The organism is Actinosynnema sp. ALI-1.44 (assembly GCF_001984155.1).
Taxonomy (GTDB): Bacteria; Actinomycetota; Actinomycetes; order Mycobacteriales; family Pseudonocardiaceae; genus Kibdelosporangium.
Genome location: NZ_MTQO01000036.1, coordinates 1 through 57671 on the forward strand (window position 1 = coordinate 1; position 57671 = coordinate 57671).

General features: G+C 67.8%; 54 protein-coding genes and 2 pseudogenes. 31 read left to right on the forward strand and 25 right to left on the reverse strand.

Annotated elements, in window-relative coordinates; all coding sequences use genetic code 11:
- Both ALI144C_RS09525 and ALI144C_RS09530 read left to right on the forward strand, forming a co-directional pair.
- On the forward strand, positions 1-2977 hold a 2977-nt coding region (locus tag ALI144C_RS09525; RefSeq protein WP_143230538.1), incomplete at its 5' end, for a non-ribosomal peptide synthetase.
- Between the two features lie 5 nt (positions 2978-2982).
- Complete coding sequence (locus ALI144C_RS09530; RefSeq protein WP_076986677.1) at positions 2983-4449, forward strand: FAD-dependent monooxygenase; 1467 nt, start codon at positions 2983-2985, stop codon at positions 4447-4449.
- A 45-nt stretch (positions 4450-4494) separates the two neighbouring features.
- Here ALI144C_RS09530 and ALI144C_RS09535 read toward each other — a convergent pair whose 3' ends face one another.
- From ALI144C_RS09535 to ALI144C_RS09550, 4 genes are read right to left on the reverse strand one after another with little or no spacing between them, the layout of a single operon-like run.
- Complete coding sequence (locus tag ALI144C_RS09535; protein WP_076986678.1) at positions 4495-5517, reverse strand: 3-oxoacyl-ACP synthase III family protein; 1023 nt, start codon at positions 5515-5517, stop codon at positions 4495-4497.
- Positions 5518-5525: 8 nt separating this feature from the next.
- Positions 5526-7550 (reverse strand): 2-oxo acid dehydrogenase subunit E2, encoded by a 2025-nt coding sequence (locus ALI144C_RS09540; protein ID WP_076986679.1) that lies wholly within the window; start codon positions 7548-7550, stop codon positions 5526-5528.
- Positions 7547-7777, reverse strand: a complete 231-nt coding sequence (locus ALI144C_RS09545; RefSeq protein WP_076986680.1) for an acyl carrier protein — start codon at positions 7775-7777, stop codon at positions 7547-7549. Before ALI144C_RS09545 ends, ALI144C_RS09540 begins: the two co-directional genes overlap by 4 nt.
- On the reverse strand, positions 7774-8733 hold the full coding sequence (locus ALI144C_RS09550) for a thiamine pyrophosphate-dependent dehydrogenase E1 component subunit alpha (protein WP_202818902.1): 960 nt from the start codon (positions 8731-8733) through the stop codon (positions 7774-7776). Before ALI144C_RS09550 ends, ALI144C_RS09545 begins: the two co-directional genes overlap by 4 nt.
- 248 nt (positions 8734-8981) lie before the next feature.
- Between ALI144C_RS09550 and pabB the strand changes: the two genes are divergently transcribed.
- The 14 genes from pabB (at position 8982) to ALI144C_RS09620 (ending at position 26534) form a co-directional block, all read left to right on the forward strand.
- On the forward strand, positions 8982-11114 hold the full coding sequence (gene pabB / locus ALI144C_RS09555) for an aminodeoxychorismate synthase component I (protein ID WP_076986681.1): 2133 nt from the start codon (positions 8982-8984) through the stop codon (positions 11112-11114).
- A 53-nt stretch (positions 11115-11167) separates the two neighbouring features.
- Positions 11168-12637, forward strand: coding sequence for a 4-hydroxyphenylacetate 3-hydroxylase family protein (locus tag ALI144C_RS09560; RefSeq protein ID WP_076986682.1), 1470 nt, complete (start codon positions 11168-11170; stop codon positions 12635-12637).
- On the forward strand, positions 12634-13176 hold the full coding sequence (locus tag ALI144C_RS09565; protein WP_076986683.1) for a hypothetical protein: 543 nt from the start codon (positions 12634-12636) through the stop codon (positions 13174-13176). The genes ALI144C_RS09560 and ALI144C_RS09565 overlap by 4 nt, the downstream gene beginning before the upstream one ends.
- A 20-nt stretch (positions 13177-13196) precedes the next feature.
- A complete protein-coding gene (locus ALI144C_RS09570; RefSeq protein ID WP_076986684.1) occupies positions 13197-14636 on the forward strand; it encodes a multicopper oxidase family protein in 1440 nt (479 codons plus the stop codon).
- Between the two features lie 24 nt (positions 14637-14660).
- Positions 14661-16499: an asparagine synthase (glutamine-hydrolyzing) gene (asnB, locus tag ALI144C_RS09575; RefSeq protein WP_076986839.1), complete on the forward strand. Its 1839-nt coding sequence runs from the start codon at positions 14661-14663 to the stop codon at positions 16497-16499.
- Positions 16496-17542, forward strand: a complete 1047-nt coding sequence (locus ALI144C_RS09580) for a PrpF domain-containing protein (RefSeq protein WP_076986685.1) — start codon at positions 16496-16498, stop codon at positions 17540-17542. Before asnB ends, ALI144C_RS09580 begins: the two co-directional genes overlap by 4 nt.
- Entirely contained in the window at positions 17521-18636 is a 1116-nt protein-coding gene (locus ALI144C_RS09585) for an acyl-CoA dehydrogenase family protein (RefSeq protein WP_076986686.1), read from the forward strand. Before ALI144C_RS09580 ends, ALI144C_RS09585 begins: the two co-directional genes overlap by 22 nt.
- Entirely contained in the window at positions 18624-19979 is a 1356-nt protein-coding gene (locus tag ALI144C_RS09590) for a dihydroorotase (RefSeq protein WP_076986687.1), read from the forward strand. The genes ALI144C_RS09585 and ALI144C_RS09590 overlap by 13 nt, the downstream gene beginning before the upstream one ends.
- 25 nt (positions 19980-20004) lie before the next feature.
- Positions 20005-21039, forward strand: a complete 1035-nt coding sequence (locus ALI144C_RS09595) for a methyltransferase (RefSeq protein ID WP_076986688.1) — start codon at positions 20005-20007, stop codon at positions 21037-21039.
- On the forward strand, positions 21036-22169 hold the full coding sequence (locus tag ALI144C_RS09600) for an FAD-dependent monooxygenase (RefSeq protein ID WP_076986689.1): 1134 nt from the start codon (positions 21036-21038) through the stop codon (positions 22167-22169). Before ALI144C_RS09595 ends, ALI144C_RS09600 begins: the two co-directional genes overlap by 4 nt.
- A gap of 98 nt (positions 22170-22267) precedes the next feature.
- Complete coding sequence (locus ALI144C_RS09605) at positions 22268-23116, forward strand: hypothetical protein (protein ID WP_076986690.1); 849 nt, start codon at positions 22268-22270, stop codon at positions 23114-23116.
- Complete coding sequence (locus ALI144C_RS09610) at positions 23089-24306, forward strand: hypothetical protein (protein ID WP_143230539.1); 1218 nt, start codon at positions 23089-23091, stop codon at positions 24304-24306. The genes ALI144C_RS09605 and ALI144C_RS09610 overlap by 28 nt, the downstream gene beginning before the upstream one ends.
- A 242-nt stretch (positions 24307-24548) precedes the next feature.
- Complete coding sequence (locus ALI144C_RS09615; protein ID WP_076986840.1) at positions 24549-25448, forward strand: NAD(P)-dependent oxidoreductase; 900 nt, start codon at positions 24549-24551, stop codon at positions 25446-25448.
- Positions 25449-25601: 153 nt separating this feature from the next.
- Positions 25602-26534: a YihY/virulence factor BrkB family protein gene (locus ALI144C_RS09620; RefSeq protein ID WP_076986692.1), complete on the forward strand. Its 933-nt coding sequence runs from the start codon at positions 25602-25604 to the stop codon at positions 26532-26534.
- A 36-nt stretch (positions 26535-26570) separates the two neighbouring features.
- Here the strand turns inward: ALI144C_RS09620 and ALI144C_RS09625 are convergent, their stop codons facing one another.
- On the reverse strand, positions 26571-28115 hold the full coding sequence (locus ALI144C_RS09625; RefSeq protein WP_076986693.1) for an FAD-dependent monooxygenase: 1545 nt from the start codon (positions 28113-28115) through the stop codon (positions 26571-26573).
- Between the two features lie 64 nt (positions 28116-28179).
- Here ALI144C_RS09625 and ALI144C_RS09630 point away from each other — a divergent pair, with 64 nt between their 5' ends.
- From ALI144C_RS09630 to ALI144C_RS09640, 3 genes are all read left to right on the forward strand, one after another.
- Positions 28180-28383, forward strand: a complete 204-nt coding sequence (locus tag ALI144C_RS09630) for a helix-turn-helix domain-containing protein (protein ID WP_076986694.1) — start codon at positions 28180-28182, stop codon at positions 28381-28383.
- Between the two features lie 6 nt (positions 28384-28389).
- Positions 28390-28872, forward strand: a complete 483-nt coding sequence (locus tag ALI144C_RS09635; protein ID WP_237774071.1) for a Clp protease N-terminal domain-containing protein — start codon at positions 28390-28392, stop codon at positions 28870-28872.
- Between the two features lie 90 nt (positions 28873-28962).
- Positions 28963-29847, forward strand: a complete 885-nt coding sequence (locus ALI144C_RS09640; protein WP_143230540.1) for a nuclear transport factor 2 family protein — start codon at positions 28963-28965, stop codon at positions 29845-29847.
- Positions 29848-29870: 23 nt separating this feature from the next.
- On the opposite strand, the gene ALI144C_RS09645 is transcribed toward ALI144C_RS09640, so the two are convergent.
- On the reverse strand, positions 29871-30857 hold the full coding sequence (locus ALI144C_RS09645) for a GlxA family transcriptional regulator (RefSeq protein WP_076986841.1): 987 nt from the start codon (positions 30855-30857) through the stop codon (positions 29871-29873).
- Between the two features lie 138 nt (positions 30858-30995).
- Between ALI144C_RS09645 and ALI144C_RS09650 the strand changes: the two genes are divergently transcribed.
- Positions 30996-31586: a cysteine hydrolase family protein gene (locus tag ALI144C_RS09650; protein WP_076986697.1), complete on the forward strand. Its 591-nt coding sequence runs from the start codon at positions 30996-30998 to the stop codon at positions 31584-31586.
- 10 nt (positions 31587-31596) lie between these two features.
- On the opposite strand, the gene ALI144C_RS55385 is transcribed toward ALI144C_RS09650, so the two are convergent.
- Both ALI144C_RS55385 and ALI144C_RS09655 read right to left on the reverse strand, forming a co-directional pair.
- Positions 31597-31773, reverse strand: a complete 177-nt coding sequence (locus ALI144C_RS55385; protein ID WP_168211215.1) for a hypothetical protein — start codon at positions 31771-31773, stop codon at positions 31597-31599.
- A gap of 31 nt (positions 31774-31804) precedes the next feature.
- Entirely contained in the window at positions 31805-32191 is a 387-nt protein-coding gene (locus ALI144C_RS09655; RefSeq protein WP_237774072.1) for an effector-associated constant component EACC1, read from the reverse strand.
- Between the two features lie 261 nt (positions 32192-32452).
- Between ALI144C_RS09655 and ALI144C_RS09660 the strand changes: the two genes are divergently transcribed.
- Positions 32453-33862: a hypothetical protein gene (locus ALI144C_RS09660; RefSeq protein WP_076986699.1), complete on the forward strand. Its 1410-nt coding sequence runs from the start codon at positions 32453-32455 to the stop codon at positions 33860-33862.
- Positions 33863-33915: 53 nt separating this feature from the next.
- Here ALI144C_RS09660 and ALI144C_RS09665 read toward each other — a convergent pair whose 3' ends face one another.
- Both ALI144C_RS09665 and ALI144C_RS09670 read right to left on the reverse strand, forming a co-directional pair.
- Complete coding sequence (locus ALI144C_RS09665) at positions 33916-35658, reverse strand: sensor histidine kinase (protein WP_076986700.1); 1743 nt, start codon at positions 35656-35658, stop codon at positions 33916-33918.
- Complete coding sequence (locus ALI144C_RS09670) at positions 35651-36349, reverse strand: response regulator transcription factor (RefSeq protein ID WP_076986701.1); 699 nt, start codon at positions 36347-36349, stop codon at positions 35651-35653. The genes ALI144C_RS09665 and ALI144C_RS09670 overlap by 8 nt, the downstream gene beginning before the upstream one ends.
- 89 nt (positions 36350-36438) lie before the next feature.
- Here ALI144C_RS09670 and ALI144C_RS09675 point away from each other — a divergent pair, with 89 nt between their 5' ends.
- From ALI144C_RS09675 to ALI144C_RS09690, 4 genes are read left to right on the forward strand one after another with little or no spacing between them, the layout of a single operon-like run.
- Positions 36439-37038 (forward strand): hypothetical protein, encoded by a 600-nt coding sequence (locus ALI144C_RS09675; RefSeq protein WP_143230541.1) that lies wholly within the window; start codon positions 36439-36441, stop codon positions 37036-37038.
- On the forward strand, positions 37025-38194 hold the full coding sequence (locus tag ALI144C_RS09680) for a peptidoglycan-binding protein (protein ID WP_202818903.1): 1170 nt from the start codon (positions 37025-37027) through the stop codon (positions 38192-38194). The genes ALI144C_RS09675 and ALI144C_RS09680 overlap by 14 nt, the downstream gene beginning before the upstream one ends.
- Entirely contained in the window at positions 38191-38871 is a 681-nt protein-coding gene (locus ALI144C_RS09685; protein WP_202818904.1) for an ABC transporter ATP-binding protein, read from the forward strand. The genes ALI144C_RS09680 and ALI144C_RS09685 overlap by 4 nt, the downstream gene beginning before the upstream one ends.
- Positions 38868-40025 (forward strand): ABC transporter permease, encoded by a 1158-nt coding sequence (locus ALI144C_RS09690; RefSeq protein ID WP_076986703.1) that lies wholly within the window; start codon positions 38868-38870, stop codon positions 40023-40025. The genes ALI144C_RS09685 and ALI144C_RS09690 overlap by 4 nt, the downstream gene beginning before the upstream one ends.
- 49 nt (positions 40026-40074) lie before the next feature.
- On the opposite strand, the gene ALI144C_RS09695 is transcribed toward ALI144C_RS09690, so the two are convergent.
- The 4 genes from ALI144C_RS09695 to ALI144C_RS09710 all read right to left on the reverse strand — a co-directional run bounded on the left by ALI144C_RS09695 (position 40075) and on the right by ALI144C_RS09710 (position 43815).
- Positions 40075-40698 (reverse strand): SRPBCC family protein, encoded by a 624-nt coding sequence (locus ALI144C_RS09695; protein WP_076986844.1) that lies wholly within the window; start codon positions 40696-40698, stop codon positions 40075-40077.
- 104 nt (positions 40699-40802) lie between these two features.
- Positions 40803-41225, reverse strand: coding sequence for a nuclear transport factor 2 family protein (locus ALI144C_RS09700; protein ID WP_076986704.1), 423 nt, complete (start codon positions 41223-41225; stop codon positions 40803-40805).
- Positions 41226-41236: 11 nt separating this feature from the next.
- On the reverse strand, positions 41237-43267 hold the full coding sequence (locus ALI144C_RS09705) for an NADPH-dependent 2,4-dienoyl-CoA reductase (protein ID WP_076986705.1): 2031 nt from the start codon (positions 43265-43267) through the stop codon (positions 41237-41239).
- Positions 43264-43815, reverse strand: coding sequence for a PadR family transcriptional regulator (locus ALI144C_RS09710; protein ID WP_076986706.1), 552 nt, complete (start codon positions 43813-43815; stop codon positions 43264-43266). Before ALI144C_RS09710 ends, ALI144C_RS09705 begins: the two co-directional genes overlap by 4 nt.
- Positions 43816-44209: 394 nt before the next feature.
- Between ALI144C_RS09710 and ALI144C_RS09715 the strand changes: the two genes are divergently transcribed.
- Together ALI144C_RS09715 and ALI144C_RS09720 are read left to right on the forward strand one after the other, a co-directional pair.
- Positions 44210-44692: a recombinase family protein gene (locus ALI144C_RS09715; RefSeq protein ID WP_083752881.1), complete on the forward strand. Its 483-nt coding sequence runs from the start codon at positions 44210-44212 to the stop codon at positions 44690-44692.
- 92 nt (positions 44693-44784) lie between these two features.
- Positions 44785-45996 (forward strand): recombinase family protein, encoded by a 1212-nt coding sequence (locus tag ALI144C_RS09720; RefSeq protein WP_441297545.1) that lies wholly within the window; start codon positions 44785-44787, stop codon positions 45994-45996.
- Here the strand turns inward: ALI144C_RS09720 and ALI144C_RS58985 are convergent.
- The 5 genes and pseudogenes from ALI144C_RS58985 to ALI144C_RS09740 form a co-directional block, all read right to left on the reverse strand.
- Positions 45891-46208: pseudogene (locus tag ALI144C_RS58985) on the reverse strand (phage tail tube protein); the annotation flags it as partial. The gene ALI144C_RS09720 and the pseudogene ALI144C_RS58985 overlap by 106 nt on opposite strands.
- A 23-nt stretch (positions 46209-46231) precedes the next feature.
- Positions 46232-46657 carry a hypothetical protein gene (locus ALI144C_RS09725; RefSeq protein ID WP_076986709.1) on the reverse strand — a complete coding sequence of 142 codons (426 nt, stop codon included), beginning with the start codon at positions 46655-46657 and terminating at the stop codon, positions 46232-46234.
- Entirely contained in the window at positions 46654-46953 is a 300-nt protein-coding gene (locus ALI144C_RS09730; protein WP_143230543.1) for a hypothetical protein, read from the reverse strand. The genes ALI144C_RS09725 and ALI144C_RS09730 overlap by 4 nt, the downstream gene beginning before the upstream one ends.
- Before the next feature lie 5 nt (positions 46954-46958).
- Positions 46959-47288 (reverse strand): phage head completion protein, encoded by a 330-nt coding sequence (locus ALI144C_RS09735; RefSeq protein WP_076986711.1) that lies wholly within the window; start codon positions 47286-47288, stop codon positions 46959-46961.
- Positions 47288-47671: a hypothetical protein gene (locus ALI144C_RS09740; RefSeq protein WP_143230544.1), complete on the reverse strand. Its 384-nt coding sequence runs from the start codon at positions 47669-47671 to the stop codon at positions 47288-47290. Before ALI144C_RS09740 ends, ALI144C_RS09735 begins: the two co-directional genes overlap by 1 nt.
- A gap of 239 nt (positions 47672-47910) precedes the next feature.
- Between ALI144C_RS09740 and ALI144C_RS09745 the strand changes: the two genes are divergently transcribed.
- Positions 47911-48093 carry a hypothetical protein gene (locus ALI144C_RS09745; protein WP_076986713.1) on the forward strand — a complete coding sequence of 61 codons (183 nt, stop codon included), beginning with the start codon at positions 47911-47913 and terminating at the stop codon, positions 48091-48093.
- Positions 48094-48096: 3 nt separating this feature from the next.
- Here the strand turns inward: ALI144C_RS09745 and ALI144C_RS09750 are convergent, their stop codons facing one another.
- From ALI144C_RS09750 to ALI144C_RS09770, 5 genes are all read right to left on the reverse strand, one after another.
- A complete protein-coding gene (locus ALI144C_RS09750; protein ID WP_076986714.1) occupies positions 48097-48276 on the reverse strand; it encodes a hypothetical protein in 180 nt (59 codons plus the stop codon).
- Positions 48276-49268: an SU10 major capsid protein gene (locus ALI144C_RS09755; RefSeq protein ID WP_237774073.1), complete on the reverse strand. Its 993-nt coding sequence runs from the start codon at positions 49266-49268 to the stop codon at positions 48276-48278. The genes ALI144C_RS09750 and ALI144C_RS09755 overlap by 1 nt, the downstream gene beginning before the upstream one ends.
- Before the next feature lie 34 nt (positions 49269-49302).
- Entirely contained in the window at positions 49303-49968 is a 666-nt protein-coding gene (locus tag ALI144C_RS09760; RefSeq protein WP_143230545.1) for a hypothetical protein, read from the reverse strand.
- Positions 49969-50030: 62 nt separating this feature from the next.
- Complete coding sequence (locus ALI144C_RS09765) at positions 50031-51002, reverse strand: hypothetical protein (protein ID WP_076986717.1); 972 nt, start codon at positions 51000-51002, stop codon at positions 50031-50033.
- 99 nt (positions 51003-51101) lie between these two features.
- Entirely contained in the window at positions 51102-52550 is a 1449-nt protein-coding gene (locus ALI144C_RS09770) for a phage portal protein (RefSeq protein WP_237774074.1), read from the reverse strand.
- Positions 52551-52915: 365 nt separating this feature from the next.
- Between ALI144C_RS09770 and ALI144C_RS09775 the strand changes: the two genes are divergently transcribed.
- From ALI144C_RS09775 to ALI144C_RS09785, 3 genes and pseudogenes are all read left to right on the forward strand, one after another.
- Positions 52916-54112: an amidase domain-containing protein gene (locus ALI144C_RS09775; protein WP_143230546.1), complete on the forward strand. Its 1197-nt coding sequence runs from the start codon at positions 52916-52918 to the stop codon at positions 54110-54112.
- Positions 54113-54684: 572 nt separating this feature from the next.
- The gene (locus ALI144C_RS09780) at positions 54685-54894 is read left to right on the forward strand and encodes a hypothetical protein (protein ID WP_076986719.1); all 210 of its coding nucleotides are present in this window, start codon (positions 54685-54687) and stop codon (positions 54892-54894) included.
- Positions 54895-55017: 123 nt separating this feature from the next.
- A pseudogene (locus ALI144C_RS09785) lies at positions 55018-56338 on the forward strand (IS701 family transposase).
- On the opposite strand, the gene ALI144C_RS09790 reads toward ALI144C_RS09785, so the two are convergent.
- Complete coding sequence (locus ALI144C_RS09790; RefSeq protein ID WP_076986720.1) at positions 56327-57229, reverse strand: IS5 family transposase; 903 nt, start codon at positions 57227-57229, stop codon at positions 56327-56329. The pseudogene ALI144C_RS09785 and the gene ALI144C_RS09790 sit on opposite strands and share 12 nt — an antisense overlap.
- Positions 57230-57671 lie beyond the last annotated feature (442 nt).

Sequence of the window (57671 nt, forward strand, 5' to 3'; positions counted from 1 at the left end):
CCTCCACGGCCCCCTCAACACCACAGCCCTCCACAACGCCATCACCACCACCATCCAACGCCACGAAACACTCCGCACCACACTCCACCAACACCACCAGACCATCCACAGCGACGCCGAGTTCGCGCTCAGCCACATCGACCTGACCGACGAACCCGAGCAGGACCGCCGGTTGAGCGACCTGCTGAACCAGCAGGCAGAGCTTCCGTTCGACCTGGCCGAAGGCCCGCTCTTCCGTGCTCTTCTGGTCCGGCTCGGCGACGATCACCACGCCCTGATCGTCAGCATGCACCACGCCATCTCCGACGGCTGGTCACTCGACATCCTCCTGCGGGAGATCAGCACACACTATCTCGGCACAACTGCCGCCCTGCCGCCGTTGCAGATCGGCTACGCCGACTTCGCCGCCTGGCAACGCGACCGTTTCGCCGATGGCTCGTTGGATCCACAGATCGCCTACTGGACAACGCAGCTGGCCGGTGCCGTCCCGCTGGAACTGCCCACCGACTTCCCACGGCCACCGCGCCAGACTTTCAACGGTGCCGCCTGTCCGGTCCGCATCGGTGCTGATCTGGCCGGGCGTGTCGAGGACATCGCGCGAGCCGAGGGCGTCACGGTGTTCATGGTGCTGCTTGCCGCGTACCAGGTGCTGCTCGCCCGAATGTCCGGCCAGGACGACATCGCGGTCGGCTCCCCGGTCACCGGACGGCAACACCCCGACGTGGCGAACCTCATTGGCTTCTTCGTCAACACACTGGTCCTCCGCACGGACCTGAGCGGCGATCCCACCTTTGCCGAGTTGCTGCACCGAGTGCGGCGAACCTGTCTGGCAGGGTACGCCCACCAGGACGCGCCGTTCGAGAAGGTCGTCGAGCAACTGCAGCCGGACCGGGACCTCAGCCGCAGCCCGCTGTTCCAGGCCATGCTCGTCCACCAGGACAACCCGCTCGGGACACTGGACATCGACGGCGTGGTGTCCAGTCCACTGTGGCCTGATCAGCGCACCAGCCAGTTCGACCTTACTCTCCGGCTCGAACCCACCGCGGACGGCCTCGGCGGCGAACTGGTCCACAACACGGATCTGTTCACCGCTGACACAGCCCAACGCTTCGCGGATCGGTTCCGCACGCTCCTGTCCGCCCTGACGAGCGCGCCTGACCAGCGCATTCATGACGTGCCCGTGATGCCGTCCGGTGAGGTCGAACTGCTTTCCGATTTGACGCCGGGTAAACAAACCCAGGTCTCGAGTCGGTTGTTGCACGAATGGTTCGAGGAGCAGGCCGACCGGACCCCGGACGCGATCGCCGTCCGTGCCGCCGATGGAGAACTGACCTACCGGGAGCTCGACCAACGCGCCAACCAACTCGCCCACCACCTCCACACCGGACCAGAAGACCTCGTCGGCATCTGCCTCCCCCGCACCCTCGATCTCATCACCGCTTTGCTCGCCGTGCTCAAAACCGGCGCAGCCTACGTCCCCATAGACCCGGCGTACCCCAAGGACCGCATCACCTACATCCTCAACGACGCCAACGCCAACACACTTGTCACCAACGACGACCACGACGGCCCATGGCGCACAGTCCGAATCGACGAAGCTTCAGCAACCGCAACCAGGCTCACCACAACAGCGATCAGCAACAACCTGGCCTACGTGATCTACACATCCGGATCGACCGGACTGCCCAAAGGCGTCATGATCGAACACCGCCACACGGCTGCCATGATCACCTGGGCAACCACCACATTCACCAAGGCCCAACTCACCAACGTCCTCGCGTCGACCTCCGTCTGCTTCGACCTGTCGGTCTACGAGATCTTCGCCCCACTGGCCATCGGCGGCAGCATCACCCTCACCGAAAACAACGCCCTGGATCTGATCGTCACCGACCCCGGTGACATCACGTTGATCAACACCGTGCCCTCGGTCGCTCAGGAACTGCTGACCTCGGAAGCACTGCCGCGCACCGCCGCCACCATCAACCTGGCAGGGGAAGCACTCAGCCCGGCACTCGTACGCGCCCTCTACGACCAGCCACACATCAAAGCGGTCAACAACCTCTACGGTCCCTCAGAGGACACCACCTACTCCACCCACGCACTCACGACTTCCACCGACCAACGAACCCCCATAGGCAAACCCCTGCACAACACCCAGGCCTACGTCCTGGACGACAACCTTCACCCAGTACCCGTCGGCAGCATCGGCGAGCTGTACCTCGGCGGAGCCAGCATCACCCGCGGCTACCACCAACGACCAGCCCTCACCGCGGAACGCTACCTCCCCGACCCCCACAGGCCAGGGCAGCGCCTGTACCGGACTGGTGACGTGGTTCGCTGGCGCTCGGACGGCCAGCTCGACTACTTCGGCCGGACCGACCACCAGATCAAACACCACGGCCACCGCATCGAACCCGCCGAAATCGAAACCACCCTCCAAGAACACCCGGCCGTCACGGATGCCGCCATAGCACTGAAAAACGACATCCTGGTGGCCTATGTCGTGGCGCCGGACGTCGACGAGGACCCCGCGCCTCTTCAAAGCCACCTCCGCACCACACTTCCCACGCACATGGTGCCGACCGTGTGGGTCTTCCTCGACGCGCTGCCGCTCACCCCCAACCGCAAGATCGACCGCAAGGCGCTGCCGGAACCCACAGCCGCGCCGACGCAATACGAAGAACCCCGTACCGACGCCGAACGACTCATCGCAGGTGTCTGGCAGGAGGTCCTGGAGAAGGACGAGATCGGCATCCGGGACAACTTCTTCACCCTCGGCGGGCACTCGCTGCTCGCCACCCGCATCACCAACAAACTCCAGACCCACCTGAACGCCACCATTCCGCTGCACCTGCTCTTCCAGCACCCCACCATCGCCGAACTGGCTGAGGCGCTGCCGGACCTCGGCCACGGCACCACACAAGCCGCGACCATCCCGCGCCTGAGGCGCTCGCTGCGCGCGAAGGAGAGGACCTGAAGGACATGGAGTCACGTGTTGTGATCGTCGGAGCCGGTCCCACCGGCCTCGCGCTGGCCGCCGAGCTCGCCGGCGCGGGTATCCGGTGCACGGTGCTGGAGAAACGCACGCGACGGGCGATCCTGTCCAGGGCGTTCACCCTGGAACCCCGGACGCTGGAACTGCTCGACATGCGCGGCCGGGCCGGGCACTTCCTGGAACGCGGCCGCCTCTGCCCGAATCCGCCGCTCGGCGACAACAACGCGTACCTGGACTACTCCCTGTTGGACACGCCGTTCCCGTTCAGCCTGACCATTCCCCAGTACGAAACCGAAACCGTGCTGGAGAAGATCGCGCTCGACGCAGGCGCCACCGTGGTGCGCGGCGCCGAGGTGACCGCGCTGCGTCAGGACGAGAACGGTGTCGACGTCGACGTGCACAGCGACATCGGCGATTCCGCGCAACGGGCGGACTTCGTCGTCGGGTGCGACGGTGTCAACAGCACCGTCCGCGCCGCCGCGGGCATCGAGTTCGACGGACGCAACTACGAACAGTCCACGATCATGGCGGATGCGAAACTGCGCAACCCGCCCACGCCGCAGGAGTACGCCAGGATCACCAAGCGGGGCATGGTCGCGGTGTTCCCGTTCCGGGACGACGAGACGTACCGGATCATCGTCTTCGACCACGAGAAGATGATGCTGCCCGCCGACCTGCCGCTGACCCTGGACGACCTGAACGAGAGTTGCCAGGGGATACTGGACATCGACATCCAGCCGTACGACCCGGTGTGGATGTCCAGGTTCCGCAGTTCGCAGCGGCACGCCCAGTCCTACCGCTCGGGCCGCGTGCTGCTCGCCGGAGACGCCGCGCACACGCACATCCCGTCCGGTGGCCAGGGCCTGCAAACCGGCATCCAGGACGCGATGAACCTTGGCTGGAAGCTGCTCGCCGAGCTGACCGGCCGGGCGTCACCGGGGCTGTTGGACTCCTACGAGCAGGAGCGCTACCCGATCGCCGCCGAGACGCTGCGCAAGACCGATCTGTCATTCCGGTTCGAGACGTCGAACTCGATCGGCGCACGGCTCATCCGCAAGCTCGTCGTCAAGATGATGCGGTTCAAGTCGGTGCAGACAGCCAACCTCAAGCACCTGTCCGGGCTCACGTTGCGCTACCCGTCCGGCGACGACAGCAAGTGGGTGGGTATGCGAGTGCCGGACCGGCCGTTGGCCGACGGCCGAGGCCGGATCCACGAGCTGTTCCGCGACTACCGGTTCGCTTTGGTGTGGCGTGGCGGCGACGCTCCTGTGGCCCAGCCGGGCTGGGCGGACCGGGTGCGGATCGCGGAGGCGGAGCTCGATCGCGAGTGGCCCCGGCTGGTGCTGGTTCGTCCAGATGGGTACGTCGCGTGGGCCGGTGACACCGCTGACGGAAGCCTCCGGCGGGCGTTGTCGAAGTGGTGCGGCGAGCCGGTGTCGTCACACAGTTCCTGACCAGAGAAGAGACGGGGCTCGTCCTTGCCGGACGAGCCCCCTTTTTCAGACTTCTACAAGAGTGCACGCCCAGTGCATGCCACGGCCCATCCCGGCCAGCGCGACCTTGTCCCCCGGGTTCAGGTCACCGGCGTGGCTCCGCAGGTTGAGCAGGTGGTCGGCAGCGCCGAAGTGCCCGTTCTCCATGGAGAACTCGACGTTCGTCTGTGCTGTGGTCATCCCGAACTTCTCGGCGACGGCGGTGAACGTCCGGAGGTTGTCGTTGAACAGGATCAGCTTCGCCAGGTCCGTCTTCTCGACGCCGACGCGCTTGCAAGCCTGCTGCACGACGGTGTGCACGCGCTCGTTCATCAGGTCGATGAACTGCGAGAACCGGTCCGGGTCGTAGTCGAAGAACTCCATCATGTCCCACGCGTCCCGGACACGCGGTGCCTCGTCCTCGCCCAAGGCGGGTGGTGAGGCGTTGAACGGGTTCGCCGCGCCACCGCGGTCCATCCGGAAGAAGTCCGCGTACCGGCCGTCTGTGATCACCTCGGTCGCCAGCCACCGGTACCGGTCGTGTCCCCGGGTGGCCACGGCCGCGGCGGCGCCGTCGGAGAACAGCAGCGAATGGGTGTCCATCCTGTTCCAGTAGGCCTCGCAGGTCCGGTTGGCGCCGATCAGCAACGCGGTGCGGTACTCCGGGTGCGTCGCGAACCGGCCCGCCAGCAGGTCGAAGCTGGTGATGCTGCCGATGCACCCCTGCGAAACGAGCACAGCCTCGGCCTTGTCGGCGCCGAGCCGGTGCTGCAGGTGGGCGGCCGCGTCCCAGTACATGTACTCCGCGATGTCCGTGGTGGCCAGTACCAACAGATCCACGTCCCCTGCGGCCATTCCGGCTTCACGCAGGGCCTCGGTCGCGGCGTCGTGCGCCAGGTCGGTCAGCCCCACCTCGGGCGCGCTCCGGTGAATGGTCCGATAGCCGTAGTCGAGAACGCGTTCCGTGTCGTCGGTGTACTCGGACACCACGTCCTTCACGGGAGCCGGGTCGCCGAGCACAGATCCGAACGAGACGATACCGAAGTCCACATTTCCTCCTAGTCGGACAGAAGACGGGACAGCGCTTCCTCGTCTTCCAGGAACGTCTTCACCTGCGTGAGGAACTGCACGGCGTCCCGGCCGTTGATCACCCGGTGGTCGTAGGAAAGCCCGATGTTGACGCACCGCCGCTGCACCACCGCGCCACCGTCATCGAGTCGGCATTCCGGGTACACCCCAGCCAACGAGACCATGCACACCTGCGGCGACAACACAATGGGCACGACGAGCAGGACGTCCGGGTCGGTGTTGATCGACAGGGTGATGTTCCCACCGGCCAGCTCACGGGCCGCAAATTCGCCGCGGAACGCCTTCATCCGGAAGTCCATCAGCACGTCGGCGATGTCGCTCACCGAACGGTCACCCGCCGCCTCGACAACAGGAACGTACAACGCTTGGCCGGTGTCCAGGGTCACGCCGACGTTCGGCACCGAGGCGAGCGCGACTGTCTCATCGTCCGACAGCGAGCCGAACATCAGCGGGAAGTCCGGGTGCGCCGACGCGATCGCCTTCACGAGCAGGTCGACCAGGTCCACGGTCGCGCCGGTCTGGTCACTGAGCTCTTCCAGTCGCCGCAACGCCTCGCCGACCTCGGCCTTGACCACGGTGTAGGCCGCCGGGATCTCCCGATGGCTACGGGTGACCACAGCCGCTGTCCCACGTTGTGCCTTGTCCAACCGCCGCTGCTCAGGCCGCACATTGTCCCGTGGGGCGGGTTTCGGTGCTTCTTGCGGCTGCGCCGGGGAAGGCAGGAGATGGCCGAGCACCGCGCCGACTTCCCGTTCCTCCCCGACCGGCACGACCTGGTGGAGGTAACCGGCTTCGGGGGCAAGGACCTCCTCGATGGCCTTCGAGGTCTCCAGTGCCACGACGGGATCCTGCGCCTCGACCCAGTCACCTTCGGCCCGCATCCATTCGACGAGCATGTAGGTGGTGTCGTTGTTGTTCAGCTTCGGCGTGGTGATCGGTGTCCCGTCGGCCGGTGGGTCGACAGGAGGTGCCCCCGGCGGTCCGGGGTCCACCGTGGTCACGTCGGCGATGGCCGCGCGGATGGTCGCGGCGTCGAGCAGGACCGACTGTTCGAGGTGCGTCGCGGTCGGGATGATCGAGTCGGCGGAGCTCAGCCGCAGCACCGGTTGCGTGAGGTCGGACCACATCCGGTCGTAGATCTGGGTGGCGACCTCGGCGCCCCACGTTCCCCCGGCCGTGCCCTCCTCCACGACGGCGATCCGGCCAGCGGCACGAAGTACGGGCAGCACCGGATCGAGGTCGAGGGGGTACAGCTGGCCGGGAACCAGGACCTCGGCGGCGATCGAGTGGTCCTTGCCCAGGCTCGCCGCGGCCTCCAGCGCCCGGTGGGCCACGCCGCCGGGAGCGATGATCACCACGTCGCCGGTGGTGGGACCGGTGACGTGCGCCCACCCCGGTGCGTCGCCGACCAGCTCGTACCCGAAGGTGTCGTCGACGCTGCCGTCCCGGAAGGCTCTGCGGGTGTACAGGACCTTGTCCTCGAACAGCACGCCGGGCACGCCCCGGTTGAGCGCGTGATCCAGCAGCTCCTCCGGGTTGTGGAACGGCGACAGCTCGTACAGCACGAGGTTCGGGATCCCGACGAAGTGCTTTTGCAGGCTTTGGCTGTGTGTCGGCCCGTATCCGCGGTTGCCGCCGACCGGGCAACGCACGACCAGCGGCATGGGCACGCGACGGCCGTACATCGAGACGGACTTCGACGCGAAGTTCAGCACCTGGTCGAACCCCAGCGCGGCGAAGTCACCGAACATGATCTCGGCGATGACCTTGTTGCCGCACAGGGCGAGTCCACCCGCGACGCCGATCAGCCCGCCTTCGCTCAGCGGGGTGGCCAGTACGCGGTCGGGGTACTCGGTCGACAGTCCTTTGGTGACCTTGAACGCACCGCCGTACGGGTCGAGCAGGTCCTCACCGAGCAGGTACAGCTGCTCGTCCCGGCTGAACAGGGAGTGCAGTCCGTGGTTGAGGGTCTCCGCCACCCTCGGTGCGGTCACGAGGTCACCCCCTTGGCTGCCAAAGCCTGCCGGAGCTCACCGACCGACCGGCAGGAGCGCGCTTCCCGTGGGCTGAGCCGGGTGCCGTAGGTCTTCTCCACCAGGGCGAGCAGTTGGACGTGTCGCAGACTGGTCCACGCGCTGGTGGTCGCGGCACCGGTCTGCTCGGTGACGTCCTCCGCCGCGATCCCGAGGACGTCGGCGACGAGCGACTCGACGGACGTCATCGGACCGCCTCCGCAGGCCGATCCGCCCAGTCCGACGGCGGCCTGGCTTCGACTTCCTCCACAACACGGGAGACTCGTGCCCGCTGCCGGGCGTCGACGGTCGCGAACCGCTCCCCGAACCGGGCGGCGTACTCGGTGTACCAGTCGCGGGCACGGACCCAGCGCAGTTCCTCCTCGCACCGGGTGTCGTCGCCCTTGCTGTGCGGCCCCACCCGCACGGTGTCGAACTCGACCACCGCGGGTCGGCAGGCCGTGCGCACCTCGTCCACGACGGGCTTGAGCCGGTGCCGGATCGCGCCGATGTCGGTGCTGTCCACCTCGAGGTGGGTGACGCCGAACGCGTGTGCCCGGCCCGCGATCGTGCCCGCCATCTGCATACCGGTGGGCGTGGACTGGGCGATTCCGTTGTGCTCCACGACAACCAGCAGTGGCAGGTGCCAGAGGCTCGCCATGTTCAGCGCCTCGTACACCGCGCCCTCTCCCCAGGTGCCGTCGCCGATGAACGCGACGGAGGCGCGGTTCTGCCGGGACCGCTGGAAGTGCAGCGCCACACCGGTCGCGGCGGGCATGCTCTGGCCCTGCACGCCGGTGGACAGGTAACCGTCCCGGTAGATGTGCTGGCTGCCACCGACCCCCGCGCACACCGCGCCCTGGCGTCCCATGATCTCGGCCAGCAGCCCGGCCGGGTCGTCGAACCGGGCGAGGTAGTGACCGTGGCCGCGGTGGTTGCTGAAAACGAAGTCGTCGCGAAGCAACGGCGCCAAAGCGACCGGGATGTATTCCTGCCCCAGGCAGGTGTGCGTGGTACCGTTGAGTTTTCCGGCACCGAACAATTCGAGCAGTGCCAGCTCGAAATTGCGGATCAGCAGCAGCGATTCCAGATCGTCGTCGGCTACCGTGAAATTCGATGGGCCAACCTGCTCCAGGTCGACCGACGGTCGGTGGACAACGGTCACCTGCGCCTCCCATATGCGTCCTACCTGTGACGACGACGCTATCGGCGGCGGCTCTCATGCCGGTCTCGAATCCTCCTACGCGCCACTATCACCTTCCTCTTACCGGCGCGATCGAGCCGGAAACCGCCGTCACCAGACGCTACGCTGACCATGCTTGCCTTCCAGTGACTCGACCCGATGACTCGACACTGAATTCGGCATCCGAAGGCGTCCTGAACCACTCACAGCAACGGGAATCGGCGGGTTGTATGCGTACTTTGCTTATCGACAACCACGACTCCTACACGTACAACCTCTTCCAGCTGATGGCGAGCGTGTACCGCACGGAGCCCACAGTGCTGGCCAACGACGACCCGAGCTGGCCGCGGATGGACCTCGACGAGTTCGACGCACTCGTGATCTCCCCCGGCCCCGGGCACCCCCGCAGGCGCCGGGACCTCGGCGCCTGTCTGGACATCCTGCGCCGGACCAGCCTGCCGGTGCTGGGCGTGTGCCTGGGCCACCAGGCGATCGCGTGGATGTGCGGTGCTGAGGTGGCCGTCGCGCCCCGCCCCCGGCACGGACACCTGACCAGGGTGACCCACAACGGCCGTCAGCTGTTCGCCGGGGTGCCCCAGGAGTTCACCGCGGTGCGGTACCACTCGCTGTGCGTCCGGTCCCAGCAGCTTCCCGCCGAACTGGAGGCGACGGCGTGGGCGGAGGACGGCGTGGTGATGGGCTTGCGGCATCTGTCCCGCCCGTTGTGGGGTGTTCAGTTCCACCCCGAGTCCGTGGCGACCGACCACGGCGCGACGCTGCTGGACAACTTCCGCCGCCTCGCCGAGAAGACAGCGGCCCGCAACGGCAGCCCTTTCGGCCGCGTCCCCCAGGCGACGGCAACGCCTCGGCCCCCTCGCGCACCGGACTGCGAGCAGCCCGGTCCGTGGCGGGTCCTGCACCGCGTGGTGGACCGGGAAGCCGACGCCGAGGCCACGTTCCGCGAGCTGTTCAGCCACTCCCGTCACGCGTTCTGGTTGGACAGCAGTCAGGTGGAGGCCGGCCTGTCCCGGTTTTCCTTCCTCGGCGCGCCGTTGGGGCCCGACGGTGAGGTGCTTTCCTACGACGTCGAACGTTCCGTGCTCACCGTGCTCCCGGCTCTCGGGCCTGCCCGGCAGGTCCGGGAGTCGGTCTTCGACGTGCTGGACGCCCGGTTGCGGGAGCGCGGCACACCCACGCCAGCCCTGCCGTTCGGGCTGAACTGCGGTTATGTCGGCTACTTCGGGTACGAGCTCAAGGCCGAACTCGGTTTCCCGAACCGGCATGCCGCCGCCACACCCGACGCGGTGTGGGTGTCCGCGACGAGGATGGTCGCCGTCGACCACGCCGAAGGGCGTACCTATCTGCTCGCCCTCGCGCGGGACGGCAACGTCGCGCAAGCCACGGCGTGGCTGGACGAGACGGAGACACGGCTCGCTCTCAGCGGCAACGGGTCCGGTGGTCCGGCCGCGCACACCACCGCCGACATCGACCCCGAGCCGTGGCTGCGGCGCCCCCGGCCTGGTTATCTCGCCGACGTCACCGACTGCCAGCACGAACTGCACGCCGGTGAGAGCTACGAGATCTGCCACACCACGACCGCGACCATGCCGTTCGCCGGGGACCCGCTGGAGCGCTACCTGCGCCAGCGCCGTGCCAACCCCGCGCCCTACGCGGCGTACCTGCGGCTCGGTGACGCCTACGTGCTGTGCTCGTCCCCGGAACGGTTCCTCAGGGTGGACAAGGACCACGTCGTGCAGAGCAAGCCGATCAAGGGGACGGCACCGCGCCACCCCGATCCGGCACAGGACGAGCGCCTGCGCGAGGAACTGGCCCGCAGCGCCAAGGCCCGTGCCGAGAACCTGATGATCGTCGACCTGCTCCGCAACGACCTCGGCCGGGTGTGCGAGGTGGGCACGATCAGCGTCCCCCGGTTCATGGTGGTGGAGAGCTACGCGACAGTGCACCAGCTCGTATCCACAGTGGAGGGACGGCTGCGACCGGGCATCACCGCCATCGACTGCGTCCGGGCCTGTTTCCCCGGTGGCTCGATGACCGGGGCGCCCAAACAGCGCACCGTGGAGATCATCGACCGACTGGAGAACGGCCCGAGGGGGATCTACTCGGGCACGCTCGGCTGGTTCGGTCTCGACGGCACCGCGGACCTCAACATCGTCATCCGCACGGCGGTGATCACCGGCGGAGAGCTGACCGTCGGCGCGGGCGGGGCGATCGTGCTCGACTCCGACCCCGTCGACGAGTACGAGGAAATGCTGCTCAAGGCGCGTGCTCCCCTGCGTGGACACACCGGCGGCCGTGCCGCGCCGCCCAGCGCGTTGCTGCCGTCCGCGACCAACCCGGCCTGACCCCCGACGAGCCCCTGACGAGCCCCTTGACGAGCACTGGCGTGGAGGATGCCATGACACGCACCGGATCCGAGTACATCGAGTCTCTTCGCGACGGTCGCGAAGTCTGGTACGACGGCGAACGCGTCAAAGACATCACCGTCCACCCGGCCTTCCACAACACGATCCGCTCGATCGCCGGGCTCTACGACCGCACGCACGAGCCTGACCTGCGTGACGTGCTGACCGTGCGCGCCCCCGACGGCGGCCGGGTGCTGCGCGCCTACCAGGTTCCCATGACCCGCATGGACCTTGTGGCCAAACGGGTGGCGTTCAAGGCGTGGGCCGAGGCGAGCTTCGGTTTCCTCGGCCGGTCACCGGACTACATGGCGACCGCGATCTCCGGGTTCGCCGCCGCGCCGCACGTCTTCACCGGCGCGACGTTCGACGGCGCGCCGAACGTCCTCGACTTCCACGCCCGGATGGCCCGCAACGACCTGTTCGAGGCCCACACCCTGGTCAACCCCCAGATCGACCGGACGAAAACGCCGTCCCAACAGGAAGAGGACGATCTCTACCTGCGTGTGGTGCGGGAACGCGACGACGGGATCGTGGTGCGGGGCGCGAAGATGGTCGGCACCGGCGCGGTGTTCGGCGACGAGATCCTGGTGGGCACCACCCAGCGGCTGGCTCCGGCCGACGCCGACTACGCGTTGTCGTTCTCGGTCCCCGTGTCCTCACCCGGCGTGAAGTTCGTCTCCCGGGCGTCCTATGAGGACAAGGCCAGGAGCGTGTTCGACTACCCGCTCGCCTCGCGTTTCGACGAGAACGACGCCTTGGTCGTCTACGACAACGTCTTCGTCCCGTGGGAGAACGTCCTGGTCTACCGGGACGTGGACGTCTGCAACTCGCAGTGGTGGAAGACGCCCGCGTTCGTCAACTTCGTGCACCACGGGGCGACCCGGCTGTGGACGAAGTTCGAGTTCCTCACCGGGATCGCGTTGCTGATCGCCAAGGCCAACAACACGGCCAAGCTGCCACCCGTCCAGGCCCAGATCGGCAAACTGATGGGCTGGCTCAACACGATGCGCTCGATGGTGCTGGCGCTGGAGGCCGCGTGCGAAACGGTGGACGGGCCGGGCGGGCCGGTGCAGCCGAACAAGGAGATCAGCTGCGCTCAGCTGGCCGTCGGGCCGGAGCTGTACCCCCAGGTGCTCAACGAGATCAAGCTGCTCGCGGGCGGCGGTTTGATCCAGCTGCCCGCGTCCTTCCAGGACCTGCTGAATCCGGAAACCGTGCCGCTGCTGCGCAAGTACATCCGCTCACCCGGCTGTCCCACCGAGGAACGCGTCAAGCTGTTCAAACTCGCCTGGGACGCGCTGGGTAGCGAGTTCGCCGGGCGGCACGAGCACTACGAGCGCTTTTACCACGGCGCGCCACACGTGTACCTGAGCGCGATCGTCCGCGAAGGCGACACCGACGCGTACGAACGACTCGCCCAAACCTGCCTCGACGGCTACGAGTTGCACGAGGAGGCGCCGTGACCACTATCGCCGGGAGGACCCCACGGATCGCGAGGCGCACCATCGTCCTTTCGGTCAACTGGTTGGCGTCGTTCTCGCTCGTCCAGGCCGTCGCCGTCGCGTGGGTGCTGTCACAGCAACGCACCGTCGTGTTCGACGGCCGTGCCAGCGGGCACACGCACCACGGAGCGGGCGGTACGCACTACGCGCCGCCGATCAGCCTCGAACGGGCGCCATATCTGGCCGGAATCACGTTCCTCACGGCGCACATCCTGTTCGTGCTGCTGGCCGCGAGCGCGTACGTTCTGCGCAAGACCCTGGTGCGGATCGGCAAGCAGGTTCCGTCCCTGCCGGTTCACCTCGCTTTCGCAGGCCTGGCAACCGTTGTCACGACCGTCGCGACTCCCGTGGTGGCGTGGATCAGCCTGGGTGAACAGCCGTCGGCGACGGTCGTCGCCGAGGCCGTCGACGCCGCCAGGGCCGCGTTCGTGATCTCCGTACTGTTCATCGCCCTGTTCGGCATGCCATGGCCACGACGCCCCGACCGGCCTGCCGACTGAAGACGAGTTAGGGGAAGACCATGCTCAAACGGCGGGAATTCGTGAAACTGCTCGGTGCGGGCGGCGCCGCCCTCGCGCTCACCAGCGAATGCGGTGTGGGGTCCAGAGCGGCGGCCATCCCGTCCCTGCCGCCGTTCTCGACGCCGCTGCACATCCCACCGGTGGCACGCCCGGAGCGCACCGACGGCACGACCGACTTCTACCGGGTCAAGATGGCCGAGACCCAGGCCGAGATCTTCCCCGGCCTGCAGACCAAGGTGCTCACCTACAACGGGGAGTTCCCGGCCGCCACCATCCGCGCCCAGCGCGGCAGGAAGGTCGCCATCACCCAGCAGAACCAGACCAAGCAGCCCACGGCGGTGCACCTGCACGGCGCCCATCTGCCCAGGAAGGACGACGGGCACCCGATGGACGTGATCGAGCCGGGCGGACAGCGCGACTACCTGTATCCCAACACCCAACTCGGCGCGACCCTCTGGTACCACGACCACGCCCACCACACCGAGGCCGAACACGTCTACCGCGGCCTGGCAGGCATGTACATCCTGGAGGACGAGCAGGAGAAGGCCCTCGGCCTGCCGGAGGGCGAGTTCGACGTTCCGCTGCTGTTGCGCGACTCGCAGTTCGACGCGGCCGGTCAGCTCGTCTGGATGCTCGCCGGGTTCGCGGGCCGGACGACGCTGCTGGTCAACGGCAGCCCGCAGCCGTACTTCGAGGTGGCCGCGCGCAAGTACCGGTTCCGTTTCCTCAACTGCGCCAACGACCGCAGCTACACCCTGCGGCTCGGCGACGGCAAAGGCGTCCCGATGCACCTGATCGGCTCGGACGGCGGCCTGCTGCCCGCACCGGTCACGGTCACCAGCTTCGACATCACCCCCGGTGAACGCGTCGAGGCGGTCATCGACTTCTCCCAGTTCCCCATCGGCACCCAACTGACGCTCACCAACGACATCGGCGAGGTCGAGGACGTGAAGCCGGTGATGCGGTTCGACGTCCTGCGCACCGCACCGGACACCAGCCGGGTCCCCGCCACTCTGCGGCCGCGCGCCGACCTCGGCGAGGCCACGGTCGAGCGCGACATCGAGATGCACGTGGAACTGACGCCCAACCCCGCCGACATCAAGAGCACGCTCGACCGGAAGCTGTACGACCCCAACCGGATCGACCAGCGCGGCAAGCTCGGCACCACCGAGATGTGGACGATCCGCAACACCGACACCGAACTCGGCATCCCGCACAACATGCATCTGCACCTGGAACAGTTCCACATCATCGACCGCAACGGCAAACCCGTCGGCGGCCACGAGACCGGGCTTAAGGACACGGTGGTCATCCCGCCTGGCGGCAACGTCCGGATCAAGGTGCGGTTCACCGAGCACGCGGGCACGTTCGTGTACCACTGCCACATGCTGGACCACTCCGCGCTGGGAATGATGGGACAGCTGGAACTCACCACGTGACGAGACCACCGGGGAGTGGTGCGGATGTGCCGGATCTACGGACATTTCAGCTCGACGGTCTCCCAGGCCGAACTGGACAACGTCGCGGCGTTGCAGCGGCACGGCGGTCCGGACGCGCACTGGAGCACGACCGGCCCGACGTGGGCACTGGGCACGAACCGGCTCGCGATCATGGATCCCGCCGGCGGCACGCAACCGTACGAACTGCCCGGCGGGCAGGTCAAAGTCGTGTTCAACGGCGAGATCTACAACCACCACGAGCTGCGCAGGCTGCTCAGCGCCCGCGGCTACCACTTCGCGGACCACTGCGACGGCTCGATTCTGCCTGCGCTGTACGACCTCTACGGTGATTGCTTCACCGATCACCTGGACGGCATGTACGCGGTCGCGGTGCTGGACACGCGTCATCGGCCGCGTTTGGTGCTGGCGACCGACCACATCGGGATGAAGCCGCTGTTCTACTCGTGGTTCCCGGGGACCGGCGGCTTGATCTTCTCCTCGGAGATCCCGGCGTTGCTGGCCGTCGACGCCGTGCCGAGCACCGAGTGGACACCCGGCCTGGATTCCTATCTGGCGGCCAAGACCCCGTTCGGTGATCAGACCATGTTCGCCGCGATCAAGGCAGTACCGCCGGCCACCACGATGGTCTGTGACAGCGACGGGCTGTGCCTGACCCGGCGTGAACGCCCCGATCCCCCAGCGGTCGTGCCGTCGAGTCTCGAATCGGCGGGCGTCACGCTCCAGGAGCGGTTGCGCGACGAGGTGCACCGACTGCTCGACGCCGACGTCCCCGTCGCCACCATCACCTCGGGTGGGCTGGATTCCAGCCTGGTCACCGCGCTGGCCGCGGACGTCGTCCCGGATCTGCACACCTTCAACATCGGTTACACCGGTTCGTGGCCGGACGACGAACGCCGGTTCGCGCGCCTGGTCGCGGCCGAGACCGGGGCGACCTACCACCAGGTCGAGATCGACCCGGCCGGTTTCCCCGACCGGCTGCCGGAAGTGGTCCGGCACCTCGGGCAGCCCAACGCCGACCCGATCACCCTGAGCAGCCACGCCCTGTTCCGGCACGTCCGCGACGCCGGGTTCAAGGTCGTCCTGACCGGCGACGGGGCCGACGAGGTGTTCGGCGGGTACGGGCGGATGCGCAGCGCGGCCCGCTCGACCGAGACGGGCGCGCCGTGGCGTGAATCCTATTTGGACGAGGTGGCCGTCCTCCCCGCGAGACAACGGGCGAAGCTGTACACGTCGGACTACGCCCTCGCACTGGACGACGCCGGTCCTGCACTGCCTGCGGCGGCCACGGCGGCACTACGGCACGGCTCGGGCAGCGTGCTGGACCGGATCACCGGGTTCGAGCTGGCCTACCGGCTGCCCGCGTACCACCTGCGCAGGGTCGACCACATGAGCATGGCCAGTTCGGTCGAGGCCCGGCTGCCGTTCTGCCAGCGCGGGATCGTCGAAATGGGCCGGGCACTGCCCGACCGGCTGCGCATCGACGGCGACCAGGTCAAGCGCGCGCTGTACGCGGCCGCCGCCGACCGGCTGCCCTCAGCGGTGCTGACCCGGCCCAAGCAACCCTTCACCCTGCCGATCGTCGCGATGCTCGCACCGGGCTGGCCGTTGTGGGAGTACGCCAGGGACCTGCTGTCGGCGCAACGGCTGCGCCGGGCGGGCCAGCTCGACCCCCGGGCTGTGCAGCGGCTGTTCACCACCCAGGCGACGTCCCCGGACAGCACCGTGGCCCTGACCATCTGGGCGCTGCTGATCCACGAGGTCTGGCGCGAGCTGTTCGTCGGCGGTCCCCGGCCGCGGATGTCGCCGAGCATGTCCACAGTGGAAGGGAAGGTGACGTCGTGATCGGTCATCTCGCGTACGCGGAAGGCAGTCCGTGCCCCACCCTGGTGCTGGACGCCGACCACATGCCGCAGGACGAGGAGAACCTGCTGGCCGCGCTCACCGATGTCCGCCGGTGGCTGGAGGACGCGGGCGGCGGCCATGTGCTCAAGATCGCCCTCGTGCGACCGTCGGACAACCCGATGTTCGATCTCGACTACCGGTTCGTGCAGGCGCTGCCGGACGGACCCGGCCGGTTCGACCTGCGCGGCTCCTGCGGGCATTCGATCCTGTCGTCGATCCTGGCCGCGTCCGCGTCCGGGATGCTGCCGAGGCTGTCCCCCGGCGTGCGGGTCGGGGTGCACGTGCGGAACAACGACGACCACGTCGTGTGCGAGATCGACGAGGTGCACCGGGACAACGCGCGGTTCAGCGTCCACTTCGTGCACCAGCCGACCATGCCGTTCCGCGAGTTGTTGCTGACCGGGCAGCCGGTGACCACATTGGACGTGCACGGTGATGAGGTTCCGGTGTCGCTCGTCTCGGCCGGGAACCCGTACGTGTTCGTGGCGGCCGAGACGGTTGGTGTTACCACCAAGGAGGACTTGTTCGCCGACGACCCCGACCTGTACGCCCGGCTCGTCGACATCCGCGCCACCGCCGCGGCCCGGCTCGGCTGGTCGGCCAGGGGCGCGTTCCCGAAGATCGCCGTCACCCTGCCCCTGGGCCAAGGCCGGATCGCCGTACGCGCGATCTCGGTACCCAGCTGGCATCCCACGCTGGCGCTCACCGGAGCCGCGTGCCTCGGTGCCGCGACCGGCATCACCGGCACGATTCCCTGGCAGGTCACCGGACGCGATCCCTTCTCGTCCGGTCCCGTGCGCATCGACACGCCGGGCGGGAGTTCGTCCGTGGCGGCGGCCACCCGGGTGGTCGACGGCAGGCGTGAACTCGGCTGGATCACCGTCGGCAACCGGCGCGCCACCCTCTACGGCTCGTTCCTGCTCCAGCCGCTCGCAGACCTCCAGGTGAAGGAGCTGTCCGAATGTCTGTCGATTTCGATGTGACCCAGCCGGCCCGGTTCCTCCCGGCGGGCCTGACCGCCCTGCTGCACGGGTCCGCTACCGACACCGTCCGCAGTGGACAGCCGGATCGCGCCGTGCTGGATGAGGTTCGGCGCTCGGGTCTGCTCGCGGCCGGTGTGCCTGTCGAGTACGGCGGCAGCGGGGGCGACGCCGCACTGGTCAACCAGGTGGTCGAGCGTGTGGCGACGGTCAACCCCTCCGTGGCGATCATCGTGTTCCAGCACTTCGCGGTGAGCGCGCGGATCACCGAATGGGGCACCGGTTCACAGAAGGACAGGCTGTTGCCCCGGCTGGCCCGCGGGGACCTGCTCGCCGCGTCGGCGTGGAGCGAACCAGGCGCGGGCGCGGCCAAGAAGAAGATCAGCACGACCGCGACGCCGTTACCCGGTGGCCGCTGGGTGCTCGACGGCGCCAAGTCGTTCACCACCGGAGCCGGGGTGGCCGATCTGTACCTCGTGCTGGCCGGTACGGGACCGCCGCACGAGAACACTCGAAGCGACTACGGCTCGGCCGGGCAGTCCTTCTTCCTCGTGCCTGCCGAAAGCCGGGGTGTGGTCCCGGATCTCAGCATGGACCTGGTCGGCATGCGGGGTTCGGCGACCGGGTTCGTGACACTGCGGCGGTGTGAGGTCTCCGACGCGGACCGGCTCGGGCCGGTGGGCCACGCACCGGCGATCATCGCCGGTGTCCGGGAGTCCGGCGTGACCCTGGGGGCTGTCTCAGTGGGAATCGGGCAGGCGTTGCTCGACCTCGCCGCCGCGCGGGTGGCCAACGGCAAGCTGCCCGCGGCTCGGCTCGTCGACCTCGCCACCCGGGTGGAGGCAGCTCGGGCGCTGGTGACGTGCGCGGGGCAACGGGTTTCGCCGAACGTCGGAATGACCACGTTGCACAGCAAGCTGTTCGCCTCCGTGGTGGCCGAGCAGGTCGGCTCTGAGGTGGCGCGGCTGATGGGCTCGGCGGGTTACGTCGTCGGCAACGAGGTCAACAGGCTGCTGGCCGATGCCCGCGCGGTGGCGTTGATGGGCCCCACCAACGAGCTGTGCCGAGAGTTGGTGACGAACGCATGGCGCACGTGAACCTCGCGGTCACAGGCGGCCGGGTGGTGACGCCCGACGGCGTACAGAACAGCTCGGTACTCGTCACCGACGGGCGAATCACTGAGGTCACTGCGGATGTACCCGCCGATGTCCCGGTGATCGACGCCCAAGGCCACTACGTGCTGCCGGGGCTGATCGACTCGCACGTCCATTTCCGCACGCCAGGCCTGGAGCACAAGGAGGACTGGGCGCACGGCAGCAGAGCCGCCGTCGCCGGTGGCGTCACGACCGTGATGGACATGCCCAACACCGTGCCACCCGGCCTGGACGCGCAAGCGCTGGCGGCCAAGGCGGACCTGGTCACCGGTCAGTCCCTTGTGGACTTCCGGTTCCACCACGGCGCGGACCCGGACCGGCCGGAACTGCTGGCCGACGTGGATCACGCGACCGCGACCAGCGCCAAGGTCTTCATGGCCGGGCACCACACGGCACCGACGGTGGTGCGCACCCCCGACCAGCTCGAGAAGATCTTCGCGGCCGCGGCGCGCAACGACATCCAGTTGGTGCTGCACGCCGAAGACAGCTCGTTGTTCGACCTGCTCGACCAGTGGCGAGGAGAACCCGCCCACTACCGGGACTACGAGCGCCGGCGCCCCCGTAGCGGCGGCATCTCCGCCGTGGCGCAGGTTCTCGCTCTCGTTCGGCGGCACGGCACCAAAGCGCACGTCCTGCACCTGTCGAGTGCCGAGGAGGCCGACTTGATGGCCGCCGCGGCGGCCGCCGGACTACCGGTGACCTTCGAGGTGACCGGTCACCACCTGTCGTTCACCGACGCCGACACCCTGCGGCTCGGCGCCAGGACACGGCTGTCGCCCGCCATCCGCGGCCAAGCCGACCAGGACCGGCTCTGGTCCGCGTTGCGGGCAGGCGAAGCAGCGACCATCGGCAGTGATCACGCGCCGCACACGTACGCCGAGAAGACCCGCGACGTGGCCGACGCGCCACCGGGTTTGCCCGGCGTCCAGGAACTCGCCACGGCGGTCTGGACCGGCATGCGCCGCCGCTGGCCCGACGAGCACCCCGACACCGCGATCACCAGGCTCGTCGACCACTTGGCGGCGCGTCCGGCGGATCTGTTCACCCTGCCAGGTAAAGGGCGGTTGGCGCCCGGCGCCGACGCGGACCTCGTGATCTTCGACCCGGACCGGCGCTGGATGCTCAACTCGGCCGACGTGCACGCCAAGTGCGGCTGGTCGGCGTACGAGGGCTGGAGCATGACCGGCCGGGTCCTGACGACCATCAGGGCCGGTGAGGTCATGTGGAACCAGGAACGGGCCCACTTCGGCAGCCCGACCGGCCGCCTGCTGACACCGGCCCGGTAGCACCGGGAAAGAAAGGAGCGCCACCATGTCCGCCGGTTCCGAGATCACCGAGGACCAGCTGTACCGCATCATGTACGGGTCCATCGCGTTCGAGATGCTGCACGCGGCCAGCGAACTGGGAGTCTTCGACTGTCTCGCCCGGACTCCGGGAGCGGGCACGCTGGACGTCGGCGAGGCGATCGGGCTGGACCCGTACCCCTGCGACATCCTGATGACCGGCCTGCGCGGCCTCGGGCTGGTGCTGGGCGACGAGTCCGGCATGTCCAACGCCCCGCTGGTCGACCAGTGTTTCGTCAAGGGTGAGGACGGCAGGCACCTGCCGTTCATCCACGACATCGTCAACCCGGGGATGCGTGAGTTCATCGCCGCGGCACGGCAGTCGGCCAACCTCGGCCTTGAGCACTTCCCCGGCAACGGCGACAGCCTGTACGACCGGCTGGAGAGCGATCCGGACAAGCTGCGATCGTTGCACGACCACCTGCGTGCCACGTCCAACGCCGTACTGGCCGATCTGATCAGGACCGATGTGCTGGCCACCAGCCATCATCTGCTGGACATCGGGGGTGGCACCGGCACCAACGCGATCACGCTGGCGAAGCGGTACCCGGATCTGCGGATCACGGTGCTGGACCTGGAGAAGGTGGTCACCGAGGCTGCAGGGAACATCGCGAGCCACGGCCTCTCGGACCGGATCGCGGTCCAGGCCTGTGACGTGTTCGACGACGCGCTGCCCACCGACGCGGACACCGCGCTGCTGGCCCACATGCTGCCGATCTGGTCCCCCGAGCAGGACCGGAAGCTGATCAGGAAGGTGCACGACGCGCTGCCGGACGAGGGCCGGATACTGCTGTTCGACCCGCTGCAGAACGACGAGCGCAACGGCCCGGACTACGCGGTCCTGTTCCCGGCGTACTACCTGACGATCGCCTCCGGACACGGCACCTTCTACTCGTGGTCGACCTACGAGGACTGGATGCGGGAGGCCGGGTTCACGCGCTTCCAGCGATTCGGCGACCTCGCCGTCGCACACGGCCTGCACGTGGGGGTGAAGCAGTCGTGACGGCCGCGGTGGTCGCCGGCGGCGGAATCGGGGGCCTCGCCACCGGCATCATATTGCGCCGCAACGGCTTCCTCGTCACGGTGGTCGAGAGGAAGAACCGGGTGGACCAGGCGGGCTCCGGCATCATGCTGTATCCCAACGGAGTGAAGGCACTGGACACGATCAGTCCGCGGCTCGGCAGGCGCGTCCGCGCGGCGGGGCACGTCACGGCCCCTGACGAGATACGGCCGCTGCTCACCCCGGACGGGAAGGTGTTCGCCGAGGACCCGGTAGGCCAACTCGGCCAACGGTTCGGGACACCGCAGGTCTCGCTGCTGCGTTCGGCGCTGCTGCAGTCGTTGCTTGAGGAGGCCTTGGCCCACGGGGTGACGATCCTGTCCGGGGTGGCCGTGGAGGACCACTTCGACGACGGCGGACAGGTCAAGGTCGCGTTGTCGGGCGGGGACGCGCTGTGGGCAGACTGTTTGATCGGCGCAGACGGGATCAACTCGGGCGTCCGGCAGCGTGTCCTCGCCGACGGTCGGGCCGCGTACTGCGGTTTCACCACGATCCGCTGCCGGACCAGGGCGCCGAGCCGGTTCCCGTCCGGGTTCGTGGTCAAAGGGCCCGGCCTCGACATCTTCGCCGCGCCGGTCGGCGGCGGAGACGTCTACTGGACCGCGAAGATCATGGCTCCGGCAGGCGACTGGCCCGCCCGCGCACCCGACGAGGCGTTCGCCGAGTTGGTGGAGCTGGTCCAGGACTGGGATGCCGACATCGGAGACGTCATCCGTGGCACGGACATCCGCGAGGGGATCGTGCTGACCGACATCCGGGACCGCGAGCCCACGGCCGACTGGACCTGCGGGCTGGTGACGTTGCTGGGCGACGCCGCCCACCCGATGACACCCGCCCTTGGCCAGGGCGCGGGCATGGCCTTCGAGGACAGTGTCGTGCTGACCGAATGCCTGCTCGACGCGTCCAGCACCGCGGACGCGCTCGCCGCCTACCCGGCTCGGCGTGCGGACCGGACGGCGGATGTGGTGCGGTTGTCCCGGTGGAAGGGACCGGATGGGGATCCGTCCGGCTTCAGCACCGGTGAGGATCTGCTGGCCAAGCTGTACAGCTGGGATCCACGCCGCGGCGGCTGAACCAGACTCGCCGACGCCGCTGTGGCCTCCCGGTGAACCAGGTTTTCCAGCTGGGTGTAACCTTCCGCAGCCGACTCGCCTCGGGAGGAGTTCGTTACATGGCGAACGCACCGGAAGATGAAGCCACAGACGGAGACGCGTCGTATCTCGACAAGACGCTCAGGCACACCCCGACGGACCTGCTGCTCGAGGAATCGAGTGCCGACAACGATGTGCGGGCGGTGTCGCGGAGCGCGATCAGGTTGGCGATAGGCACGTTCGTGCTGTTCCTCGCCATGTGGATCTTCAGTGGCGGGTTCGTCGCGACGACGACGCGCAGCAGCTCCGACGACAGCGCCGTGATCCTGATCGTCGGCCTCGTCCTCGCGGTTGTCGTGTTCATCGTGCGTTGGGCCGCGTTCCTCAGCGGTGAGAAACAAGAAGCGATCAGCGAATGGTGCACGTTGCTGGCAGGCAAGGCAGCGGCCGCGGACTCCGTGTACAGCCACATCGCCGGTCGGCTGCGGGAGCGCGAGTTCCCCATCTACAACTACCTGACGCGGCGGAGGACCACGCTCGGCGGGACCGGGAACCGGTTGGTCCTCGTCGACGGATACCACTACATCTACGTTTCCGTGTTCAGCTACGGCACCAGTCTGTACCTGGGGTGGACGATGTGGCGCGTCCGGAAGGGAAGCGTTCTGCTGCGGCAGCGGTTGCATGGCTCGGCACACGGCGCGGGTACCGATCCGATCGGGCGGATCCTGAACCTGGAACAGCTCAAAGCCATGCGGGAGGCCGTGCACGCGATCTGCCGCGAAGCGCTCCACACCGCCGTCAAGGACATCAACGTTCCTGAGGACTACGGCTTCCCGTCCGGGTTGCCTCCGATCGAAAACCTCCCCTACAGCGCGGCTCCGCAACCTGGTGGCGAGCACACGTGGCCACAACAGCCCGCACCGCGATGACTGGAGTGATCTCCGCCCAGGGCGGCGGCCAGTGGTGGGCCTGGGCGGCGAATCGAGTCACGCCGCTCAAGGTTGTCCGGAAGGGTGGCGACACCGAAACGTCCCAGCGGCAGGCACCGGCCTCCCCCGTCCACCTTGACTACTCCGGAACGGCCCACAACATGGTGCAGGCCGGTCAGATCCATGGGGACGTGCATTTCCACGGCGGCGATCGGCCCGCGTTGGCGCCCGACGACTCGGCCTGGCTGCGGTCGTGCTGGGACACACTCGCCCGGACAGGCGCCAACGTCGAAATGCGTTACCTCACTCGCCCCGGCGAGTCGTGTCTCGATGCGTTCCTGATCGTGCGCACCACTGGGACCAACCGGGATGAAGCCGAACGTCAGGCGCTCACCGCGCGCACCCAACTCGGCATCGTGCCCAGGCACCTCACATCGGAGCCGGTCACCGACCCGGCGCTGGCACACCGGGTTCTCGAGCCGTTCCAGCCGCACAGTGCGGGAATCGCCGAGGTTCGCAAGCGGATGACGGTACAGCGAACCAGCCGGGACGACGCACGGAATCCTTGGCTGACAGCCGTAACGCCGTTGGCTTACCGGCGGCAACCTTGGGACGCCTTGTGGTCCGAACTTGGCGGACTGCCCTTTCACGCCATGGTGTCGGTCGGCGTCGCGCCTTACCCGATCGGGCCCGGCCTGCGATCCCACCTCGCAGCCCGAGCGGCTGACCTCGCCCGCCTCGCCCGGCAGGGGCCGCCTCCCACCGGGGTGTGGAGCGTTGCCCGTCCACCGGACGAGTTCGCCATCGCAGCGCACGCATTGGCTTCCGACGCCGCGCGACGGTACACGGATCGCGCCTTCCTCCTCCGTGTCTCCGTCGTTGCCGAGCGCCCGATGCCCGGTCTGCTCAGCGAACTGGTCGCCGACACGATCTCAGCCCGGACCGAGCACCACGGGTTGCCCGTGGTGGTCCGGCCGGAACCAGCCGACATGCCCACCATGTGGAACAACGTCACCGCGCTCAACTTCGCGCCGCTGACCGCATACGACCAGGGCAACCCGGCCGAGGCGATCGGCGAGTTGGAACGAGTCCTCGGCTCGATCGCCGATCTCGACGAAGCCGCGGCTGCCTTCCGGCTTCCCTATCGAAGCCCTGGGAAGCCGTCGCCGTTCGGGACTGAACGATCCTGAGTTCATGCGCCTGCGTGCGCAGACGCTCGGCCTGCAGGCGGATACGGGTACGCAACACCGCGATATCAGCGTCAAACGCCATGCCTGACGTTGCGTCGCCCTCGGTAGACCTGTCACCCATCGCGGGCGCCACCGTCCTTCCGTGCACACCACCCAGCGACTACCCAGTTCTGGTCACGCGGTAAACCACGCCACTGTCGGGTATGTCCTGGTACTGGACCGGAGGAGCAGCGGAGGTGTCCATGCGCGTTGGTGTTGTCGGAGTCGGCCGGATGGGCGCCCCTATGGTGGCTCGCTTGGTGGGGGCTGGGCACGAGGTCGTCGCTACCGACATCCGGTCGGAGCGCCGCGAGGCGGTCGACGGGGCGGGCGCCAGATGGGCAGCGGACCCATCGGAGGCAGTGGCTGGCAGCGACGTCGTTCTGACGGTGTTGCCGGGAAACCCTGAGCTCCAAGAGTTCGTACTCGATTCGGATCAGCTGCTGTCAGCCGTGCACGACGAAGCGGTCTGGGTCGACCTGACAAGCGCGTCGTTCGAACTGGGTCAGGAGTGTGCACGCCGAGCGCGAACTCGGGACGTGGCTTACCTCGACGCGCCTTGCGGAGGTGGAGTGCCAGCCATGCGGGACGGCACGGTGACGCTGTACGTGGGCGGCGAAGTCGATGTTCTGGAGAGAACCGTTCCGGTTCTGCGTTCCTTCGCGGGGACCATCCACCACCTCGGAGATCACGGGACGGGGTATCTGACCAAGCTCCTGGTCAACCTCCTGTGGTTCGGCCAGGCAGCGCTGACCACCGAGGCGTTGTTGCTGGCCCAGCGACACGGTGGATCGCCGCAACGGATGCGTGACGTTCTGCTGGGTAGCGCGGGTGACAGCGCCTTCGTCACCCGTCATCTGCCAGCCTTGCTGGAGGGCGATTATCTCAGCGACTTCAGCCTGGACCGGTGCGTGGAGGAACTGGCCGCCATCGAGCACAGCGCCGATCGGGCGGGCACTCCCCATTCTCTGACATCGGCCGTCACTGATCTGCATCGCGCGGCGTTGCACCACTTCGGTGCCGTTGACGGGGAACTGATGGCTTCCGCGTGGCTGGAAGAACAAGCAGGCTCACGGTTGCGTGGCGACGAAGATCAATCGTAAGGGCTGTCAAGGTCGAGCATCTGCCCGGTCCGGACTTTGAGGGCCGGTTCCCCGTCGGCGACCAGCTTGACCCACACCCGATCCGTGTCACCCAGAACCCAGTAAGACGCATGGCCGTTTTCGCTCTGGGTACTCCCGCGCAGGGAGGTGACCATGGCGAAACACATCAAGGGCCCGACAGACTTACCGAAGCGCTCGTGGTGGGCGGTGCTGAAACGGACCGTCCGGGAATTCCGGCAGGACAGCGTGGACGACTGGGCGGCGGCGCTGACGTACTACAGCGTGTTGTCGTTGTTCCCCGGCATCATCGTGCTGACGTCGCTATTGGCTCTGCTCGGGCCGGAGTCCACGAAGGCGCTGACAGACAGCATCCAGCAGATGGCGCCCGGACCGGCCCGCGACCTCGTGCTCAACGCGGTCGGTGAACTCAAGGACGCCAGCCACCTGGCCGGGCCGTTCGCGATCATCAGCCTGGTGCTGGCGTTGTGGACGGCGTCGGGGTACATCGGCGCGTTCATCCGTGCGGCCAATGCGATCTACGACGTCGAGGAAGGCCGGTCGCTGGTCAAGACGATCTTGTTGCGGCTCGGGATCACGGTGGGCATCGTCGCCCTGCTGGGTGTGTGTGCCATCGGTGTCGTGGTCACCGGTGGCCTGGCCGACCGGGCCGGGCAGGTGCTCGGGATCGGGTCGACCGGTGTGCTGATCTGGGACATCGCCAAGTGGCCGGTGATCGCGATCCTGATCAGCCTCGCGTTCGCCCTGCTGTACTGGGCCGCACCGAACGTCCGGCACCCCGGTTTCCGGTGGCTGACGCCGGGCAGTGCGTTCGCTGTGCTGCTGTGGCTGCTCGCGTCGGCCGGTTTCAGTCTGTACGTGGCCAACTTCGGTTCGTACAACAAGACCTACGGTTCGCTCGCCGGGATCGTCGTCTTCCTGATCTGGCTGTGGATCTCCAACCTCGCGGTGCTGCTCGGCGCCGAACTCGACGCGGAACTGGCTCGTGGCAAGCAGATCGAGCAGGGGCAGCCACCGGACAAGGAACCGTTCCTGCCGCCGCGTGACACCGCCGCCGAGACCGGCTGAACCCTGTGCCTGCACCGTTGGCTCGGAACTGGCTTGTCAACGTGGCTGGCAGGGGCCGAACCAGTGGGACAGTGCGTCATGCAAGTTGGACCCGGTTGCTCCTTGCGGTGCGCTGGTTTGATCTGCCCAGGCCACGTGGCCGTCTGGCCGGATCAGCAGCGCGTCGGCGGGTGCCTGGTCGTTGTGCGCGGTGACGATCGTGATGTGATTTGTCCATCCGTGTGCCGCATGGTGGTGGTCATGGCGGTCGGAGAGGTCGAGCAGTACGGGCTTGCCGGTACGCAGGAGTTCGGCTACACGGGTGGGACCGTCGGCGGTCGTCAGGGCCAGGTCGGGCACGAAACAGCCCACGAGCGGGTGTGAGCCGCCGCCGGGCATGGGGTAGCGGATGTCGGAGCCGTGGAGTATCTCGCCGAGGTGCCGTAGCGGCTGCTCGAACTGGACGAGTTCGGTGAGCAGGGCGCGCAGCGCCACGCCGTCTTCGCCTGGCGCGCGGTCCAGTGCGGCTTGGGCGCGGGTCTGCATCAGCGCTCGCGCCGCGACCGGGTGCCGCTCGGCGTGGTACGTGTCCAGCAGCCCGGACGGTGCCCGACCCTGGACCTCGGCGGCCAGTTTCCAGCCGAGGTTGACCGTGTCCAGCAGGCCGACGTTGAGCGACGATCCGCCGGCGGGGAACAGATGCGCGGCGTCACCGGCCAGCAGAACACGTCCGGCGCGGTAGGTCTGGGCCAGACGGGCCTGGCTGACCGTTCGGGACAGCCAGATCGGCTCGCCCAGCGGCAGGTCCGTGCCGAGCACTCGCCGGACGCTGGCCTGGAACTCCTGCAACGTCATGGGGGTGGCGAGGCTGGCCTCCGCCTGATCGTTCTCGCGGACGCCGACGACGTGGACGCCGGGCTGAAGCGTGGTGACGATGAACCTGCCGAGCGGAGTGCGGTTCCATCCCGGTTGCAGGCGTCCGAAGCCGGGTACCTCGACCTCCGGGTCGTCGAACATGCCGCCGGCCTCGGGTGCGGTGAAGTGCCCGAGCCGCAACACCTCCGAGTCGGTGGTGCCGGGGAACCCGATCCCGGCCCGATCCCGCACCAGGCTGCGTCCTCCGTCGCACCCCACCAGGTGGCGGGTGGACAGTTGACGGTCGCCGTCGGGCCCACGCACATCGAGCGTGACTCCCCCGTCGTCCTGGGAGAAGTCGAGCAGTTCGTGCCCGCGCCGGATCTCCACACCAAGTTCGCGCGCCCGGTCACCGAGCAGCTTTTCCATGCGCGGCTGTTGGATCGCGATCCCGAGCAGCGGACTGGAGTCCAAGGTGGCGAAGTTCAGCGGTACCGAACCGAACGGGAAGCCGGGAAACGGTCCGACGAACGACGCCTCGGCGCGGAACCGGTCCAGCAGACCCCGGTAGTCCAGCATCTCCACGATCCGGCCGCCCAGTCCGTTGGCCTTGGGGATCTGGCCGGGTTCGGCGCGTCGTTCCAGGACCACCGGGCGCACACCCGCCAGTCGCAGTTCGCACGCCAGCATCAACCCGGTCGGGCCCGCTCCTACCACCACCACATCTGCCGGGACATCCACTGTCATCTCCGTTCCTCACTTCATGTCAGGCTAGACTGACACAGCTCCCTGTCAAGCTAGACTGACAGGTGTGGACTTGGGTGATCTGTCGGAGCGCGTCAGGGCGACCGACCCCGCTGTCGGGTTGCGGGCGGTGGGTGCCCTGCACCGGCTGGCCGAACGGGTGGAAGCGACCTCGGTCGCGCTCGCCAGGGAGCAGGGATGGACCTGGGAGCAGATCGGCGACGCGCTCGGCATGTCCCGTCAGTCCGTGCACGCGAAGTACGGGAAGTGAGCGCCCGTGTTCCAGCGAATGATCAGGAAAAGCCCTTTCGCGGTCATCGTCACGGCAGCCCTGGACGAAGCCAGACGCCGTGGCGACCGACGCCTGGGCACCGAGCATCTGTTGCTCGGCCTGCTCCACGACCCGGACTCGCTCCCCGCGCGAGCACTGGGATTCGACCTCGACACCGCCCGCGCGGCCCTGGACGCACTCGATCACGCCGCGCTGGCGGCGATCGGCTTCGACGTCGAAGCACTTCGAACAGCTCATGTCGCACGCAGACACCCGCCGGTGACCTTGAGCGCGCTGAGCTCCAAAGCCCGGTCCATCCTCAACCACGCGGTCAACGCGACCACCGCCAGAACTCGGCGCACCGCGCCGAACCATCTGCTGCGCGCGCTCCTCGAGTGCGAGCACCCAGACCCAGTGGGACAGCTACTGGCACGCCTGAACGTCGACCGTTCAGGCGTACGCAACCGACTTGAGCAGCGCGACACCTGACCGTCCGACGACGGCAGACCAGAGCGACGACGGTCGCTGGCTACGTGTCAGGTAATCGACCGAACGCGCCAAGATCGACATCCTTGGGGCATGGCGAAAGCAAGAGGTTTGATCGCTCTGGTGGCCGCGGTGTTGATGTCCGTCGCGGTACCGGCCGGATCGGCGTACGCGAGCGCGTTACCGGCGAACGTCCGCGAGTTCATGCACAGCTATCGGCAATGGGGCGCGGCTCCGACCGTCGAGGCGTACATGAACCTGTTCACGCCGGACGCCACACTCATGGACAGCGGATTGGCGGCACCGATCGACGGCCCGAAAATCCGTGCGCAGATCGTCGGCGTGCTGGAGGTGGTTCCGGACTACCGGTTCGATCCGTTCACCGCCACAGCGAGCCCGGACGGGAAAGTCGTGTTCGTGCAGGCGCGCAACACCGGCACGGTCCAGGGCAAACCGGTCAGCTTCACCACGATGCACCGGCTGGTGCTCGAAGGCGCACAAGTTCGGCAGGGACGGCGGTTCTGGGATCAGACCGAGCTGTTCCGGCCGGTGGCGCCGGATCTGCCGAACCTGTTCGCCGGGCTCGGCGAGAGCGCGTCTACGGCCGAGGAGAAGCCGCGGCAGCGGGCGTGGAACAGCGAGCGCCCAGCCGCTCTGATCGTCGGCACCGGCCTGACAGGGCCGGGTCTGTCCACGCCGCTGTCCTCACGTGCCGCCAAGGCGGCGTACCTACGACGACTGTTCGGCGCCGTGGATCTCGACCTGCGGGCAGGCCATGCGGTGCGGCAGAACGGGATCGCGTACCTGGAATGGATCGGGACCGCGTCCGTGGCCGGTGACCACCCGCGGACTGTGCAGTTCGGCATCGTCGAACGCCTGAACCGCGACGGCGAATGGACGCTCGCGTTCGACACGCTCGACGTGGTGGCCTCGCCCGAACGGATCGCGCAGCTGCGTGCGTTGATCTTCGGCCGGTGACCTGCTGCGGTGACCTGCTGCGGCTATCCGATCCGGAACCGTTCCCGGTACTCGCTCGGCGTCGTGTTCAACGTCCGCCGGAAGGACCGGGTCAGCGTCGAGACAGTGCCGAAACCACAGGTGCCCGCGATCCGGGACAGGGTCTCGTCCGTGGTTTCCAACCGCTGCCGGGCCGCCTCCACCCGGGCGCGTTCGACGTAGGCAGCGGGAGTCATCCCGAGTTCGGCCTTGAACACACGCGTGATCTGCCTGTCCGTGACGTGCGCGTACGCGGCGAGGTCGGCGACCGTCAACGGCTCCGCCAGGTGGGCGGCGATGTGGTGCCGCAACTCGTCGACCCGCCGCGTCGCCGACGCGGGCTCGACCGACACGCTGAACTGGCTCTGCCCGCCCGGCCGCCGCAGGAACATCACCAGCTGGCGGGCGACCCGGGAGGCCAGTTCGGCACCGAAGTCGTCGGCCACCAGCGCCAACGCCAGATCGAGGCAGGCACTCAGCCCGGCACCGGTCCACACGCTGCCGTCGCGGATGAAGATCGGGTCGGCGTCGACGGTCACCGCCGGGTGCTCCGCGGCGAGTTGCCGGGCGGTGGACCAGTGCGTGGTGGCGCGCTTGCCGTCGAGCAGCCCGGCAGCGGCGAGGATGTGCGCCCCGACGCAGACGGACGCCACCCGGCGGGTGTGCACGGCCAGCAGACGGACCGTCTCGACCACGGCGGGGTCGCAGCGGGCCGTGATCTCGCGGTCCTCGCCGACCGTCACCGCTCCCGGCACGACCAGGGTGTCGATCGCCGTCCCGGACAGCTCCCCGAAGGTCACGTCCGGCAGGACGCGCACCCCGGCGAAGGTGGTCACCGGGTCCGGCGACTCGGCGGCGAGGACGACGCGGTAGCCCGTCGGACGCTCCATTTCCCGTTGGAGCAACGAGAAGACCTCGGCGGGGCCGGTCACGTCGAGCAGGTCGATCCGGTCGAACAGCACCACCACGACCAGCCGTTCCCGTGTCGCCATCGTGCTCCGTCCGGTCAGGTCCGACGCCATGTCGGTTTCTGCATGTTACATGTCATTGCCGACATCCACGCCCGAGTCTAGCGTCACAAGTGCCTGGTCAGGAACCTGGCAGGCAAACGATCGAGAGGATATCCGAACATGGCGAGGACGACGCTGCGGGAGCTCAACGGGCTCGGCCAGACCCCGGCGACGCTGGCCGAATCGACGCTGATCATGGTCGACTACCAGAACACGTACACGCGGGGTGTGATGGAACTGGACGGGTGGCGGCCCGCGCTGACCGCCGCCAAGGACCTGCTCGCCCGAGCCCGCGCCGCCGGGACGGCAGTCATCCACGTCGTCAACGACGGCGGACCGGGCACGCCGTACGACGTGCGGGCCGAGATCGGCGGCATCCACCCGGACGTCGCCCCGGCCGAGGGCGAACCGGTCGTCGTCAAAGGCGCACCGAACGCCTTCGTCAACACCGACCTGGGCGAGCGGGTCGACGCGGCCGGCCACGAGAACGTGGTCATCGCCGGCTTCATGACCAACATGTGCGTCACCTTCACCACCGAAGGCGCGTTCCTGCGTGGCAACCACCCGACTGTGGTCGCCGACGCCTGCGCCACCCGCCCGTTGACGACACCGGTCGCGGAAGTGAGCGCCGAGCAACTGCACAACAGCGCATTGGCGACCATCACCGACCTCTACGGCGTGGTCGTCGCGAGCGTGGCCGACCTCAAGTAGACCGGTCGCCTCATCTCGGCGAGGGCACCGCCATCGAGCGGGCGTCCGGCGGGTCGAGCAACCGGTGCAGCGCCTTCGAAGGCACGCCGCACCGGCGCTCGATCGCCACGCTGAGGTCGTCGAGCGTCGAGGTGATCGACGGCACCGACGTCAGCGAAGGCTCATCGTGCGTGGCTGTGTCGATCACAGCACCCGCACACCGTCCCCGGCCAGGTCGGTCATGGACCGTCCGGCCGGTCCATCCAGTCCTTTCCGTCGCTGGCGATCAATCTGCTCAGCTCGGCGACCTGTTTCTCGACAGCCTCGGCATCGAGTCCGGCCACGCTCTTGGCTGCCAGCTCGACCGTTCGGCGGTCGGACAGCGTCAGCTTGACCCGGATCTCGCCGTGCCGGTCACGCAGCCACGCGACCAGGCCGGTCGCCAAGGCTGTCGTCGTGGCACCAGGCCCCAGCGCCACCACGAGAGCGTCCGGCACCGGGCCCAAGGCCCCCGGCGCCGGTGGGCTTTCCACCGCGGTGACCCTCCCCCGCAACTCGTCCACGTCCGAAAGCCACTGCCGCAACGACCGAAGCTCGTCAGCGGTTTCGTCAGGCTCCACGTTCACAGTCAGATCCATTGTCCCCCACTCGGATTGCGCAACCATGTGCCAGTCGCAAACAGTAGCGCGTCACGAAGGACAAGCAGGGGTCCCGGTACCGCCAATCGGCCCTCATGTTGCATAACAGGGATACGAATCCTGTTGGCGGACCGCAAGAAAACCACATACCAGTCGGGCAGGGACACCGGTAGTGTTCTGCCGTTGCGGGGAGCCAGACAAACGGCGTGGGGCCGACACTGGCCGATCCCCCTGGGGAGGAAAACCAGCATGACCGTGTTCGCGCGCGCGATCAGCGTGCTCACCGCCTTGTTCCTGCTGTTGGGCGGACTTCTGGTGGCTCCGGCGAGCGCCGACGACACTCTTCGGGTGAGTGCGTCGGTGACCAGCGCGGGGCCTTTCGTCGCCGGTAACCGGGAAGACATCCCGATCAGGTTCAGCGTCACCAACACCGGTACCGAGGCGCGCAGGCTCTGGGGAGCGGCGCGCAGCGTCGAAGGGTCGCCGTTCGACATCCGCTACGGCACCTGGGGCGACATGGAACGGCCCGGCCCCGGCGCGGTGGTGGCTCCCGGCGAGACCAAGACCCTCGACCTGGTCGGGTACACGACCAGTTGGGCAGGTCAGCCACGGGTCACGATCGGCGTGATGACCTCTCCCCAGCACTGGGAGTTGGCCGCCGCGACCGAGTTCACCTTCCCACTCGTACCGGGAGACGTGACCGACAGGATCGCGGGCGTGGTGTTCACCGACGCCAACGAGAACCGCGTGCTCGACCCCGGCGAGGAGCTCCCCGGGATCTCCTTGAAGGTGGAGAAGGACTACAAGCCCTACCGGGAATCGGTCAGCGGCCCGGACGGCCGGTTCTCCTTCACCGACGTCCCCGTCGGGTTCTACGACCTGAACTACGGCAAGGCGCCCGCGGGCCTGCTGCTTCCGTACAACTCCAGGCTGCGGCTGGACGGCACGGGCACGGCGGCCGAGCTGAAGGTGCGGGCGCGGCGTCCGATGTCCGAGAGCCTGAAGGCGTCGGTGGCGCTGGACCGGGGTTCGTACGGGGCAGGCGACTCGGCGAGGCTGTTGGTCACCCTGACCAACACCGGCCGGTATCCGCTGACCGAGATCAAAGCAGGCTGCGATCGCTACGGCGCGGCACAGCACCTGGTGACCACACCGCCCGCGTGGGGTGAACTGGCCTACGGCGGGCCGGGTGCGGCCATCAAGCCGGGGCAGACCAGGGTGTTCCGCGTCTCGGGCACTGTCCCGCAGCGCGGGGACGACTACGGCATAGTGTCCGTGGCTTGCGATTTCGTCGACGACGAGGCGTACCTGGACGGCGCGGCACAAGCGCCGATGGTCTATGCCAAGGTGCGGAGCACGAAGACCGGTGACACCTCTGGCGAGATCTTCCACGACAAGGATGGCGACTACACCGTCGACGAAGGCGAGGCGGTGACCAACACCAAGGTCGGGCTGCGGGACGTGGTCACCGGGCGCATGGCGGCCTTCGCCACGAGCGGCCCCAACGGCAAGCTCGACTTCACCAAGGTGCCCGTCGGCCGGTACCAGGCGCAGGTCTTCGGTCCGTGGACCCGGATCGACGACTACTACGTCGACGTATGGCCTAACCAGGGCTCCATGCCACTCGGCGCGTTGCGCGTCGTACCGCGCCAGGGCTGACCGGAATCCACGCGCCCCACCGGCTGTGCGTCGCCGGTGGGGCGCGTGTCCACTCAGGATGATTGCGGCAGCCGGAGCGTGAACGTCGCGCCTTCGCCCGGTGGACTCGCCGCGGTCACTGTTCCGTTGTGTGCGTGCGCGAGTTGGCGCACGATGGCCAGGCCTAGGCCGCTACCGCCCGTTTGCCTGCTGCGGGACTTGTCCGCCCGCCAGAAACGGTCGAACACGTGCGGCAGGTCTGTCGCACTGATGCCGCTGCCTGTGTCGCTCACCTCGATCACGACGTCGTCCAGTGCGGTCCAGGTTCGGACAGTCACGCAGCCACCCGGCGGTGTGTGGCGGATCGCGTTGGACAGCAGGTTCGCCACGACTTGACGGATTCGCACCGGGTCGGCGACCAACTCGGGATCGCCGTGCACCCGAACGGCGACGCGCACGTCAGCCGCGGCCGCCTGGTCGCGATGGGTGCCCACGACGAGGCCGAGCAGATCGGCGACCCGGACCGGTTCGGGGTGCAGCCGCAGTTCCCCGGCGTCCACAGTGGCCAGCATCTGCAGATCGTCCACGATGTGCTGCAGGAGGACGGTTTCCTCAAGCAGGGACGCGGTCAGCTCCTCGTCCGTCGGCAGGTGCCCGTCCTGGGCGGCTTCCAACTGGCCTCGCATGGCGGTCAACGGGTTCCGCAGTTCGTGTGCGATGTCGCCGACCATGCGTTTGCGTTGTTCCTCGGTGATCTCCCGCCGTTCGGACAGGTCGTTGAACGCCGCCGCCAGGTACCCGATCTCGTCGTTCGAACGGACGGCCGCCCGCCGATTGTGTTGTGCCGCTTCTGTCAGCACGCGCAACGGCCGGGTAAGACGGGTCGCTGTCAGGACAGTGAGCAGCACTGTCAACGCCAGCACCACGACGGCGAGCGTGACGATCCGCGTGACGTTGTCGCCGGACAGCTCGAATCCGGGGGTCGCCGGTGCGCCGGATGGACTGCTGACGAACAAGAACACGGCGGGAGCCACGTACGGTCGCAGCAGATCGCGTCTGCTGGAGTTCACGCAGGCATCGGCGACTTGCGCGCTGCCGCCGACGCTCGTGGTGGTGTAGTCGAGACTCACCTTCACCGGCGGCATACCCTGTGAGCTCAGGCATTCGTTCACCTTCGTGGTGAGCCGCGCGATGGCCTGCTCCTCGGTCGGAGTCGCCCGGTCCACCGGGATCAAGTCGCACTTCCACGGTGGCACGGACTCCTTCGAGCCACCGGCGGGCTCGACCTGGATCCTGCGGTTCGGCAACTCGTGGACCGTCGCGGCGAATCCGTTGTCGTGCAGGCAGTACGAACGCTGGGTGGCGAGATCTTGTTGACCGACGTACTCCGTGTCGGTCAGCCGGAACGGGCCGACCGCCAGGGGGTGGATGCCGCTGGGTGCGGCCTCGGGAACCAGCGGCAGGTCCGTGTGCAGCGGGTCGACGACCGCGGCGGGCTCGGCAGGCAGCGGCGTCCGTGGCCCACCGGTGTCGGCGATCGTCCTGCGGTCCGGTGTGGTGAGCACGATGTGACGGCCGGTGGCCGACGCGAGGTGGCCCGCGAACGAGTCGACGTGCTGCCAGTCGGTGCTCATGGCCGCGAACCGGACCAGTTCGCGGTAGATGGTGGCGTCCCCGGCCAGTGCCTGGCCTTGGTCCTGCTGGATCGCGTTCGTCGTGGTGCGTACGGCCAGCCAGGTGGTGGCGGCGATGGCGCCGACGGCGATGAGCACGGACACGGTGATCAGCCGCACCACCAGGCTGCGGCGTTTACGCATCGCCGCTCACCAGCTTGTACCCGACGCCGAACACGGTGACGAGGTGCGCGGGCCGTTGCGGATCGGGTTCGATCTTCTTGCGGAGGTTGGAGATGTGCACGTCGATTGTGCGTTCGGTGACGTAGGAATCGTCGCCCCTCGCGTGACCCAGCAGTTGTGGACGGGTGAAAACGCGGCCCGGCCGTTTCGCCATCGCCGTGATGACGCGGAACTCACCCGGCGTGCAGTCGATCGCACGCCCGGCCATGGTGACCTCGTGCCTGGCCGGGTCCACGAGCAGCGGACCGACGCACAGCACCTGTTCGTCGTCGGCGACGACCGTTTCCTGGCGAACCCGGCGCAGCAGGGTACGGACGCGCGTGGTGAGCTCACGGGGACTGTACGGCTTCGTCATGTAGTCGTCCGCGCCGAGGTCGAGCCCGAGCAGCAGGTCGTCCTCACTGGTCCGGGCGGTGAGCATGAGCACGAGGACGTCGGACTCCCGCCGCAGGATCCGGCACACGTCCATACCGTCCACACCGGGCATCATCACGTCCAGCACGAGCAGGTCGGGCCGGTGTGCACGGACGTAGTCGATCGCCGCGCGGCCGTCGGATGCCAGCACGACGGTGTGGCCTTCGGCGAGGAGATAACGGCGAAGGACATCCGCCTGTTTCTCGTCGTCCTCGGCGACCAGGACATGAGCGCACATGGCGGCGAGAATAGCCGCGGTTCGCCGTGGGGAAACCTCTGAACACTTGTCTGACAAATTCTTAATACCCGCCCGGCAGGATGATCGCCATGAGACGACTCTTGGTGCCGTCGCTGGCGATCACCGCGCTGACAGTTCTGACGGTGCTGGCCGGGTGTTCCGGCGAGACCGGCGGCGCGCAGGTCAGCGGCCCCGCTCAGGACGTGGCGTCCATCAGTACGCCCGCCGCGCCACCGGCGACTGGCGGAGGTGGAGCGCAGGCCGGGCGACGCCCACAAGCCACCTTGGACACCACGGACGAGGAAACGGCGCGCTGGTGGCAGACGTTCTTGCAGTGCCTTGTCGACAACGGCGTCCCGATCAGCCAGAAACCCGCGTCGAACGGCAAACCGGGGACAGTGCTGGCGCCGGACAACAACAGCATGGACCGCACCAAGTACGCCGCGCAGTACGCGAAGTGCGCGCAGCTGGAACCGTTGCAGCCGCCCGAGTTGGATCCGCGGACGAATCCGAGGTACATGGACAGCTACCGGGCGATGATCAACTGCTTCAACCAGCGCGGCTTGAAGGTCACGCCCCTGCCCAACGGCGGCGGGTGGAACTACGACGGACCGCAGACCCTGTCGGCCGAGCAGCAGTCGAAGGTCCAGTTCGAGTGCCAGAAGGAAGCCTTCAGTGGCGACCTCTAGGACCAAGGGGTGGATCATCGGAGGCTGCGCCGCCGCGGTGGTGGCGGTGGGCGGGACGTTGTGGCTCACCGGTGGCGGTTCCCCACCGCCCCCGTCCACGCCCGCCGACCAGCAGCTGAAGACGGTCGCAGTCGCGCGGACCGATCTGTCCGCGGCGCAGACCCTGCCAGGCACGCTGGGGTACGGCACACCGCGCACCGTGAAGGGAATCGAAGGACGGGTGACCTGGTTGCCCGCGCCCGGGACCACCGTGTCCCGGGGCCAGCCGCTCTACCGGGTCGACGACCGCCCGGCAGCGTTGTTCTACGGCGGCACTCCGTTGTTCCGGCGGCTCGACACGCCGGATCTGGTGGGCCGGGACGTCCGCGTGGTGGCGGACAACCTGAAAGCCCTCGGCTACCCCATCGGAACGCAACCTCGTGTGGGCAGCACCATCACCCAGCACGCCCCGCAAGCAGGCTCCCCGCCACCGTCGGGCACGGCCCCGGCTCCACCACCCACCAGCCCGCCGCCGGTCAAGGTCGGGCCTGAGGACGCGGTGCTCACCCCCGCCCTCATCGAGGCGATCAAACGCTGGCAGGGCGCGACCGGCCGCCCCCGCACGGGCGCGCTCGAAATCAGCGACATCGTGGTGCAGAACGACGCCGTACGGGTCACGGCGGTCAAGGCGCAGCCCGGCGACCTGGCGACGAGCGAACTGATGGTGGTCAGCGCACAGGCCAAGGTGGTCACCGTCCAGATGGAACCGAGCACCACCACATCGGTCAAAAAGGACGACAAGGTCCGCCTGACGCTGCCGGGCGAATCCACCACCTCGGGGACTGTCAGCTCCATCGGAACCGTCGTCGAGAAGACGTCCGCGCAAACCACCGGCCACCCGCAGCAGAAACTGGCGGTGGCGATCGCGCTGGACGACCCGCAGGCCGTCGCCGCCATCGACTCGGCACCCGTCCGCGCCGAATTCACCGGCCAGACGCGCACCGGGGTGCTGGCCGTGCCCGTCGGCGCGCTGCTGGCCCTGCGCGAGGGCGGATACGCGTTGCAGCCGAAGGACGGCCCGCTGATCCCGGTCGAAATCGGGTTGTTCGCCAAGGGGATGGTGGAGGTCAGCGGCCCGAAAGTGGCCGAGGGGCTGCAGGTGGTGACGACGTCGTGACGCCGGTGCTGACCGTGTCCGACGTCAGCATGGTCTACCCGGGTGACGTGCGCGCCCTCGACCGGGTCTCGCTGACGATCCACGAACGGGAGCTGCTCGCGATCGTCGGGCCGTCCGGATCGGGCAAATCGACCCTGCTCACGATCATGGGCACGCTGACGCGGCCGAGCGACGGCGTCGTGCGCATCGCCGGGCAGGACGTGGCCGGGCTGCCCGACCGACGGCTCTCCCTGCTGCGCAGCCGATCCCTCGGCTTCGTCTTCCAGCAGTGCCACCTGCTCGACGGCCTGTCCGCCGCGGAGAACGTGACCACCGGACTGGCCTACGCGGGCACACCACGCCGACACCGGCGCCCCCGGGCGTTGGAGGCGTTGGCCCGGGTGGGACTGTCGCACCGGTCCGGACACATGCCACACCAGCTGTCCGGCGGGGAACGCCAACGCGTCGCGATCGCCAGGGCGCTGGTCAACGAGCCCGCCCTCGTCCTCGCCGACGAACCCACCGGCGCACTGGACAGCACCAACAGCGCCGCCGTGCTCGAGCTGTTGGTCAAGTTGAACTCGGAAGGATCCACCATCGCCGTGATCACCCACGAACGCGACATCGCCGCCGCGCTGCCCCGGCGGATCGAGATCCGCGACGGTCGTGTCGTCGCCGACACGCGGGCGGCCCGGTGACGCCGCGCGATCTGCTCTCCGTCGGCCTGCTGGGAATCCGGACACGCAAACTGCGTGCCGCGTTGTCGGCGTTGGGGATCTCCGTCGGGATAGCCACCCTCATGGTCGTGACCGGTATCCCCGCGTCCGCGCAGCAGGCACTGATGGACGAGCTGTCCGCGTTGGGTACCAACACCTTGCGCGCCGCGCGGGTGCCGCAGCTGCGACCGCCGGTGCCGCTGCCCCGGGAGTCCGTCGAGATGGTGCGGCGGATCGGGCCGGTCAGCGCGGCCAGTGCCACCGCGAACACGGAAACCACGGTGCGCCGGTCGGATCGCGCCGACCCCACCGAAGCGACCGGCCTGACCGTGCTCGCCAGCAGGGTCGACCTGCTCACGGCGATCAACGGCCACGTGTCCCGAGGGCGGTTCCTCGACGCCGCGACCGAACGGTTCCCCACCGCCGTGCTGGGGTCCGTCGCGGCCGTCCGGCTCGGTGTCACCGAGCCGGGACACCAGATCATGGTCGAGAACCGCTGGTTCACGGTGATCGGCACCCTCGACACCACACCGCTGTCGCCGGAGATCGACCGGGCCGTGCTGATCGGCTGGGCGGCGGCGACCGCAGAGCTGGGCTTCGACGGCCACCCGACCACGATCTACCTCAAAGCGACGGAATCGGCGATCGAAGCCGTCCAGGCGGTCCTCCCGGCGACGGTGAACCCCGAGCGGCCGGACGCGGTGCAGGTGACCAGGCCCAGCGACGCACTGGCCGCCAAACGCCTGACCGAAGCGGGCCTGTCCGCGCTGTTCCTCGCGTTGTCCGGGGTCGCGCTGCTGGTCGGCGGGATCGGGGTGGCGAACACCATGGTCGTGTCCGTCCTGGAACGACGCAAGGAGATCGGCTTGCGACGCGCGCTGGGCGCCAGCCGTGGCCAGATCCGCGGTCAGTTCCTGACCGAGTCGGTCGCGTTGGCCGGTCTCGGCGGCGTGACGGGTGTGCTGGTCGGCGTCATCGGCACGGTGGGATACGCCGCCCGCCAGGACTGGCCGGTTGTGCTGCCGGTGCAGGCTGTCGCGGCCGGACTGGGCGGCGCGGTGGTCATCGGCGTGCTGGCGGGCGTCTACCCGGCGATCCGTGCCGCCCGGCTGCCCCCGACCGAGGCCTTGGCATAACGGGCAGGCTCGCACTGACCTCGGACGGCTCGTCCTGACCACCGGGTGATCAGGAGCAGGGACGGGTCTCGGCTGCGGCCTTGAGGTCCTTCAGCCAGGCCTCCAGTCCCATGTCGGAGTTCGGGTCAGCCTGCTCGCCGCTGTGGCTCTCCTCGGTGCGCACGAGTACACCGCCGGGGACCTTGACGAAGTTCCAGACGTGGACGCCGTCGATGTGGTAGCCGGGTCCGTCGGCCGGTCCGGTCCAGCGGATGCATTTGCCGTGCTGCAACTGCCGCACGGTGGAGCTGATGACCACTGTGCCGGGCGGGGCGGGCGGGTTGGGTGGCAACTGGATCGTTGCCCTGAAGCGCGAGTGCTTGCGCAGCGGGCCTGGGTCCAGTCGCTTGATGGTCATGGGCGCTGCGGGTTTCTGCCACGACGGCCAGTCCTCCACGTCGGTCTGGAGGTTCCAGATCGTGTGCAACGGCGCGTGGATGACGATCTCGGACCGGTAGCGAGCCTTGGCGGTCCGGTCGACGCCCTGGCCCTGACAGGTCAGTGCGGCCTGACTGGTGGTGCCCTGAGCGGCCTGCGCGGGTGCGGCGGTGGCGCCGAGGACAGCCAACGGCACAGCGAGCAGGACACCACAGGCGCCGATCAAGCGGCGGGGAGAAGAGCCAGCGCTGGACATGATCATTTCCTCCGTTCACGGGGTACGGAGCCCACTCTTCGCGACGGCAGGCGTGATCGCGTCGGTGAGAACTACGTAGATCATCCGCTGGCCCGTTCGGACTCCTAGGTGGCCGCGACGACCCCGTCCGCCACGAGACCGGCGTGGATCGCCTCGCTGACGGTGACCAACGCCGACATCGGCCGGATCATCACGGTGAACGTGGCGATCCGGTCGTTCCCGTCGAGCTGGATCAGGTGGATGCCCTCGACCTTCTTGCCGTTGACGAGCGTGCGGAAGTGCAACATGTGCGTCTCCACTTCCGGCCCGCCGTCGCCCGCCTCGCCGCGGCCGGACAGGGCGCCGACGTAGCGGAACTCCTCGAAGGTGCGGCCCAGTACGCGGAACAGGGCGCTCACGGTCTCGATGCCCTTGAACGGCGTGAACTTCACCGGGCTGTGGAACACGATGTCGTCGGTGAACTCCCGCACCGCCGCGTCGAAGTCGCCAGCCTCGATCGCGGCGCGGAACCGGTCTGCTGCGTTCATGTCCTGTCCCTTCAGATGCTCGCGGCCAGGCGGGTGCCCTGGTCGATGGCTCGCTTGGCGTCCAGTTCGGCCGCCACGTCGGCGCCGCCGATGACGTGCGTGACGACGCCTGCTCCTGCCAGCTCGTCGACCAGGTCGCGCAAGGACTCCTGCCCGGCGCAGACCACCACCGTGTCGACCTTGAGCACGGTCGGCCGCTCCCGTTTCTCGCCGAACGTGATGTGCAGGCCCGCGTCGTCGATGCGTTCGTAGTTCACGCCGGTCACCTGCTCGACGTTCTTGGCTGCCAGTGCGGCCCTGTGCACCCAGCCGGTGGTCTTGCCCAATCCCTTGCCGATCCGGGACTTCTTGCGCTGCAACAGGTACACGTGACGCGGTGACGGCAGCGGCTTGCGGTCGGTGAGACCGCCGCGCGCGGTCTCCGGGTCGGTCACGCCCCATTCCGCCTGCCAGGTCCGGACGTCCAGCGCCGGGGACTCCGCGTGGGTGAGGAACTCGGCCACGTCGACACCGATACCTCCGGCCCCGATCACCGCGACCCTTTCACCGACCGGTTTCCCGTGCCGCACAACGTCTACATAGGACATGACTGTCGGGTGGCCGATGCCGGGGATCGCCGGGACCCGCGGCACGACACCGGTCGCCAGGATCACCTCGTCGTACCCCTTCCCGGTCAGCTCCGCGGCGGTGACGCGGTGGCCGAGGCGCACGGTCACGCCGGTGACCTCGAGCCTGCGCCGGTAGAACCGGATGGTCTCGGCGAACTCCTCCTTGCCGGGGATCCGGCCGGCGATGTCGAACTGGCCGCCGATGTCGTCCTCGGCTTCGAAGAGGTCGACGCGGTGCCCGCGCTCGGCCGCCGCGACAGCCGCGGAAAGCCCGGCCGGGCCCGCGCCGACGACCGCGACCCGCTTGACCTTCCTGGCGGGCAGCAGCACCAGCTCGGTCTCCTTCGCCGCCATCGGGTTGACCATGCAGGTGGCCTTCTTGGCCGCGAAGGTGTGGTCGAGGCAGGCCTGGTTGCAGGCGATGCAGGTGTTGATCTCGTCAGTCCTGCCGGTCTCCGCCTTGCGCACCCACTGCGGGTCGGCCAGGAACGGGCGGGCCATCGACACCATGTCCGCGTCGCCGCGGGCGAGCACTTCCTCGGCCACCTGCGGCATGTTGATCCGGTTGGAGGTGATCACCGGGATGCCGACGTGCGGGCGCAGTTTCGCGGTGACGCCGGTGAACGCGGCGCGCGGGACCGAGGTGACGATGGTCGGGACGCGTGCCTCGTGCCAGCCGATACCGGTGTTGATCAGCGTCGCGCCCGCGGCCTCGACCTCCTTGGCCAGCGCGACGATCTCGTCCCAGGTCTGCCCGCCCTCGACGAGGTCCACCATGGACAGGCGGTAGACGATGATGAAGTCCGGTCCGGCCGCCTGCCTGCTGCGCCGGACGATCTCGACGGCGATCCGGCGCCGGTTCTCCGGTGAGCCGCCCCACCGGTCGGTGCGTTTGTTGGTGCGCGGCGCGAGGAACTGGTTGATCAAGTAGCCTTCGGAGCCCATGATCTCGATGCCGTCGTAGCCCGCTTCCCTTGCCAGCGCCGCGGACCTGGCGAAGTCGGCGATCGTGCCGCGGACACCGCTGTCGGAGAGCGCACGCGGGCGGAACGGGTTGATCGGGGACTTGATCGCGGACGCGGACACCGACAACGGGTGGTAGGAGTAGCGGCCCGCGTGCAACACCTGAAGCGCGATCCTGCCGCCTTCGGCGTGCACCGCGTCGGTGATCACCCGGTGCCTGCGTGCCTCGGCGTGCGTGCTCAGCTTGGACGCGAAAGGCAGCAGCCAGCCGGTCCGGTTGGGCGCGAACCCGCCGGTGACCATGAGCCCGACCCCACCGCGGGCCCGTTCGGCGAAGTACGCGGCGAGCTTGTCGAAGTCACGGGCCCGGTCCTCCAGACCGGTGTGCATCGAGCCCATCAGGACCCGGTTGGGCAGCGTGGTGAATCCCAGGTCGAGCGGGCGGAGCAGGTTCGGGTACTCGGTGGTCACCGGTCTTCGCCTCCGTCACGCCGCATGGCCTCGAGCACCTCGTCGAACCAGTCGACCAGGCCCTGCTCGGCCCGGATCCCCGCGCGCAGCACCAGGTACTGGTGCAGGTGCCGGCCGGTCAGCACGGCCGGATCGGGGAAGTCGCGCTTCTCGATCACCCGGTACACGTCAAGGCGTTCGGCGTGGGCGTCCCGATGCCGGGCGATCTCGGCCAGCAGAGCGGGGATGTCACCGAACGACGCGCCGCGGATCTTCACGGCCAGGTCGTTGCGCAGCACAGTCGGGTCGCTGGGTTCGGCCAGCCACCGGCGCAGTTCGGCCCGCCCGGCCTCGCCGACCCCGTAGACCTTCTTGTCCGGCCTGCCGTCCTGGGCCACCTCGGTGCAGGTCACCCACTCGAGCTGCACCATCCGCTTGAGCGTCCGGTAGATCTGCTGGTGACTGGCGGCCCAGAAGAAGCCGATCGACTTGTCGAACCGCCTGGCCAGCTCATAACCCGACCCGGACCGCTCCTCCAGCGACACCAGGATCGCGTGCTCCAACGCCATGCGGCCGACAGTAATATGCAACGCGACGCAGTGCAACTAGTTGCATAAGACGGCCCGTAACGGATCGCGAGCAAGGGCAGAGCGACCAGGGTCGGCTCGCGCGCAAGCGCAGTGCAGGCGCCCTGCGCGCAAGCGCAGAGTGGTGCTTCGGGGGTGTCTCCTGCCCGTCGGCCTGGGCGAAGCCAACCACGGGCTGTCAGGCGGTCCGCCTCCCCAACTGGCGGGCCCGGCGATAGCGATACGGACCTCTTGACTGTCCGTGGTTCCCTGGGGAAGACCCAAGTTCATACTTATGGTGTTTAGACATGACAGGAATTCAGGGGCATCCTTGCAGGTCAGCGGTAGTATTGATCACGTCTGATGGTCGGTCTGCTGATCTGTGGGGGATGCAGAAATGAGTCTGGCGTTAGCGGCGGGCATTCGCCGGTTGAAGGGGTTGCCGAAGCTGCGGGGCGTGTTGTACGTGCGGGCGTCGGAGGACGGGGGCGCCAGCGGCACGTCGGTCGAGTCGCAGGAGTTCGAGGGTCGGGAGTTCTGCGAGGCGTTCGAGGTCGAGATCGTGGCGGTGTTGGTCGACAACGATTTCTCGGCGTCGTGGTATGCCAAGGAGGACCGGCCGAACTACGAGAAGCTGTTGGCGATGCTGGCCGCTGGCGAGATCAACTTCGTGTGGACGTTCAACAACGCTCGGATGCAGCGCTCGTTGGATGACTACACGGCACTGCGCAGGCTGCTGAGCGAGACGGGTGGGTACTGGGGGTACGGCAACCGGGTCTACGCCATGAGCGACCCGGCTGACCGGAAGGCCACTGCCCGGGACGCCACGGAGTCGGAGGCGTTCGTTGACGATCTGTCGCAGACGTCAAGCGCGGGTTGAAGAACAAGGCCCGGCATGGTGAGCCGTCGGGGTGGGTGGCGTATGGGTATCGGCTCCAGTACGACCCGGACAGCGGTAAATCACTCGGGTGGGTGATCGACCCGGAGCAGGCCAAGGTCGTCCGGATGATCGTTGATGACATCTTGGCGGGTAAGTCGCGGTCGGGTATCGCGAAGCGGTTGAACGCCCAGGGTGTGCCGCCGCCACGGCCGCGGTGGTTCTTGCAGAGGATCCGTGGCCTGGTCGAGGCGCACCAGAACCCAGATGAGTGGGCGCGGCTGCTGGCCAGGATGAGCAGCGAGGAGCACCGCGCGGTGGCCACGAAGATCGTGGAACGGGTGCGGGCGGGCGAGGCGCCGCGCAACATCCGCGCGCAGCTGAACAAGGACAACGTGCCGTATGTGCTGCCGATGCAGTGGAGCCTGACCACGATCACCAAGATCGCCCTGTCGAAACCAGCGGCGGGCCTGCGGGTGTATCAGGGCCAGGTGATGACCGAGGTCGTCACCGACCAGGACGGCCGCACGGTCACGGACGAGCATGGCGAGCCGGTGACGCGGCCGATCAAGGTTCAGTGGGAGCCGATCATCACCCGGGACGAGCACACCCGGCTGTCGTTGTTGCTGTCCAAGACTCGTACCGGGCCGCTGCGTGATGGTGAGCGGGTGAAGTACTGGTGGTCGGGTATCGCGGTGTGCGGGGTGTGTGACTCGCCGGTGACCCGCTCGACCGACGAGGGCACGGGCCGCTATCAGTGCCGGGCGCGGGGGTGTGTGTCGCGTCAGCAGGATCTGCTGGACGCGTGGCTGATGGAGCAGGCGGTGCAGCTGTTGGAGCGGCCAGACGCGGCCCGGTTGTTCCGGTTGCAGGAGCAGGCCGCGGACGCGTCCAAGGCGGAGCGTGAGCTGGTGGCGGCGCGTGCGGAGTTGGAGAAGTGGCGCACAGCGGCCGGTGCGGGTGAGGTGTCGTTGGAGAGTTTCAGCGCGATCGAGCCTGGTCTGTTGGATCGGGTGGGCAGGGCGCAGCGGCACTGGGACCGGGCGACGGCGGTCGCGCCGATTCTCCAGGACGTGATCGGACCCCAGGCGCGGCAGGTGCTGGCCGAGTTGACCATCACCCAGTTGCGGGCCGTGCTGCGGCACACCGCGCGTTCGTCACTGCGCGGGATGGTCGAGATCTCCGCCCGGTACTTCTTCGAGCCTTGTGTGGTTTCGACGAACTTCATGCCCCCGAAGTACGCGGACAGGACCGCAGCTTTGGTTTCCTGGAACACCGACGCCACCGTGAGCGACTGTCCGGTGTAGACGTAACGGGCCGGGGTGAGCTGCTGCCAGTGCTCCGTGCCTTCCTTCTCCACGGTGCGATTGATCGTCACACCGTCCGACGTGGACAAGCCCAGACCGGCCCACGGCGCGGCGAGCGCGGTGACCAGGTCGACGGGCTCCTGGGTGCCGGGCGGGCCGAGTGACACCTCGCCGACGCCCGCGACACGGACCAGCGCTGAGTTGAGCGCCATGAATACGAAACCTCCTGTGTGGATTAGGGGCGGGTGGGAGTGCGAGCGGTGATCGCCACGGCCGCGGTCGCCAGCGGCGCGTGGGTGTAGGGGTCGGTCCCGGCCAGCGGCCCCGTCACCGGCCGCCCGGTCAGCTGGTCGCCGGTCAGGACGGGATCGCACAACACCGCGAGCGCCAGCGCGGCAAGGGCCTTGCTGGCATGCAGGCTGCGGTGCCACACCGACAACCGGACCGTGGCCGTCTGCACAGCGGGCCAGGCCCAGGTGTGCGCGTCCTCGGCGACCAGCAGCCACGGCAGCGACGGCGGCCCACCATCCCGACCGCGCCCCACCTCCGTGGACACCTGCACGCCCGCCGCGACCGGGTCCGGCCGGACGGCGAGCAGGCGCCGCAGCTCCCACACCACCAGCTCGGCCAGGTCACGCGGCACCGGCATCGGGTGGGTCACGTGTCCTCGTCCAGGCCGTGCACGTCCAGCCCGACTGTGTCCGCGGCGCGCTTGAGCACGCCGTGGTGGGCTTCCATCCCGACCCCGGCCGGGTGGCGGATCGCGACGGTGAACCCGAGCCGCTCAAGGCTCGGGTCGGCGAACACCTCCACCGGCAGCGGTTCACCAGAGGTGACCTGGTGGCCCTGTGCGCGGGCGATGGCGGCGACCTGCTCGGCCGCTTCGCGCACGGCGTCGGCGAACTGCGGCGAGCGCAGCAGCTCGGCGACCCCGACCCGGTCGACCTCGAATTCCATGACGGTCACCCCTCCACGTGCGTCAGCGTGGCCTGATAGTGGATGCGTCCGAACCGGACCGCCCACGTCGCGGGGCTGCCCTCGATCAGCAGCACCAGGCCGCGCCATTCGACGCGTTCCCTCGCTGCGATCGGCGAGTAGGTGAACAACGACCACGACGCGGTGATCGGATCTCGGCCGGGTGCGGGATCGCCGCGTGACCGGGCGGGTTGGACGTTGGCCCAGATCTCGCGGCGGTCCGCGCCCGGCCCGTAGTGCAGGGTCGGGCTGGGGTTGCCGTACTCGTCGACCACCGCGACCGGGGTCACGATCGTCAGCCGGTGAGGCAGCTGCATCACGCCTCCCCAGGTCGGTGTGGGCTGGTGGTCCAGATCGAGAACGCCGCCCGAGGTGCCGGGGATGGCGGACGCAACAGGTCGAGCTCGTCCTCCGTGAGATAGAGCCCGCCGCCCTCATGCGCGGCGGTGCGGGTGTGCTCCCCGATCGTCTCGGACTTGTTGCCGTCCGCAGGAGACGCCATCGCACGAAGCACAGCCGTACAGATCACACCCACCGCCGTAGCCGGTGGCGGCTGAGACAAGTCCGGGACCTTGGCGTACACGATCGCCGACGCGTCCGCGATCAACACCGCTGCCCGGCTGAGTTGCTCCGCGTTCAGCACGACCTCGGTACGAGCCTGAACGTCTACGGCAGTCGCCAAACCAGCTGGTAGGGGCATCCGAACACCCCACATCTGTCGGCCGTTACAATTCTGGCGCGATTTAGAGACGCACGTCGGTTGGCGCTGAGGTGAGTCTCTGAACCCCACCACCTCAACCGGGGGAAGCAACCCGGTTGGCGCCCGGCGACGCCAAAAGCCCTCTACGAGGGCTGCTGCTTACGACAACTGAATAGCCAGACACAACATCCACATCAACCGACGAGGCCGGGACCGTCGGCGATGAATGGCGGTTGTGAATGGATTCGTTGGCAGTACTGGCTTCGGCACCGATCGTTGTGACCATCGGAGTCGTGGTGTGTTTTCTCGCGTTGCTTCGCTTCGCCGGGAACCGCAACAGCGAAGAGCTAGAAGCGCTCGCCAAAGTGGTCAAGGCATTCGCCGATGTCGTCCGTGCGTTCTTGTGGGGCAGAAAGCGATGACGACTACTCGATGCTGGAGTCCTTCGCCGGTCGACCGCCTGCTGCCCGTACTCCCATCTCTGCGGGGAGCGCCTTCAAGGCGTCGATGGTGGGTTTCGTCGTCACGTCGGCTTCGCCGTCTACGAAGGTCACGTCGAGGTCGTGGACCACCAGTTGCGGGTAGCGGCTGCTGGTGAACTTCATTAGGCGGCCCCGGTGGTTGTCAGGCCGGTGATCTTGCCGTGGGCGATCTCTGGGCCGTATTCCAGGGAGATCTCGCCGTAGATCTGGGCCTTGTCGGTGGAGCCGGTCTTGGCGAGCGGTTCGGAGAACAAGAACCCTTTGCCGGGGGTTTCGAGCAGGACGGGTGCGCACTGGTCGAGGCTGGCGACCTGGACGACGTCGGCGGGTATGTAGCGGTTGAGCATGACGTTCAGGCGGCCGAAGTCGGTTTCGATGGTGGTCACGCTGACGCCTGCGAGGTTGCGGGTCTCTTCCTTGTAGTTCTTCTTGGTGATGAACTCGTTGGTGAGCATGCGTTTCTGCCAGGCGTTGCACATCAGCGTGGCGGTCTCGCTGATCTGGATGCCGCCGTTCTCCCAGACTTTCTGCAACAGGTCGAGGACCATCTTCTCGGTCAACGGCGCGGGCTGGGCGTTGGTGATCACGTTGGTCTTGGTGGCCTCCATGATGCCCTTGGTCTTGCGTACCGTGGAGTTGTCGGTGGGTTCGGCCATCTTGCCGACCAGGAACCCCACCTCCACGTCCCGGCCGATCTGCACGAGGGCCTGGCGGGTCTGCCAATCCATCTCGTTGAACACCGCCTTCGTGCCGCCGATCGCGGCGGCGTTCGGGTTCGGGGAGCCGGTGGCGGCGTACATGTTCTGGGCTGCCTGGCGGGTGTAGGAGACGCCCACGGTTTCCTGGTGGATTTCCAGGACGTTGCGGTCCTGGCCGCGTACCCGGGTGTCCGGGTTAGGGGCGTCGGCGCCTTCGGGGCGCTGCCGGTTGGGGTCCGGTGGGCGCAGATCGTACACGCTCCAGGTGTGCACGATCCCGTTGGCGCGCTTGCCGCCCGTGAGTCCGCCGATGGCGGACAGGAACGGCGTGTCGGTCGGGGTGAGAGCGAACAACTCGCCCACGAAGTTGGGGCTGTTGTAGGTGTTGGCGATCGCGGCCACACCGGGCATAAGCATGACTCCAAACAGGACAGAAGGAACGGGGTGTGGGTTAGCGCGGCTGGGTGGTGGCTTGCTGGGCCAGGCGCTGGTTTTTCAGGCTGATCGCGGTGGCCCAGTCGCCGGTGCGTTCGGCCTCGGCGATCTGCGCGTCGACCCCGGCCGGGCCGAGCGTCCGTGCACCCTGCGAATGGTCCGGCGCAGGCCGCCGCGCACCGTCCCCGGCCGGACTGTCGGTGGGGCGGGCGAGGTGCGGCCGGGCGAGCAGTACCGCCGCCAGGTCCGCGGTGATCGCGGCCGTGTCGACCGTCCCGGCCTGGGTGAGGTACTTGTCGCGGTCGTCGAGGTAGCGCGGCGCGTCGGTCGGATCGGCCCACCGGGACGCGGCGGCGCGGATCTCCGCGTCGACCGCCAACCGCCGCAGCGCGGTGACCTGCTGCTCGGCCGCGTCCGCTCGCGCGGTGGCCTTCTCGGTATCGGTCAGCTGGGTGGCTTCGTACTGGTCATACTTGGCGGCCTTGTCGGCGTGCTCGCGGGCGGTCTGCTCGGCTGTGGTCAGCCGGGCGTGGGCCTGTTCGTAGAGCGCCTTGTAGTCCACCGGGGCCTGATCAGCGGGCGGCACCGCACCAGCTGGTGGTGCGGGTGGCTGGTCCGGCGCGGCCGGGGCCGGGGCTGGTGTGGGGTGCGCTGGGGCGGTTGGGTTCTGGTCGTCGGGCACGGTGAGACGAACTCCTTTCCACGAAACGAGGAGGGACAGAGGGACAGAGGGGAAAATCGGGGTTAGCGGAGGTAGTCGAAGCGGCGCAGCAGCTGCCGCAGCTCGGCGTCGTCGCTGGCGGTGTTGACCAGCTGGGCGGCGGTCGGCCGGGCGAGCTGAGTGGAGCGGTAACGGTCGCCGGGGCGACGCGACAGCTGGCCCATCTGGCGACCGGCGCCGCGCACGGTGGTGGCGTCGCGGGTGTACTCATGGCCGCCCGCGACATACAGCGCACCCGGGCGGCGGGCGTTGACCACGCGGCCGATGTCGGCCCCGGCCCGGATCGCCTCCGCATCACCGTGGCCGAACGCCTTGTCCTGCTGGGCGCGGGTCATCGCGGCGAACAACGCCTTCGGGTTGTTGTCCCGGTGGGATTCCCACTGGCCGCGAGTGACCGGGAGCATTCCGCAGTCACAGCGCGGATGCCGCTGGAAGCCGGTCGAGAACCGATACAGCCGACCGGCCAACAGGATGCACCGGCCACACGCCGGAAGGTGCACGATCCGCTCATACCCCGCCACCTCAGGGTGTGCGACCGACGCGGCCGTGATCGCCGTGCGGTGCGTGTCGCTCAGCTCGGTCGCGATGTAGGTCAGCAGCCACGACAACCCCAGCGCACGGGCTTCGCGGTCCGGGACGTCCAACGCGGTGGCGCGCTGGTAGCGGCCGAACGCGGCATCGAACAGCATCGCCAACGGTCGACCGTTCGAGGCGTACCCGGCGAACGCCGCCGCCAGGAGGACAGCTGGGACGGCGATGACCCCGGTGGCCACGAGCACTGCCGCGACGTACCACGCGGCCAGCGACGCGGTCTCTGTCTGGGCTTGCTCGACCGCGTCGACCGTGCGGGGCCGGACCTGTTCGGTCCACGACTCGACCGGGGCGGCCGGGTCGAGTTCGGCCCACGCGGTCTGGGCTTGGTCGACGACCTGGCGGACGAGCTGGTGGTGAGCGCGGTAGACCTCGTCCACGGGCGCCGTCGTGGGTGCGGTCACGGCCCCGCCCGCCCTGCTCGTGCGGGTTCACGGAACTCGACCGCCCGCGGCGGACGCCTAGCCCGCGGTGGAGGTGCCGCCCGTGGCGCGAGCTGCGGCTCATCGTCTTCCGGGGCGTCGCCCGTGGTGGGGGGCGTCGGGCAGTGGGCGGGGTTTCGGGCCGTACTGCGCGGCGAGGTCACCGCCCGCGACGCGGGCGTAAGCCTGCTGGTCCTCGGCTTCCATGTCCTGGATCTGCGCGTCGGAGTAGCCCAACGCCCGCCGTGCGGAACGGCGCGGCAACAACCGGTCGGCGCTGTAGAGCTTGACCACCCCATCGGCCTGCGCGGCGAACGTCGGCGTGGCCGGGTCGGTCCACTGACACTCCACCCGCACCGCTTCCTCCGGCACCCGACCATCGCGCACATGCAGAATCCGTTGCGCCACTTGGTTCCACCCGTCGCCAAAGGAGCGTTGGCGGCGTTCCGCGCGTTTGATGTGCCGGGCCTCGGACGAGCGGATGCCGTCCGCGCTCGCGGGGTTTTCTGTGGCGTAGCCCAGGAAGTGCGGCGGCAGGCCGGAGATCGAGGCCACCAGACGAGCCAGCGCGTTGAGTGTGTTGTGGAAGTTGGACAGGTCCGCTTCCGGGAACTGCCCGACCGCGACACCATCCTCTTTGGGCGACTTCGACGACGCCCACAGCACACCCGCGACCGCTTCCCACGGCGTGAGCGGACGGCCTTGCGCGTCTACGAAGTCTTCCTTGTCGAACCCGAGCGCGTACCGTCGCGGCATCGCGTGAAACTCTGCGGAGATCATCATGTCGGTGGCGATCTTGGATGCCGCGTCCGACAACGGCAGCACACTCGCCAGCTCCGAACGCCCAAGTCGCGGGGGCGAGTTGCGGCGGCGCCGGGTCCGGGGCCGGTTGATCAACGGCACGACCGGGACCACGCCCATGCCGTGCCCGTCGCGGTCGTACTCCTCCCAGACCGCACCGCCATTGTCCGAGCTGTACCAGATCGTCTCGTCCGGGAGGTATAGCGTGGCCCAGGCTTCGGACAGGTCACCGTCGCCGTACTCGGCGTACTGGCGTTTCAACGCCGCCCGGACCTCCCGCGTGCGCGGGTCAATGTCCACGTGCACATCGAACGGGGACTCCACCGTCACGATCGGGAACGCGGGCCGTTTCTCGTTGGTGCCCACAATGGCGAACGACCGGCCCAGCACAAGCGCGTCGATGTGGGCCTGCTCGGAGTGCAGACCGAGCCGGTTCGCTTTCCAGATCTGCCATAGCTCCCGGTCGGCCGCCTGCTCCCCACCCAGCCGAAACCCCGTGACATCGAGCCGCTCGTCCAGCGAATCCACGACCAGCTCGGGCCAGTTGATCACGACTTGGCGGACGCGGTTGTCCAAGCGCCGCAACAGTTCCGGATGCATGTACGAGAGGGGTTGTTCGCCCTCGTAGTACGCGTCCAGCAGTTCCAGCTGGGCCAGCTGCGCGTTGTGCTGGCGGGTAATGCGGATGACCCACTGGTCGGGCGTGAGGTCCAACGGAGTCAGTGCCACGGGCGCTCACCTCCCGCCAGGCCACCGGGTGGTCGACTGGTGTTCCAGTCCTAAAGGGACTGAAACAGTCAGGCTTGGCAGACTCTTGTTCCGCCATCGTCTTGACGTATTCGACTCAACCTGTGACGGCCACGGCGAACGACCGGGATACCGCTCTCATCGACCGGCCCATCGCGCAGCTAACAAATGGAATAGAATCGCATGTCCAATTGGATGGACTAGTATCCAACTGGATCGACAAGGCGCATGCCGTTGCGATCATTCAATTCATCATCACCCCAATGGCGGATGCGTCGACTTGTCTTGCAACCCTACAGTCCAAGACGGTGTTTCATAACACCTATTAGGGGCGATTTATTAAAGGGGTGGAATTCTTGAATATGCGCACAGTGGCCGCCGTGGGCTTGGCCACTATTGTAGCTGTCACTACTGGCTCGCCGGTCGCGGCGAGCGATTCCAGGACTATCCAAGCTGACACGAAGGAAAATCTTCTCAGACAGGCCGAGAGATACCTCTCCGACAGAGCCGAGCGGGTCACCGAAAAGTATCACACAGTGCAGAACGGCTCACGAATCAACCTGACGTCGGTCTCGGCTACGGATGCCTTCTCGGCCAGGCTAGTGCAGGAATCATCGGAACTTGACGCACGCAGAGAACGCCTGCGCGGTTACGGAGGCGGCTTCTCCAGCGCCGATGTCCGCCTCGATGTTCAGTCCATCGAGATAGCCTCCGACACTGCTCATCTTCGGACGATAGAGCATGCGAAGCTCTTCTACAGCAAGGTGTCGCCTGGCGCTCCGACTCATTCGTCCTACTCTCTACAGCACAATCTCACCTTCGTGTTCAACCCGCAGACCGGCTGGTTGCTGTCGGGCGACCAAACGAACGTCCCCGCATCCGCCATCGGCCCCTTTACCCACGTAACAGAAGGCCAACGGACTCCGGCAAGCTCACCAGGCGTCACGCCCACACTTCCTGGCGACGCAGCGGTAATGTCGATCAAACCCGCGGAGGTTCGGTCGTCGGCGCCAGAGAAGAACACGGTAGACGGACCGCCCTACGACTACGCCAAGATGGCCGAATACGCACGCCGGTGGGCGAAACTCAGAAATCCAGCCTTTCCGCAATTCGGCAACGACTGCATGAACTTCGTATCTCAATCACTTCTTATCGGCGAATGGGATCAGGTAAGAGGAGACCCCAACAATGCGTCTTCGTGGTACGTCAACTCGACTTCAGACTACTCCCGCACGTGGTCAATTTCGCATGAATGGTACTTCTTTGCCCGAGTGCACTCGCAACGCACGACACCGCTGACCTACTTCGAGGATCTTCGGATCGCCGATGTTGTTCAAGTTGACTGGGACAACGCGAACGGCACACCCACTCCCGATGGGCATCTGGATCACACGATGATCGTCACGCAGTTCATACGCCCGGCACTCGACGGGATCTATCTGAGTTACCACACCAACGACACTCTCGATCGCCGACTGGACGACCTCCTGGCACAAGTACCGGCAGATCCGGGCCGAGCCAACTACTACGGCCATCGAACCTGATCGTCGTCAACTGTGAGTTGAAATGTGCGGCGCGCTCACGTGCAACTGCGAGCGCGCCGCACACATCCTCTCCTCGCCCAATACCAGATAAGTCGGTACCGTTGGTGAGCGTGACACATCCGATGAAGCTGCTAGCGATCTTGGTGTTGTGTCTTACGACCTCACTGACAACGTCAGCCTGTGCGATCACCTCAGCATCCAGGGATGTCGCCGAGCCTGCTCCGCCGCTGTCACGATCCGACGAGCCCGGTTCCGCTGCATGGTCACACGAGGTCCAACGCGTCGACAACAGCCAAGACGGTTCCCAGAAGTCGGCGAAACTACGAGCCTCGCTTCGAGACTTTGTCACCCGTGTCCGGCCAGACCTCCACGTCGACCAGGACGCAGCCAGCCTCACGCAGAACGGAACAAGCTCAGTGGTGACTGTGGCCGTCCTGGTCTCGGACAGCCAGAAGCGTTACGGCGTCCTCATCGCCATCCTCACAGACCCACCGATCACACGAACAGATGGCCAGTGCCCACCATGGTTGACCGGTCGCTGCTCCACCCATGACTTGCCCGCAGGACGTGCTGTGACTGTGGACAACAGCTCCCTATCTCCAGGACAGCGGCTGGTCACCGCAGAGCTCATCAGAAGCGACGGCTTTGCCCCCGCTACCGTCCGGGCGATCGACCGGCCATACAGCTCGACGGGCAAATTCTGGCACGGCGGCAACCCGCTGCCGACCGTGCCGCTGACCGTCGACCAGACAGTTGAATTGCTTGGCATGCTCGCTTCGTAACTGCCTAGTACTACAGCCGCATGGCGTGATCTTGCTTGATGACCTGGTGGGGACGTGAGACGGCCACCGTGATCAACTTCGAGGTGTGTTGGGACTCGAAGCGAAACGGTGGCCGCGTTGCCGATCTTAGACCTGGACGCGTGGCGGGCCGGGTTCGACGACCTGTTCGCCCGGTTCGCGGGCCGGTTCGTGCAGGTCCAGACCCGCAGGCGGGCACGGGCTTATGTGCTGGGCCTGCTGTCACGGACCGAACGCAAGAACGGATGGACCCTGGCCGAGCAGGCAGGCGATGCCACCCCGGACGGCATGCAACGCCTGCTCAACCACGCGGCGTGGGACGCGGACAAGGTCCGTGACGATCTGCGCGGATATGTGGTGGACCATCTCGGGCATGAGCAGGCGGTGCTGGTCGCTGACGAGACCGGGTTGCTGAAGAAGGGCGTCAAATCCGCCGGGGTGCAACGGCAGTACTCCGGCACCGCCGGGCGGATCGAGAACTGCCAGCTCGGAGTGTTTCTGGCCTACGCCTGCCCGCATGGACGGGCGCTGATCGACCGTGAGCTCTACCTGCCCCAGGACAGCTGGTGCGCTGACCGGGACCGATGCCGTGAGGCCGGGATCGGCGACGAGGTCGAGTTCGCGACCAAGCCGGAACTGGCCCGCCGCATGCTCGAACGGGCCATCGACGCCGAGGTGCCGTTCTCCTGGTTCACCGCCGACGAGGCCTACGGCCAGAACCCCGGCCTGCGGTCCTGGCTGGAGGAGACGAGCATCGCTTACGTCATGGCGATCCCCTGCAAGCAGGAACTGCTCACCGCCGCGGGCAAACGACGCGCCGACACACTGGCCAGGCTCGTGCCGGAGACGGCCTGGCAACGCCGCTCCTGTGGGGATGGCGCCAAGGGACCACGGTTGTATGACTGGGGGCTGGTCGAGGCCGGTGAACACCATCGTCTGCTGATCCGCCGGTCGCTCACCCCCGGCACCAAGAGCGTCCGTGAACTGGCCTACTTCCTCTGTCACACACCGAATCCGGCGCCGTTGGACGTGCTGGTGCGGGTGGCCGGGAGCCGGTGGGCGGTCGAGGAATGCTTCCAAGCGGCCAAGAACGAGGTCGGCATGGACCACTACCAGGTCCGCAAGTACCACGCCTGGTACCGACATATCACCCTCGCGATGCTCGCCCACGCCTTCCTCGCGGTCACCACGAAGACCCAAAAGGGGGCTCTGCATGTCCCGATGACGGCCTGATCCCGTTGAGCGTCAACGAGATCAGGCGCCTGCACGCCGCCCTAACCTTCACCCCGCATCCGCGTTCGCACACCGAGGCCTGGTCACACTGGCGACGACGCCACCAACACCGAGCCCGACAATGCCATTACCAGCGGAGACTCACAGATCACGGCCTGCGGCTGTAGTACTAGGCAGTGTCTCAAAGTCGTAGCCACTCGTTGATCGCCGCGACGGTCACGGTGGCCTCGTAGCGAACGGCGAGTTTGTCGTAGCGTGTGGCGACGGCCCGGTTTCGTTTGAGGCGGTTGATCCCGCACTCCACCGCGTGCCTCTGCTTGTAGACCTCCGGGTCGAACGCGGGTGGCCGACCACCCGCTCGGCCTTTGGCCTTGCGGTTGCGTTCCTGGTCGGCCTTCTGCGGAATCGTGCATCGAATGCCACGAGTGCGCAGGTAGGCCCGGTTGGCGCGCGAGCCATACGCCTTGTCGGCCAGCACCCGGCACGGCCGGGTACGAGGCCTGCCACCGCCCGTGCGAGCGACCCGGATCCGGCCCAGCACCACCTGAAACTGTGGCGAGTCTCCCCGCTGACCAGCAGTGACCACCAGCGCCAACGGTTTCTGTCCCTGCTCGGTGGCCAGATGCAGCTTGGTCGTCCATCCACCTCGGGACCGTCCGAGCCCGTGATCGGCTGGTTCCGCAGGACCGGCACCACCCGGCGGTTCGTTCTGAGCATCCCCATCTCTTCGCGCCCCGGCGGCGTGCTGATGCGCCCGGGCCACGGTCGAATCGACGCTCACATCCCAGGTGATCAACCCCTCGGCATCGGCACGAGCCTGTAACCGCGACAGCATCCGCGCCCAGACACCCGAACGTTGCCAACGCCGGAACAACCCGTACACCGCCTGCCACGAGCCATAAGCCGCGGGCACGTCCCGCCACGGCGCACCCACCCGAACCCGCCATCGAACACCGTCGATGAGTTGACGTTTCGTCCATTGTGGTGGGCGGCCAGGTTTCTTCCCGACCGGCACGAGGGGCTCCAGAATCGCCCACTGCGCGTCGGCCAAGTCTGCCCGCCCCGTCACCGCTACGCTGGTCACGAGGTCTCCGGTGTACTGGTCTTCTTGGTCGACGACCGATCTACCGGAGACCTCACCTATTCGATCAACGACACGCCGACACAACCACCACCCGTGATATCAGCTGGTCAGCACTTCGAAACACTGGCTAGGTCGACGGGCAGGAGGCGCCCGCGCCCTGAAACCCCGGGTCATGAAAAGTATGCGCCGGGAGCAACACGGCGCGAAGACCTCCTGCTCAGAGGTCTGCCACCCGGCGAGGGTCTGCCTTTCACCCCCCGGGTGATCCCGAGCGTGGCATGGGCTGCGGCGTGGCCACCAGCCCCGGAAAACATGAGATGCACGGGTCTGAAAAGACACAAGAGTCCCTCGCCGGGAGCAGACCTCCGGGCAGGAGGTTTCCTGGTGGTGTTTCTCCCCGCGCATAATTTTCATGCCCCGGGGTTGGAGGGCGCGGGCGTCC

Excerpts from the sequence above, each read along its gene's own strand:
- ALI144C_RS09570 (WP_076986684.1), top strand. The coding sequence starts at position 13,197 with ATGCTCAAACGGCGGGAATTCGTGAAACTGCTCGGTGCGGGCGGCGCC.
- ALI144C_RS09750 (WP_076986714.1), bottom strand. The coding sequence starts at position 48,276 with ATGAAGTTCACCAGCAGCCGCTACCCGCAACTGGTGGTCCACGACCTC.
- ALI144C_RS09615 (WP_076986840.1), top strand. The coding sequence starts at position 24,549 with ATGCGCGTTGGTGTTGTCGGAGTCGGCCGGATGGGCGCCCCTATGGTG.
- ALI144C_RS09545 (WP_076986680.1), bottom strand. The coding sequence starts at position 7,777 with ATGACGTCCGTCGAGTCGCTCGTCGCCGACGTCCTCGGGATCGCGGCG.
- ALI144C_RS09640 (WP_143230540.1), top strand. The coding sequence starts at position 28,963 with ATGGCGAAAGCAAGAGGTTTGATCGCTCTGGTGGCCGCGGTGTTGATG.
- ALI144C_RS09665 (WP_076986700.1), bottom strand. The coding sequence starts at position 35,658 with ATGCGTAAACGCCGCAGCCTGGTGGTGCGGCTGATCACCGTGTCCGTG.
- ALI144C_RS09675 (WP_143230541.1), top strand. The coding sequence starts at position 36,439 with ATGAGACGACTCTTGGTGCCGTCGCTGGCGATCACCGCGCTGACAGTT.
- ALI144C_RS09595 (WP_076986688.1), top strand. The coding sequence starts at position 20,005 with ATGTCCGCCGGTTCCGAGATCACCGAGGACCAGCTGTACCGCATCATG.
- ALI144C_RS09660 (WP_076986699.1), top strand. The coding sequence starts at position 32,453 with ATGACCGTGTTCGCGCGCGCGATCAGCGTGCTCACCGCCTTGTTCCTG.
- ALI144C_RS09710 (WP_076986706.1), bottom strand. The coding sequence starts at position 43,815 with ATGGCGTTGGAGCACGCGATCCTGGTGTCGCTGGAGGAGCGGTCCGGG.
- ALI144C_RS09560 (WP_076986682.1), top strand. The coding sequence starts at position 11,168 with ATGACACGCACCGGATCCGAGTACATCGAGTCTCTTCGCGACGGTCGC.
- ALI144C_RS09590 (WP_076986687.1), top strand. The coding sequence starts at position 18,624 with ATGGCGCACGTGAACCTCGCGGTCACAGGCGGCCGGGTGGTGACGCCC.
- ALI144C_RS09585 (WP_076986686.1), top strand. The coding sequence starts at position 17,521 with ATGTCTGTCGATTTCGATGTGACCCAGCCGGCCCGGTTCCTCCCGGCG.
- ALI144C_RS09735 (WP_076986711.1), bottom strand. The coding sequence starts at position 47,288 with ATGCAGCTGCCTCACCGGCTGACGATCGTGACCCCGGTCGCGGTGGTC.
- ALI144C_RS09530 (WP_076986677.1), top strand. The coding sequence starts at position 2,983 with ATGGAGTCACGTGTTGTGATCGTCGGAGCCGGTCCCACCGGCCTCGCG.
- pabB (WP_076986681.1), top strand. The coding sequence starts at position 8,982 with ATGCGTACTTTGCTTATCGACAACCACGACTCCTACACGTACAACCTC.
- ALI144C_RS09650 (WP_076986697.1), top strand. The coding sequence starts at position 30,996 with ATGGCGAGGACGACGCTGCGGGAGCTCAACGGGCTCGGCCAGACCCCG.
- ALI144C_RS09755 (WP_237774073.1), bottom strand. The coding sequence starts at position 49,268 with ATGCTTATGCCCGGTGTGGCCGCGATCGCCAACACCTACAACAGCCCC.
- ALI144C_RS09715 (WP_083752881.1), top strand. The coding sequence starts at position 44,210 with ATGAGTCTGGCGTTAGCGGCGGGCATTCGCCGGTTGAAGGGGTTGCCG.
- ALI144C_RS09745 (WP_076986713.1), top strand. The coding sequence starts at position 47,911 with ATGGATTCGTTGGCAGTACTGGCTTCGGCACCGATCGTTGTGACCATC.
- ALI144C_RS09645 (WP_076986841.1), bottom strand. The coding sequence starts at position 30,857 with ATGGCGACACGGGAACGGCTGGTCGTGGTGGTGCTGTTCGACCGGATC.
- ALI144C_RS09730 (WP_143230543.1), bottom strand. The coding sequence starts at position 46,953 with ATGGAATTCGAGGTCGACCGGGTCGGGGTCGCCGAGCTGCTGCGCTCG.
- ALI144C_RS09740 (WP_143230544.1), bottom strand. The coding sequence starts at position 47,671 with ATGCCCCTACCAGCTGGTTTGGCGACTGCCGTAGACGTTCAGGCTCGT.
- asnB (WP_076986839.1), top strand. The coding sequence starts at position 14,661 with ATGTGCCGGATCTACGGACATTTCAGCTCGACGGTCTCCCAGGCCGAA.
- ALI144C_RS09605 (WP_076986690.1), top strand. The coding sequence starts at position 22,268 with ATGGCGAACGCACCGGAAGATGAAGCCACAGACGGAGACGCGTCGTAT.
- ALI144C_RS09700 (WP_076986704.1), bottom strand. The coding sequence starts at position 41,225 with ATGAACGCAGCAGACCGGTTCCGCGCCGCGATCGAGGCTGGCGACTTC.
- ALI144C_RS09620 (WP_076986692.1), top strand. The coding sequence starts at position 25,602 with ATGGCGAAACACATCAAGGGCCCGACAGACTTACCGAAGCGCTCGTGG.
- ALI144C_RS09670 (WP_076986701.1), bottom strand. The coding sequence starts at position 36,349 with ATGTGCGCTCATGTCCTGGTCGCCGAGGACGACGAGAAACAGGCGGAT.
- ALI144C_RS09695 (WP_076986844.1), bottom strand. The coding sequence starts at position 40,698 with ATGTCCAGCGCTGGCTCTTCTCCCCGCCGCTTGATCGGCGCCTGTGGT.
- ALI144C_RS09625 (WP_076986693.1), bottom strand. The coding sequence starts at position 28,115 with ATGACAGTGGATGTCCCGGCAGATGTGGTGGTGGTAGGAGCGGGCCCG.